55 protein-coding genes and 3 tRNA genes are annotated in these 54,352 nt (G+C 67.1%); 27 read left to right on the forward strand and 31 right to left on the reverse strand.

Annotated elements, in window-relative coordinates:
- From ACT17R_RS08415 to ACT17R_RS08450, 8 genes are all read right to left on the reverse strand, one after another.
- On the reverse strand, positions 1-510 hold a 510-nt coding region (locus tag ACT17R_RS08415), incomplete at its 3' end, for a tRNA ligase subunit PheS family protein (RefSeq protein ID WP_444809257.1).
- Between the two features lie 159 nt (positions 511-669).
- On the reverse strand, positions 670-1,572 hold the full coding sequence (locus ACT17R_RS08420; protein ID WP_444809258.1) for a helix-turn-helix domain-containing protein: 903 nt from the start codon (positions 1,570-1,572) through the stop codon (positions 670-672).
- Positions 1,573-1,898: 326 nt separating this feature from the next.
- Positions 1,899-2,264, reverse strand: a complete 366-nt coding sequence (gene rplT / locus ACT17R_RS08425) for a 50S ribosomal protein L20 (RefSeq protein WP_062901371.1) — start codon at positions 2,262-2,264, stop codon at positions 1,899-1,901.
- Positions 2,265-2,278: 14 nt separating this feature from the next.
- Complete coding sequence (rpmI, locus tag ACT17R_RS08430) at positions 2,279-2,482, reverse strand: 50S ribosomal protein L35 (RefSeq protein ID WP_003042306.1); 204 nt, start codon at positions 2,480-2,482, stop codon at positions 2,279-2,281.
- A gap of 146 nt (positions 2,483-2,628) precedes the next feature.
- Complete coding sequence (locus ACT17R_RS08435) at positions 2,629-2,979, reverse strand: GFA family protein (protein ID WP_186401450.1); 351 nt, start codon at positions 2,977-2,979, stop codon at positions 2,629-2,631.
- A gap of 25 nt (positions 2,980-3,004) precedes the next feature.
- Positions 3,005-3,787, reverse strand: a complete 783-nt coding sequence (gene hisN, locus ACT17R_RS08440) for a histidinol-phosphatase (RefSeq protein WP_444809259.1) — start codon at positions 3,785-3,787, stop codon at positions 3,005-3,007.
- A gap of 4 nt (positions 3,788-3,791) precedes the next feature.
- Positions 3,792-4,727, reverse strand: coding sequence for a ribose-phosphate pyrophosphokinase (locus ACT17R_RS08445; protein ID WP_003042312.1), 936 nt, complete (start codon positions 4,725-4,727; stop codon positions 3,792-3,794).
- 82 nt (positions 4,728-4,809) lie between these two features.
- Positions 4,810-5,601, reverse strand: a complete 792-nt coding sequence (locus ACT17R_RS08450) for a LytTR family DNA-binding domain-containing protein (RefSeq protein ID WP_186401448.1) — start codon at positions 5,599-5,601, stop codon at positions 4,810-4,812.
- Between the two features lie 176 nt (positions 5,602-5,777).
- On the opposite strand from ACT17R_RS08450, the gene ACT17R_RS08455 reads away from it, so the two are divergent.
- The 5 genes from ACT17R_RS08455 to rpmG all read left to right on the forward strand — a co-directional run bounded on the left by ACT17R_RS08455 (position 5,778) and on the right by rpmG (position 10,595).
- The gene (locus ACT17R_RS08455; RefSeq protein ID WP_444809260.1) at positions 5,778-6,290 is read left to right on the forward strand and encodes a DUF2306 domain-containing protein; all 513 of its coding nucleotides are present in this window, start codon (positions 5,778-5,780) and stop codon (positions 6,288-6,290) included.
- A gap of 31 nt (positions 6,291-6,321) precedes the next feature.
- Positions 6,322-7,995 carry an NAD+ synthase gene (locus ACT17R_RS08460; RefSeq protein ID WP_062901366.1) on the forward strand — a complete coding sequence of 558 codons (1,674 nt, stop codon included), beginning with the start codon at positions 6,322-6,324 and terminating at the stop codon, positions 7,993-7,995.
- 35 nt (positions 7,996-8,030) lie between these two features.
- The gene (gene gltX, locus ACT17R_RS08465) at positions 8,031-9,341 is read left to right on the forward strand and encodes a glutamate--tRNA ligase (RefSeq protein WP_444809261.1); all 1,311 of its coding nucleotides are present in this window, start codon (positions 8,031-8,033) and stop codon (positions 9,339-9,341) included.
- Between the two features lie 128 nt (positions 9,342-9,469).
- Positions 9,470-10,198: a TonB family protein gene (locus ACT17R_RS08470; protein WP_444809262.1), complete on the forward strand. Its 729-nt coding sequence runs from the start codon at positions 9,470-9,472 to the stop codon at positions 10,196-10,198.
- Positions 10,199-10,427: 229 nt separating this feature from the next.
- Entirely contained in the window at positions 10,428-10,595 is a 168-nt protein-coding gene (gene rpmG / locus ACT17R_RS08475) for a 50S ribosomal protein L33 (RefSeq protein WP_003042331.1), read from the forward strand.
- A gap of 150 nt (positions 10,596-10,745) precedes the next feature.
- On the opposite strand, the gene ACT17R_RS08480 is transcribed toward rpmG, so the two are convergent.
- The 8 genes from ACT17R_RS08480 to ectA form a co-directional block, all read right to left on the reverse strand.
- Complete coding sequence (locus tag ACT17R_RS08480; RefSeq protein ID WP_263587973.1) at positions 10,746-11,786, reverse strand: rod shape-determining protein; 1,041 nt, start codon at positions 11,784-11,786, stop codon at positions 10,746-10,748.
- 181 nt (positions 11,787-11,967) lie between these two features.
- Positions 11,968-13,299: an MFS transporter gene (locus ACT17R_RS08485; RefSeq protein ID WP_062901362.1), complete on the reverse strand. Its 1,332-nt coding sequence runs from the start codon at positions 13,297-13,299 to the stop codon at positions 11,968-11,970.
- A 7-nt stretch (positions 13,300-13,306) separates the two neighbouring features.
- Positions 13,307-14,545 carry an MFS transporter gene (locus ACT17R_RS08490; RefSeq protein WP_186401443.1) on the reverse strand — a complete coding sequence of 413 codons (1,239 nt, stop codon included), beginning with the start codon at positions 14,543-14,545 and terminating at the stop codon, positions 13,307-13,309.
- A 23-nt stretch (positions 14,546-14,568) separates the two neighbouring features.
- The gene (locus tag ACT17R_RS08495) at positions 14,569-16,029 is read right to left on the reverse strand and encodes an aspartate kinase (protein WP_062901360.1); all 1,461 of its coding nucleotides are present in this window, start codon (positions 16,027-16,029) and stop codon (positions 14,569-14,571) included.
- Complete coding sequence (gene thpD / locus ACT17R_RS08500) at positions 16,026-16,946, reverse strand: ectoine hydroxylase (protein WP_062901359.1); 921 nt, start codon at positions 16,944-16,946, stop codon at positions 16,026-16,028. The genes ACT17R_RS08495 and thpD overlap by 4 nt, the downstream gene beginning before the upstream one ends.
- Positions 16,947-16,971: 25 nt before the next feature.
- Complete coding sequence (locus tag ACT17R_RS08505) at positions 16,972-17,397, reverse strand: ectoine synthase (RefSeq protein WP_003042348.1); 426 nt, start codon at positions 17,395-17,397, stop codon at positions 16,972-16,974.
- Positions 17,398-17,413: 16 nt separating this feature from the next.
- Positions 17,414-18,718 (reverse strand): diaminobutyrate--2-oxoglutarate transaminase, encoded by a 1,305-nt coding sequence (ectB, locus tag ACT17R_RS08510; RefSeq protein WP_062901358.1) that lies wholly within the window; start codon positions 18,716-18,718, stop codon positions 17,414-17,416.
- Positions 18,719-18,756: 38 nt separating this feature from the next.
- Positions 18,757-19,344, reverse strand: coding sequence for a diaminobutyrate acetyltransferase (gene ectA / locus ACT17R_RS08515; protein WP_318153212.1), 588 nt, complete (start codon positions 19,342-19,344; stop codon positions 18,757-18,759).
- Positions 19,345-19,537: 193 nt separating this feature from the next.
- On the opposite strand from ectA, the gene ACT17R_RS08520 reads away from it, so the two are divergent.
- Positions 19,538-20,017, forward strand: a complete 480-nt coding sequence (locus ACT17R_RS08520) for a MarR family winged helix-turn-helix transcriptional regulator (RefSeq protein ID WP_444809263.1) — start codon at positions 19,538-19,540, stop codon at positions 20,015-20,017.
- A gap of 28 nt (positions 20,018-20,045) precedes the next feature.
- On the opposite strand, the gene ACT17R_RS08525 is transcribed toward ACT17R_RS08520, so the two are convergent.
- Both ACT17R_RS08525 and ACT17R_RS08530 read right to left on the reverse strand, forming a co-directional pair.
- Positions 20,046-20,426, reverse strand: coding sequence for a hypothetical protein (locus tag ACT17R_RS08525; RefSeq protein WP_444809264.1), 381 nt, complete (start codon positions 20,424-20,426; stop codon positions 20,046-20,048).
- 12 nt (positions 20,427-20,438) lie between these two features.
- Positions 20,439-21,116, reverse strand: coding sequence for an EI24 domain-containing protein (locus tag ACT17R_RS08530; protein ID WP_444809265.1), 678 nt, complete (start codon positions 21,114-21,116; stop codon positions 20,439-20,441).
- A gap of 109 nt (positions 21,117-21,225) precedes the next feature.
- Between ACT17R_RS08530 and ACT17R_RS08535 the strand changes: the two genes are divergently transcribed.
- Entirely contained in the window at positions 21,226-22,224 is a 999-nt protein-coding gene (locus tag ACT17R_RS08535; RefSeq protein WP_186401440.1) for an adenosine kinase, read from the forward strand.
- A gap of 8 nt (positions 22,225-22,232) precedes the next feature.
- On the opposite strand, the gene ACT17R_RS08540 is transcribed toward ACT17R_RS08535, so the two are convergent.
- The 3 genes from ACT17R_RS08540 to tsaD form a co-directional block, all read right to left on the reverse strand.
- Positions 22,233-23,771 carry a lipopolysaccharide biosynthesis protein gene (locus ACT17R_RS08540; protein WP_062901353.1) on the reverse strand — a complete coding sequence of 513 codons (1,539 nt, stop codon included), beginning with the start codon at positions 23,769-23,771 and terminating at the stop codon, positions 22,233-22,235.
- A 94-nt stretch (positions 23,772-23,865) separates the two neighbouring features.
- Entirely contained in the window at positions 23,866-24,873 is a 1,008-nt protein-coding gene (locus ACT17R_RS08545) for an NAD(P)H-dependent glycerol-3-phosphate dehydrogenase (RefSeq protein WP_444809266.1), read from the reverse strand.
- On the reverse strand, positions 24,870-25,904 hold the full coding sequence (gene tsaD / locus ACT17R_RS08550; RefSeq protein ID WP_263587981.1) for a tRNA (adenosine(37)-N6)-threonylcarbamoyltransferase complex transferase subunit TsaD: 1,035 nt from the start codon (positions 25,902-25,904) through the stop codon (positions 24,870-24,872). Before tsaD ends, ACT17R_RS08545 begins: the two co-directional genes overlap by 4 nt.
- A 126-nt stretch (positions 25,905-26,030) precedes the next feature.
- On the opposite strand from tsaD, the gene hemC reads away from it, so the two are divergent.
- From hemC to ACT17R_RS08575, 5 genes are read left to right on the forward strand one after another with little or no spacing between them, the layout of a single operon-like run.
- Positions 26,031-26,984 carry a hydroxymethylbilane synthase gene (gene hemC / locus ACT17R_RS08555; protein WP_062901351.1) on the forward strand — a complete coding sequence of 318 codons (954 nt, stop codon included), beginning with the start codon at positions 26,031-26,033 and terminating at the stop codon, positions 26,982-26,984.
- Positions 26,981-27,688, forward strand: coding sequence for a uroporphyrinogen-III synthase (locus ACT17R_RS08560; protein ID WP_217372913.1), 708 nt, complete (start codon positions 26,981-26,983; stop codon positions 27,686-27,688). Before hemC ends, ACT17R_RS08560 begins: the two co-directional genes overlap by 4 nt.
- A gap of 1 nt (position 27,689) precedes the next feature.
- Entirely contained in the window at positions 27,690-28,601 is a 912-nt protein-coding gene (locus tag ACT17R_RS08565; protein WP_062901349.1) for a mitofilin family membrane protein, read from the forward strand.
- 45 nt (positions 28,602-28,646) lie between these two features.
- On the forward strand, positions 28,647-29,849 hold the full coding sequence (locus ACT17R_RS08570; protein ID WP_444809267.1) for an acyl-CoA dehydrogenase: 1,203 nt from the start codon (positions 28,647-28,649) through the stop codon (positions 29,847-29,849).
- 19 nt (positions 29,850-29,868) lie between these two features.
- Complete coding sequence (locus ACT17R_RS08575) at positions 29,869-30,987, forward strand: CaiB/BaiF CoA transferase family protein (protein WP_444809268.1); 1,119 nt, start codon at positions 29,869-29,871, stop codon at positions 30,985-30,987.
- An 87-nt stretch (positions 30,988-31,074) separates the two neighbouring features.
- Here ACT17R_RS08575 and ACT17R_RS08580 read toward each other — a convergent pair whose 3' ends face one another.
- A complete protein-coding gene (locus ACT17R_RS08580) occupies positions 31,075-33,417 on the reverse strand; it encodes a TonB-dependent receptor (protein ID WP_217372915.1) in 2,343 nt (780 codons plus the stop codon).
- A gap of 206 nt (positions 33,418-33,623) precedes the next feature.
- Here ACT17R_RS08580 and ACT17R_RS08585 point away from each other — a divergent pair, with 206 nt between their 5' ends.
- A complete protein-coding gene (locus tag ACT17R_RS08585) occupies positions 33,624-34,289 on the forward strand; it encodes a TetR/AcrR family transcriptional regulator (RefSeq protein ID WP_062901345.1) in 666 nt (221 codons plus the stop codon).
- Positions 34,290-34,399: 110 nt separating this feature from the next.
- A complete protein-coding gene (locus tag ACT17R_RS08590; RefSeq protein ID WP_186401433.1) occupies positions 34,400-34,912 on the forward strand; it encodes a DUF1993 family protein in 513 nt (170 codons plus the stop codon).
- A 39-nt stretch (positions 34,913-34,951) separates the two neighbouring features.
- Here the strand turns inward: ACT17R_RS08590 and metW are convergent, their stop codons facing one another.
- Both metW and metX read right to left on the reverse strand, forming a co-directional pair.
- Complete coding sequence (gene metW, locus ACT17R_RS08595; RefSeq protein ID WP_186401432.1) at positions 34,952-35,539, reverse strand: methionine biosynthesis protein MetW; 588 nt, start codon at positions 35,537-35,539, stop codon at positions 34,952-34,954.
- A 2-nt stretch (positions 35,540-35,541) separates the two neighbouring features.
- Positions 35,542-36,663 carry a homoserine O-acetyltransferase MetX gene (gene metX, locus ACT17R_RS08600; RefSeq protein WP_062901342.1) on the reverse strand — a complete coding sequence of 374 codons (1,122 nt, stop codon included), beginning with the start codon at positions 36,661-36,663 and terminating at the stop codon, positions 35,542-35,544.
- Between the two features lie 79 nt (positions 36,664-36,742).
- Here metX and hisC point away from each other — a divergent pair, with 79 nt between their 5' ends.
- Together hisC and ACT17R_RS08610 are read left to right on the forward strand one after the other, a co-directional pair.
- Entirely contained in the window at positions 36,743-37,861 is a 1,119-nt protein-coding gene (gene hisC / locus ACT17R_RS08605) for a histidinol-phosphate transaminase (RefSeq protein WP_217372916.1), read from the forward strand.
- 5 nt (positions 37,862-37,866) lie between these two features.
- Complete coding sequence (locus ACT17R_RS08610) at positions 37,867-38,775, forward strand: prephenate/arogenate dehydrogenase family protein (protein ID WP_062901340.1); 909 nt, start codon at positions 37,867-37,869, stop codon at positions 38,773-38,775.
- A 40-nt stretch (positions 38,776-38,815) separates the two neighbouring features.
- Here ACT17R_RS08610 and ACT17R_RS08615 read toward each other — a convergent pair whose 3' ends face one another.
- The 4 genes from ACT17R_RS08615 to ftsE are packed head-to-tail and all read right to left on the reverse strand — an operon-like array spanning position 38,816 to position 41,717.
- The gene (locus ACT17R_RS08615; protein WP_217372917.1) at positions 38,816-39,547 is read right to left on the reverse strand and encodes a lysophospholipid acyltransferase family protein; all 732 of its coding nucleotides are present in this window, start codon (positions 39,545-39,547) and stop codon (positions 38,816-38,818) included.
- Positions 39,544-40,074 (reverse strand): YdcF family protein, encoded by a 531-nt coding sequence (locus ACT17R_RS08620; protein WP_003042416.1) that lies wholly within the window; start codon positions 40,072-40,074, stop codon positions 39,544-39,546. The genes ACT17R_RS08615 and ACT17R_RS08620 overlap by 4 nt, the downstream gene beginning before the upstream one ends.
- Positions 40,071-40,976, reverse strand: coding sequence for a cell division protein FtsX (locus ACT17R_RS08625; RefSeq protein WP_217372918.1), 906 nt, complete (start codon positions 40,974-40,976; stop codon positions 40,071-40,073). Before ACT17R_RS08625 ends, ACT17R_RS08620 begins: the two co-directional genes overlap by 4 nt.
- A 12-nt stretch (positions 40,977-40,988) precedes the next feature.
- Positions 40,989-41,717, reverse strand: coding sequence for a cell division ATP-binding protein FtsE (gene ftsE, locus ACT17R_RS08630; protein ID WP_058810882.1), 729 nt, complete (start codon positions 41,715-41,717; stop codon positions 40,989-40,991).
- Between the two features lie 205 nt (positions 41,718-41,922).
- On the opposite strand from ftsE, the gene ACT17R_RS08635 reads away from it, so the two are divergent.
- Positions 41,923-42,723, forward strand: coding sequence for a zinc-ribbon domain-containing protein (locus ACT17R_RS08635; RefSeq protein WP_444809269.1), 801 nt, complete (start codon positions 41,923-41,925; stop codon positions 42,721-42,723).
- A 31-nt stretch (positions 42,724-42,754) separates the two neighbouring features.
- Here the strand turns inward: ACT17R_RS08635 and ACT17R_RS08640 are convergent, their stop codons facing one another.
- Positions 42,755-43,819 carry a YeiH family protein gene (locus ACT17R_RS08640; RefSeq protein WP_186401427.1) on the reverse strand — a complete coding sequence of 355 codons (1,065 nt, stop codon included), beginning with the start codon at positions 43,817-43,819 and terminating at the stop codon, positions 42,755-42,757.
- A gap of 118 nt (positions 43,820-43,937) precedes the next feature.
- On the opposite strand from ACT17R_RS08640, the gene ACT17R_RS08645 reads away from it, so the two are divergent.
- The 4 genes from ACT17R_RS08645 to ACT17R_RS08660 all read left to right on the forward strand — a co-directional run bounded on the left by ACT17R_RS08645 (position 43,938) and on the right by ACT17R_RS08660 (position 46,206).
- Positions 43,938-44,014: transfer RNA gene (locus ACT17R_RS08645), tRNA-Arg, on the forward strand.
- A gap of 102 nt (positions 44,015-44,116) precedes the next feature.
- Positions 44,117-44,680 (forward strand): peroxiredoxin, encoded by a 564-nt coding sequence (locus ACT17R_RS08650; protein WP_217372920.1) that lies wholly within the window; start codon positions 44,117-44,119, stop codon positions 44,678-44,680.
- 141 nt (positions 44,681-44,821) lie between these two features.
- Positions 44,822-44,895 (forward strand) — tRNA-Gly (locus ACT17R_RS08655).
- Between the two features lie 57 nt (positions 44,896-44,952).
- The gene (locus tag ACT17R_RS08660; RefSeq protein WP_254535742.1) at positions 44,953-46,206 is read left to right on the forward strand and encodes an MFS transporter; all 1,254 of its coding nucleotides are present in this window, start codon (positions 44,953-44,955) and stop codon (positions 46,204-46,206) included.
- Here ACT17R_RS08660 and ACT17R_RS08665 read toward each other — a convergent pair.
- A complete protein-coding gene (locus ACT17R_RS08665) occupies positions 46,179-46,940 on the reverse strand; it encodes a competence/damage-inducible protein A (RefSeq protein WP_186401418.1) in 762 nt (253 codons plus the stop codon). The genes ACT17R_RS08660 and ACT17R_RS08665 overlap by 28 nt on opposite strands.
- A 99-nt stretch (positions 46,941-47,039) precedes the next feature.
- On the opposite strand from ACT17R_RS08665, the gene ACT17R_RS08670 reads away from it, so the two are divergent.
- The gene (locus ACT17R_RS08670; RefSeq protein WP_444809270.1) at positions 47,040-47,675 is read left to right on the forward strand and encodes a glutathione S-transferase family protein; all 636 of its coding nucleotides are present in this window, start codon (positions 47,040-47,042) and stop codon (positions 47,673-47,675) included.
- Between the two features lie 26 nt (positions 47,676-47,701).
- Here ACT17R_RS08670 and ACT17R_RS08675 read toward each other — a convergent pair whose 3' ends face one another.
- Positions 47,702-48,184: a flavodoxin family protein gene (locus ACT17R_RS08675; RefSeq protein WP_186401416.1), complete on the reverse strand. Its 483-nt coding sequence runs from the start codon at positions 48,182-48,184 to the stop codon at positions 47,702-47,704.
- A 101-nt stretch (positions 48,185-48,285) separates the two neighbouring features.
- Between ACT17R_RS08675 and ACT17R_RS08680 the strand changes: the two genes are divergently transcribed.
- From ACT17R_RS08680 to ACT17R_RS08700, 5 genes are all read left to right on the forward strand, one after another.
- The gene (locus ACT17R_RS08680; RefSeq protein ID WP_186401415.1) at positions 48,286-50,247 is read left to right on the forward strand and encodes an alkyl/aryl-sulfatase; all 1,962 of its coding nucleotides are present in this window, start codon (positions 48,286-48,288) and stop codon (positions 50,245-50,247) included.
- Between the two features lie 25 nt (positions 50,248-50,272).
- The gene (locus ACT17R_RS08685) at positions 50,273-50,803 is read left to right on the forward strand and encodes a PH domain-containing protein (RefSeq protein WP_062901330.1); all 531 of its coding nucleotides are present in this window, start codon (positions 50,273-50,275) and stop codon (positions 50,801-50,803) included.
- Complete coding sequence (locus ACT17R_RS08690) at positions 50,800-52,341, forward strand: PH domain-containing protein (protein WP_444809271.1); 1,542 nt, start codon at positions 50,800-50,802, stop codon at positions 52,339-52,341. The genes ACT17R_RS08685 and ACT17R_RS08690 overlap by 4 nt, the downstream gene beginning before the upstream one ends.
- A complete protein-coding gene (gene recJ / locus ACT17R_RS08695) occupies positions 52,338-54,107 on the forward strand; it encodes a single-stranded-DNA-specific exonuclease RecJ (RefSeq protein WP_444809272.1) in 1,770 nt (589 codons plus the stop codon). The genes ACT17R_RS08690 and recJ overlap by 4 nt, the downstream gene beginning before the upstream one ends.
- A gap of 91 nt (positions 54,108-54,198) precedes the next feature.
- Positions 54,199-54,274 (forward strand) — tRNA-Glu (locus tag ACT17R_RS08700).
- Positions 54,275-54,352: the final 78 nt, after the last annotated feature.

Consider the following 54,352-nt stretch of genomic DNA (forward strand, 5'->3'; position numbering starts at 1 on the left):
CATCGCGCGGCCTTCGGCATCCTTGTCGGGGAAATAGAAGGTGTCATGCATCGCGCGCGCGGGGTGCGTTTCGGGGATGTTGAGTGCGGTGAAATTGCGCCAGTCGTCCTCGATCTCGGGCCCCGTCGCGACCGCAAAGCCCATGTCGGCGAATATTTCGGCGATTTCGTCCATGACCTGGCTAACCGGATGGACGCTGCCTTTGGGGGCGGCGTCGGCAGGCAGCGTCATGTCGAGACGCTCGGCGGCGAGCTTCGCCTCGAGCGCCGCGCCTTCGAGCGCGACCTTGCGCGCGGCGAGCGCGTTGGTGACGGCTTCGCGCAGCGCGTGGATCTGCGGCCCCTGCGTCTGGCGTTCGTCGGGGGTCATGCCGCCCAGCGTCTTGAGCAGGGCCGACACGCTGCCCGCCTTGCCAAGCGCCGCGACGCGCAGCGCCTCAACCGCGTCAAGGTCGGCGGCGGCGTCGATCTCGGCCACCAGCTTGGCCTGCATGGCCTGATAATCGCTCATCGTCTTTTTCGTCCTGCGGCGGCCGCGCACCGGTTCGCGCGCGACCGTCTTTAGCCTGTTTCTGTCCGGCCTGCGGCGGCGCAAAGCCTGCCATTGCCCCGTCGCCGCTTGCACCGAAGGACGCGCGCGGGTCAACCCCGAAGCGCGGGGGCAGGCGGTTCAGCCTCCGGGCTTGTGCAGTCCCTGAACCGCCGCACCTGCGGCGGCGGCGCGCGCCATCGCGGCGGCGCCGAGGATGGGTTTGGGCCGCGCCGCATAGTCGCGCGGGCCGATGCCCATGAAAGCCTTGAAGTCGCGGGTGAACTGCGCCTGATCGTAATAGTGATAATCGAGCGTATCGATCCACGCCATCGAGGGGTCGAGCATGAAGCGGGCAAGGCTGCGCAGGAAGCGCTGGCGGCGCAGCAGCAGCTTCGGCGAAAAGCCGAAGGCGCGCTGGCTGAGCCGCTCGACCGAGCGTTCGGACATTCCCAGCTTGTTCGCCAGATCGGCCACACTGCCAAGATCGTCATCCATAAGCGCGGCATAGGCGGCGGCGATCGCGGGATCGTCGCGCGGCGCGCTCGCAAGCATGGCGGCAAAGCGCCCGTCGATCAGCGCCGCGCCAACTTCAAGATCCTCAATAGCGGCAAGTTCGTCGAGCAGGGGGGCGAGCGCCGCGAAGGCGGGGTGCGCCGCGCCGTCGCAAAAGCGATCGGCCATCGAATCGGCCGGAATGTCGAAGAATTTCGCCCAACCTGTAGGCAAAATGCCAATCCCCCAGGCCCGCATCGCGCCGCACGAAAAGAAGGTCGCGCGGCTTGTCGGACCTGTCGCTATGAAGGGCGCGGTGGCGCTCGGCGCATCGCTGCCGACCGACGCGAGCAGTACACTTCCGGCGATAAAACGCAGATTGGCCCATTCGGGGTGCAGATAATCGTCGATGCGTACGCTCGCCGGGGCTTCGACCTCGATGTGGTAGATGATGCTGCAATAGGGGCGCAGGGCCTCTGACACGGGAAAAAAGCGCGTGGCGACGCGCACATCTTGCGGCAGCTTCTGGTTCGCCCTGGTCCCCGGCATGGCGCCACCCTGCAAAGCGAGGCGAAAAAAAACAACAGGCTAGGCGGTCCGCCTGTCGGATTTTTACAATTTTTCCCGGTGATGCGGCGCCATATCTCGCTGCACAGGGATACTTCCACCGGCCGTCAGCTTATCTGCGACCCACGGCTATTCGGTACGGAGGGAGGGGGGCGATGCATCCATTCGGGTCATCGTCGAGACGGCGCGGAGCTTGCGGGCTCCGCGCCGTCTCTCTTTGGAAATCCTGTTCACCCCGCCGTTAGCCGCGCACGAAAAAGGGCGGCCCCTTGCGGGACCGCCCCTTTGTCTCGTCAGTGCCGGCGGCCTCAGGCGGCCTTGGGCAGCGCCGCCTTCGCCTGCGCGATGATGGCGGTGAAGACACCGCCTTCGTTCATCGCGAGATCGGCCATGACCTTGCGGTCGAGTTCGATACCGGCAAGCTTAACGCCGTGCATGAACTGCGAATAGGTCAGGCCTTCGGCGCGAACCGCAGCGTTGATGCGCTGGATCCACAGGGCGCGGAAGTTCCGCTTCTTCACCTTGCGGTCGCGATAGGCGTACTGGCCGGCCTTCTCGACCGCCTGCTTGGCGACGCGGATGGTGTTCTTGCGACGGCCGTAATAGCCCTTCGCCTGCGCCAGAATGCGGTTGTGCTTGGCGCGCGTGGTGGTGCCGCGTTTGATACGGGACATGGTTCAGGCGCTCCTTACTTCAGGCCGTAGGGCGCCCAGAGGCGCACATGGCCCGCATCGGCATCGCTGAGCACGCTGGTGCCGCGATTGGTGCGGATATATTTGCTATTGTGCGAAATCAGGCGGTGGCGCTTGCCGGCAACGCCGTGCTTCACCTTGCCCGAGGCGGTGAATTTGAAGCGCTTCTTCACACCGCTCTTGGTCTTCAGCTTGGGCATTTTCGTCTCCTTGGTTAGCGACGATATCGACCGGCCCTGGCAGCCCTTTCAGCCAGGCAGGTCAGCTCACTATCGTGCGAAGGCGCGCGCCTAGACGGATTCGCGCGGAAATGCAAGCGCGGCACGCAAAACCGTCATTGCGAGCGCTAGAAGCTCGCGCCGTCGACTTTCTGGATTGTCAGCGAATCGAGATCGGCATCCGGAACGCAGCGCAGGTTGACCGCTGCCATCTTCGACCCGTCCGGGCCCGTTCCGACCGAAAACCCTTGGCAGCCGCATGACACGCAGAATTGATGATCGATATTGTGCTTGTTGAATTTATAGGACGTCAGCCTGTCTCCGCCGCTCGTCAGGCGGAACTGGTCTATCGGCACGAAAGCGAGCAGAAAGCCCTTGCGGCGGCAGTGCGAACAGTTGCAGCTCATCGCCGTGGTGGGAATGTCGCCATCAATCGTGTAGGTCACCGCGCCGCAATGGCAGCTTCCATCGAATGCCATGTCGCTCTCCTTCGCAAGCCCGGCTCTAATGGTGGCAGGCCAGTCCCTCGATAACATCTTCGAGCCGCGCGGGATCCCCCAAGGCAATCACATGCCCGCTGCTGTCGGCGTGGAGCGGGTCACCGTTCCAGTCGCACATCGTCCCGCCGGCGCCTTCGACGATGGGAACGAGCGCTGCATAATCGTGAAGTTTCAGCCCCGCCTCGACCACCAGATCGATATGCCCGCTGGCGAGAAGGCCGTAATTGTAGCAGTCGCCGCCGAACACCATCCGCTTGTGCGCGGTCTGCGCCGCGAGCGCCATGAAATGTTCGCCGTCATGGTCGCTGAAATATTGCGGCCCCGTCGTTGCGAGCACCGCCTCTGCAAGGTTGCGGCAGGTTCGCGTCGTGGCCGGGCGGCCGTTGAACAGCGAAGGCTCGCCCATCGCGCCGGTCCAGCGTTCGCCCGCAATCGGCTGGTCGATGATACCGAGTACAGGCCAGCCGTCCTGCAACAGGGCAATCAGCGTGCCGAAGATCGGCCGGCCGGCCATGAAGCTGACCGTCCCGTCGATCGGGTCGAGCACCCACTGGCGCGCGGCGCCCGCCCGTTCGGCGCCATATTCCTCGCCGATGATCCCGTCGCGCGGAGCTTCGGCGTCCAGCAGTTTGCGCATTGCAGCTTCGGCGGCGCGATCGGCCTCGGTAACGGGCGACGCGTCAGCCTTGGCTTCGTGCGACCAGTCCGAACGGAAAAGCGGACGAATCGCGGCGCCCGCCGCATCGGCGAGGCGATGAGCAAGGGCAATGTCGGTTTCGAGCGACACGCGATCAGTCGAAGAGGCTGCTGACCGAGCTTTCGTCGGCGATGCGTTTGATCGCTTCGCCGAGCAGCGGCGCGACGGTCAGCGCGCGCACCTTGCTGCTGTCATTCACGGCGTCGGTCGGCTGGATCGAATCGGTGATGACGAGTTCAGTCAGCTCGCTCGCATCGACGCGCGCGACCGCCCCGCCAGACAGCACCCCATGGGTGCAATAAGCGACGACGCCTTCTGCCCCTGCGGCCTTCAGCGCGGCGGCGGCGTTGCACAGCGTGCCCGCCGAATCGACGATATCGTCGATCAGGACGCAGAAGCGCCCTTCGACGTCGCCGATGATGTTCATCACTTCGGATTCGCCGGCGCGTTCGCGGCGCTTGTCGACGATCGCCAGCGGCGCGTTGTCGAGCCGCTTTGCCAGCGCGCGGGCGCGCACGACGCCGCCGACGTCGGGCGACACGACCATAAGATTCTTGTCGCCGAAGCGCGCCTGGATGTCGGCGCTCATCACCGGCGCGGCGTAGAGATTGTCGGTCGGGATGTCGAAGAAGCCCTGGATCTGTCCGGCGTGCAGGTCGATTGCCAACACGCGGTCGGCCCCTGCCGTGGTGACGAGATTGGCGACCAGCTTGGCCGAAATCGGCGTGCGCGGGCCGGGTTTGCGGTCTTGGCGGGCATAACCGAAATAGGGGATCACCGCGGTGATGCGTTTCGCCGAGGCGCGGCGTAGCGCGTCGGTGATGATCAGCAATTCCATCAGATTGTCGTTCGCCGGGAAGTTGGTCGGCTGAACCACGAAAACGTCCTGACCGCGGACATTTTCGTGGATCTCGACGAAAACCTCCTCGTCGGCGAAGCGGCGCACGCTGGTATCGGTCAGCGGCAGTTCCAGATAGTCCGCGATGGCGCGGGCGAGGGGAAGATTGCTGTTGCCGGAAATCAGTTTCATGCGCGGGGCCCCTTGTCGCCGATTGGGGATGGATGCGCGCCCCTTAGCCAGCGGGCGCGCGAAGGGAAAGGGGCAATCCCGTCTAAATCCACCCCGCGGCGCGCAGCTCGGGCATCATGTCGCGCGCAACGGGCGCTTCATGGCCGCTTGTCAGCGTGACCATCGCGGTGCGACCATCGCGGCGGACGGCGGCGACGGCGGCGCGTGCGACCCACCAGCTGCGATGGATGCGCAGACCGTCGGCATCGTCCAGCCGCGCGATCGCATCGCGCATCCGCATGAGGATAAGTTCTTCCGATCGCGTACCGATTACCCGGACATAATGATCCTCGCCCTTCAGCGCGAGTATGGCGCCGAAACCGGGCGGCAGCGGTAGCGCTGCATCGGGCTGCGGTGCGACGGGGGTCGGCGGTGGCGCTGCGGGCGGCGCTGCGGCCGGGGCTGTGATCGGCGTTTCGGGAGCGGGCGGCGGGTCATCGTCGGCGCGCGGACGGAAGCTCAGCCCCATTACGCCCACGACCACCGCCGAGACGATGCTGATATAGAGATACATCGTCCAGAAGCCGGGCCAGCGCAGCGCCTCGCCGAAGCTCATCTGCATCGCCATCATCGTGACGACGAGCGTCACCGGAACGCTGGCGACGATCAGCGCGATCAGCCGCCCGCCAAGCGGTGGAAGACCGGTCGCGTCGCACAGCCAGCCCGCAACAACCCCGGTTGGACGATAGAAGACGTAGCCCGCGAGCAGCCACATCACCCAGTTGAGCATCCGGATGGCTGGCGGATTGTTGAAGGTGCCGAACGGCCCGAGTAGCCCGATCAACAGGCCGAGCGCGATCATCGCCAGCAGTTCGATCGTCAGCCGTTTCGCCATAGGGCCCTGCTTGTGCGTGCCATTTCACGAAGCGTCAACGGGCAAAGGGGCGCATTTGCGAACTATTCCGCCGCCTTGGCGAAGGCGCGCTTGTCCGTGAACGGCGCGGGGCCAGGAAGAGGGCAACCGCCGGCGAGAGCGCCGGAACAGATCGGTCTTCGAAAGGAAAAGCCGCCATGACCAGCATCGCCGTCCCCGCCGCCACGGCGCGTCGTCCCGTCAAATTGTCGCACCGCATCGGGCTGACCGCGCTCCTCGTTCTCGGCGGCATCGCTGCGGCGCTGCTGGCGCGCTCGTTCATGGGGCCGTCGACCTATCGTACGCCGATGTGGGCGATCTGGCTCCATCTTGCGACTGTCGTCCCCGCGGTGCCGCTTGGCGCCTGGCTGCTCTGGCGCCGCCGCAAGGGCGATCTGGCGCACAAGATCGGCGGGCGCGCCTGGGCAGCGATGATGGTCGTGACGGCGATCGACAGTTTCTGGATCCGGACCGTTACCGGGACGATCAGTCCTATCCACATCTTTTCGCTGATCGTGCTCGTCCAGCTGCCGCGGGCGATCCGGTTCGCCCAGATCGGCGACATCGAGCGTCACCTCAAGCTGATGCGGGGCATCTATATCGGTCTGATCGCGGCGGGCTTCTTTGCGATGGCGCCGGGCCGGACGCTGTGGACGCTGGCTTTCGGTTGAATTTGGAGCGCGGTGGCCTATTGGCGGGAGCATGACCGATGCCCCCGCCGCCACGCTGTCCATCGTCCTGTCGCAGATGACGCAGAGCGTCGGCGACCTTGCTGCCAATGTCGCTGCGATGCGCGCCGTCCGCGCTCGGCACAGCGGCGCCGACCTGATCCTCTATCCCGAACTGCAACTGATCGGTTATCCGCCCGAGGATCTGGTGCTCAAGCCCGCGCTCGCCGATCGCGCCGCGCGCCTGCTGACCGAGCTGGCGGCGGACACTGCCGATGGCGGTCCGGCGATGCTGGTGGGTTCGGTCGAGCGCGACGGCGACGGCCGCCTCTACAATATCGTCGCGCTGCTCGACGGCGGCCGGATCGTCGCGACGCGGCGCAAGCACGAATTGCCCAATTATGGCACCTTCGATGAAAAGCGCGTCTTCGCACCCGGCCCGCTGCCCGATGTCGTCGAATGGCGCGGGGTTCGGCTGGGACTGCCGATCTGCGAGGACGGCTGGTTTCCCACGGTCTGCGCGCATCTGGCAGCACAGGGCGCGGATCTGCTGATCTCGGTCAACGGCAGCCCTTATGAAATCGACAAGGACGACCGCCGGCTGACACAAGTGTTCGCAGCGCGTGTCGCCGAAACGAAACTGCCGCTCATTTTCCTCAATCGCATCGGAGGACAGGACGAGCTGGTGTTCGACGGCTGCTCCTTCGTGCTGAACGGCGACGGGCGCGCGGCGCATCGCCTCACCGACTGGGAAGCCGAAGAGCGCGTGACCCGTTGGACGAAAGAAGCTGATGGTTGGATCTGCGGGCCCGGCGCGATCGCCGAATGGGACGCGCATCCAGCCGACATATATGATGCGATGGTGCTGTCGCTGCGCGACTATGTCGAGCGTAATCGCTTTCCCGGCGTCGTGCTGGGCCTGTCTGGTGGCATAGATTCGGCGATCTGCGCCGCGATCGCCGCCGACGCGCTCGGCCCCGACAAGGTGTGGTGCGTGATGCTGCCGAGCCGCTTTACCAGCCAGGACAGCCTCGACGATGCGGCGGGCTGCGCTGGCATGATCGGGTGCCGGCTCGACACGATCTCGATCGTCCCGGCGGTCGAGGCCTTCGATACGATGCTGTCGGACAGCTTTGCCGACGCGGCGGTCGATACGACCGAGGAGAATGTCCAGTCGCGCATCCGCGGCGTCACGCTGATGGCGCTCAGCAACAAGTTTGGCCCGATGCTGATGACGACGGGGAACAAGAGCGAGATGAGCGTCGGCTATGCGACCATCTATGGCGACATGGCGGGCGGCTATAATCCGCTGAAGGATGCCTACAAGACCACGGTGTTCGCGGTGTCGCGCTGGCGCAACGCGAATGTCCCGCGCCTTTCGCGCAATCCGGTGACGCCAGTGATGCCCGACCGCATCATCACCAAGCCGCCCAGCGCCGAGCTCCGCCCCGACCAGAAGGACGAGGACAGCCTGCCGCCCTATGAGGATCTCGATCGCATGCTCCACATGCTGGTCGAAGAGGAAGCGAGCGTCGACGATGTGGTCGCGCGCTACGGCTTCGACCGCGACGTGGTGGCGCGCATCGAACGGCTGCTGGCGATCGCCGAATATAAGCGGCGCCAGGCGCCGCCGGGGGTCAAGCTGTCGACGCGCAACTTTGGCCGCGACCGCCGCTATCCGATCACGCACGGCTTTCGCACCGCCTGACTCGCATCGCGCGCGAAACCGGTTATAGGCGCGCCATGACCGTCATCACCCGCTTCGCTCCCTCGCCGACCGGCAGCCTGCACGTCGGCAATGTCCGCACCGCGCTCCACAACTGGATGTGGGCGCGCAAGCATGGCGGGCGCTTCCTGCTCCGCATCGACGATACCGATCTCGAACGCTCGAAGGAGGAATATGTCGAGGGCATCCGCGCCGATCTCGCATGGCTGGGTCTCGATATCGACGGCGAGGAGCGCCAGTCGGCGCGCTTCGCGCTCTATGAGGCCGAGTTTGAAAAGCTGAAGGCGGCGGGCCGCGTCTATGCCTGTTACGAGACGCCCGAGGAGCTGGAAATCCGGCGCAAGATTTTGCTCTCGCGCGGGCTGCCGCCGGTCTATGAGCGTAAGCCCGCCGACGCGCCGGTGCCCGAAGGCGTGGCGCCGCACTGGCGCTTCCGCCTCGACGAGGGCGCGCCGATCGAATGGACCGACCTCATTCGCGGACCGCAGCATTTCGACCCCAGGACCATGTCCGACCCGGTCGTGCGCCGCGCCGACGGCAGCTGGCTCTATCTCTTGCCGAGCGTGATCGACGATGTTGCCATGGGTATCACGCATGTCGTGCGCGGCGAGGATCATGTGTCGAACACCGCGGCGCAGATCCAGATGTTTCAGGCGCTCGGCGCGACGCCGCCCGCATTCGCGCACGAGGCGCTGCTCGTCGGCACCGAAGGCAAGTTGTCGAAGCGCCTCGGCTCGCTCGGCATGACAGCGCTGCGCGAGAATGGTATCGAACCGATCGCGCTCGTCGCGCTGCTGGCGCGCCTCGGGACGAGCGACCCGGTCGAGCCGGTGACGAGCGCGGCACCGCTGATCGAAGCGATCGACTTCGCGCGCTTCGGCCGCGCGCCGGCGCGCTTCGACGAGGCCGAGCTGGCGCTGCTCAACCAGAAGATTCTGCACCACACTGATTATCATGCGGTTGCGCCGCGCCTGCCGCTCGCGATCGACGCCGCGCGCTGGAACGCGATTCGTCCCAATCTGATGACCGTGGCCGAGGCTGCGGAATGGGCTCCGGTGTTCGACGGGCCGTTCGCGCCGCCCGTCCCCGACGCCGCCGATCGCCCGGTACTTGCCGCCGCTGCGGCCGCGGCGGCAGCGCTCGATTGGGATGCCGACCCCTGGCACGCGCTCACTGCCGCAGTGAAGGCTGCGACCGGGGCGAAGGGGCGGGCGCTCTTTCTGCCTCTGCGCCGCGCGCTGACGGGCCGCGACCATGGGCCCGACATGGCCGAACTGCTGCCGCTGATCGCCAAGGATCAGGCAGTGGCGCGCCTCTCCATTTCTTGAACGCGACGCCGGCGCATTCCTATCTGGCCGCTTGACAATTGCCGTAACGTTATATTATCACATAAACTGATCCGGCAGACAGCTCGGGCAGAAACGGGCGGCACCGGTCACAGGCAAGGAGAGAGGCCATGACCCTGATTCCCCTGATCTCGGCGATCGTATCGGCGCCCGAGGCGACCACCGCAGTTGCCGGCGCCGCGCCGCCGCGCCGCAATAGCTACGATCCCGGCGCGGGCCATCGGCCCGTGGCGTTCGCCTGCGCGGTCGGCCTGCCGGTGGCGCTCGTCGTTGCGGTCGCATTGTCGCCGATCATCATCGAAAAGGCGCCTGTGCTCGCGCCGCTGACCGGCACGCTGATCGAAATCGAAAAGCCCAAACCGCCCGAGGCGAAGCCCGAGGCCAAGCCCAGCCCCAGAAGCAACGCGCCGACCGAGGCGGTGCGACCGCTGGTCGATACATTTCCCCCGGCCGACCGAGGGGTCGAGGTGAAGCCGGTGATACCCGACCCGCTTCCTTATGATCCCGGCCCGACGACGGTCCCGCCAGCCGATCCGCCCAAGCCGCCGCCGCTCGTCCTGGCCGAACTCGACCAGCGTTTTGCCGGCAGCTTTCAGCCCGATTATCCCGCAAGCGAGCAGCGGCGCGAGATCGAAGGCAGCGCGAAGGTGCGCGTGCTGATCGGTACCGACGGCCGGGTCAAGGCGGTCGAACTGATCAGTAGCGACAGCCCGGGCTTTTTCACCGAAACGAAACGCCGCGCGCTCGCCAAATGGCGCTTCAAGCCGGCGACCCGCGGCGGGGTGGCTGAGGAAAGCTGGAAGGTGATGGTCGTGCATTTCCAGATCCGCAACGGCTGACCCCCATCGCGAGACCCCTCCCGGGGGCGGGCGCACCCCATCGACCCGCCCCTTTTTGACCACAGATTGCTTGACATTGACCGCGAATCCGGCCAATGGCGCCCGGATAAATGAGGGCGGCGCCCGCGCGCGGCCCTCTTTGTTTTTCATAGCAACCGTCGGGGCCCCCAGTCCCGCCACATGTGCCGGACGATCCGGCGGATGTGCCAATAGTTCGAGGATCAGGGCCATGGCCAAGCCGACGACCGTCAAGATCAAGCTGGTGAGCACCGCCGACACGGGCTTTTTCTATGTCACCAAGAAGAACCCGCGCACGATGACCGAGAAGATGTCGGTGCGCAAATATGACCCGCGTGCGCGCAAGCACGTCGAGTTCAAGGAAGCCAAGATCAAGTAAGCGCGCTACCCGCGTCCCGATGACGCGGGTCCGCAAAGACTTGTCCCGGCATCGTCGGGATTGCGAAGGGCGGCGCTGAGCCGCCCTTTTTGCGTGCGCGAGCAGCGCGCCGTAAAGCGCCCGCACCGCAGGACGGCGCGGCCAGGGAAATCAGGCGGCCATCAATATGCCGCTGTAGGACCGGTCGTCGAACGTCAGTCCGGCGCCCATGGCAACGCAGATCAGCGCATCTTCGGCGACCAGCACCGGCAGGCCGGTCGCCGCCGAGATCGCCTGATCCATCCGGCGCAACAGCGCGCCGCCGCCAGTCAGCATGATCCCCGCATCGATGATATCGGCCGACAATTCGGGCGGGGTCCGTTCCAGCGCCGCCTTTACCGCGCTGACGATCTGGCCCACCGGTTCGGCCAGTGCTTCGGCGATTTCGGCTTCGGAGACGCTGATTTCGGACGGGCGGCCGCTGACGAGATCGCGCCCTTTGACGGCCATGACGACGCCTTCGCCCTGCGGCGGCACGGCGGAGCCGATCGCGAGCTTGATGCGCTCGGCCGTCATCTCGCCAATCATCATATTATGCTTGCGGCGGATATACGACGCGATCATGTCGTCCATCTTGTCGCCGCCGACGCGCACCGAACTGCTGTGCGCGACACCGCCGAGCGACAGCACGGCCACTTCGGTGGTGCCGCCGCCGATATCGACAACCATTGTTCCCTGCGGTTCGGTGACGGGCAAGCCGGCGCCGATCGCCGCGGCGAGCGGTTCCTCGATCAACTGAACGCTGCTCGCGCCGGCGTTGGAGGCCGCGTCGCGGATCGCGCGCCGCTCGACATGCGTCGATCCCGACGGCACGCACACCACGACATGGCCGCGTCGCCGCAAGCGACTTGTGCCGTTGAGGGCCTTGTCGATGAAATGCTTGATCATCTGTTCGGCCAGATCGATGTCGGCGATCACGCCGTCGCGCAGCGGTCGCAGCGCATCGAGATTGGCGGGCGTCTTGCCCATCATCAGCTTGGCATCGGCGCCGACCGCCTTGACGCGGCGCACGCCGTCGCGCGTTTCGATCGCTATCACCGATGGTTCGTTGAGCACGATACCGCGGCCGCGGACATAGATGACGGTGTTGACCGTGCCGAGATCGATCGCGACATCTTGTGCGTGCGATGCGAAGCGTTGGAAAATCTTCATAAGCGGGGCGAAACCTCGATCCTTCCAGAATCCGATACAAGCGCCCCGCCCCCCGGCCTTCGCTCGCTCAATCCATAGTTCGCCGCTTGGAAAACTGTGCCCGCCAGGTCAATGCCCGTGCGAGCCAAAGCGTGGGTTTCGCACGCCTGATCGATAAGCTGGGCCGGAACTGTGCCGGTTTCTAGCGCCGGAACGGGTCGTCGCGCAGCGAACGGCCCGCGGTTTCGGGCATGTAATGAAGCGCGACGAGTCCGACGAGACACGCCGCCATCATGTAATAGGCAGGCATCAGCGGGTCGCCGGTCGCGGAGATCAGCGCGCTGCCGACCATCGGTGCGGTGCCGCCGAAGATCGACGTCGAGATATTATAGGCGATCGCAAAGCCGGCAAAACGCACCGCGGTGGGAAAGAGCGCGGGAAAGGTTGCCGAGATTGTCGCGAGCTGCGGCACATAGAGCAGGCCGAGCAGCAGGAAGCCGGCGACCGCCCCCGCGAAGCCCGTGCCGATCAGCATATAGAGCGGGATGACCGCGACGAGCAACGCGAGGAGTGAAAAGCGCCACATCGGCCGCCGTCCGACCCGGTCCGACAGCGCGCCCGCAAAGGGCAGAAAGACCATCATGAACAGCATCCCGATGATCGGAACGAGCAGCGCCTGATCGGGCGCCAAGCCGATCCGCCGCTCGAGATAGGTCGGCATATAGCTGAGCAGTGTATAATTGACGACGTTCAGCGCGACGACGAGCCCGCCGACGACGAGCAGCGGCCGCCAGTGATCCCTGCCCAGCGCGGCGAGTCCGGGCGAGGGCCGGTCTTCGGCCGACTGCTGCGCCTCCAGAAAGATGGGCGTATCCTCCATCTTCGAGCGGACATACATGCCGATCAACCCGATCGGACCGGCGACAAGGAAGGGGATGCGCCACCCCCATTCGTGCATCGCCGCATCGCCAAGGTGCAGTGAATAGCCGAGCATCAGCGCGGCGCCGAAAGAAAAGCCCGCGAGTGTTCCGAATTCGAGGAAGCTGCCATAGAAGCCGCGCCGGGCGTCGGGGGCATATTCGGCCATGAAAGTCGCCGCGCCGCCATATTCGCCGCCGGTCGAAAAACCTTGGATCATCCGCAGCAGGACGAGGATCGCGGGCGCCCAGAAGCCGATACTGTCATAGGATGGGATCAGGCCGACGGCGAAGGTCGCGCCCGCCATCATAAGGATCGTCATCGCGAGCACGGACTTGCGGCCGATGCGGTCGCCGAGCGGCCCCCAGAACAGTCCGCCGAGGGGGCGGACAAGGAAGGAAATGGCGAAGGTCGCGAGCGCGAAGAGCACCGCCTCGCTCGCCTCGCCGGGGAAAAGCGCGGCCGAGATGTAGGTGACGCCATAGGCGTAAATGCCATAGTCGAACCATTCGACCGCATTGCCGAGCGCCGACGCCCCGATCGCGCGACGCAGCGTCGATTGGGTGGGGAGCGGCGCGGGCTGTCCGGCGGCGGGGAGCGGGGACGAACGGTCCATGGGTCAGTTAATCCTTTGCGGTGGCGGCTTCGGGGCCGGAGGGGTCGAGCAGCGCCGCGACCGGGGTCGTGCGGGGCAGCATCTGGAAATCCTGCTGCGCCGGACCGGGCACCGGCGCGGTGGCGGCGAGCCGCCACAGGCTGAAACCCAGCATCGCCGCGGCGCAGGCCGCGATGAACAGGAACAGGCCGCCCGGTCCCACCCAGTTCATCGCTGCGGCAGCGCCAAGCGGGCCCAGCGCGGCTCCGGCCGAATAGAGAAGCACAAGCTGGCCGCTGGCGCTAACCCGCTCGGCGGGGAGCAGGCGATCGTTGGCGTGCGCGACGCACAGCGGGTAGAGCGCGAAGCTGAGCCCGCCGAAGGCCGCGCCGAACAGCAGCAGCAGCCCCCCACCGGGCGCGGCGGCGAGCGCCACGCTCACCGCCAGTGCAAGCGCGAAGCAGGTAATGATGACGCGGCGGCGATCATAACGGTCGGAGAGGCGTCCCAGCGGCCATTGCAGCGCCACGCCGCCGAGAATCACCGTCATCATGAAGGTGGCGATCGCGCCGAGACCCAGGCCGATCCCGCGCGCATAGATCGCAGCCATGCCGTAGAAGGCGCCAAGGATCAGCCCGGTGATCGCCGCGCCCGCCAGCCCCAGCGGCGAGGCGGCAAACAGCCGCGCCAGGGGAAGATTGTCGGCTTCTCCCAAGGTCGGTGCGGTGCTGCGCGTGAGGCAAACCGGCAGGATGGCGAGCGAAATGAGGATTGAGGCAATCTGGAAGGGCACGGCCGGCGTTGCCGCGCCGGTGCTCAGGAAGAGCTGTCCGAGGGCCTGTCCCGAATAGAGGGCGACCATATAGGCGGCGAGGATGCCGCCGCGCGTCTCGGGTTCGGCGCGGTCGTTGAGCCAGCTTTCGACGCAGATGAACATGCCTGCGACGCACACGCCGTCGACCAGCCGCAGCAAGGCCCACAGCAGCGGGTGCTGGACCAGCGCATAAGTCAGCGTGCTCGCCGAGAGCAGCGCGACGAAGGCGGCAAAGGCGCGGATATGTCCGACGCGGCGGACGATCGCGCCAGCGCGCAAGGCGCCGAGCGTCAATCCGCCGAAATAGGCGGTCGCGACCAGCCCGATCAGGATCGTGTCGCTGCCCGCCCGCTCGAGCCGCAGGCCGATCAGCGTCGACAGGAAGCCGCTGCCCGCCATCATCACAAAGATGGCGAGCAGCAGGCTGCGAACGGGAGCGAGGGACGCGAGCATCGGGAGGGTGCGGGTGCCGCGCGTCAGGCGGCGCGGCGCCCTTCTGCCCCGCCGGCATCTTCTTCGACCAGCGTGCGGTGCAGCGCGCGGACTGCGGCATCGAAATCGCGGCTTTCGACGATGAACTGGACATCGACGTTACGGATCTGATGCTGCATCGCGATCATTGCGACGCCGGCGTCATCGAGCGCGCGCAGCGCATCGGGCACCAGCCCCGGCCGCGCGATGTCGCTGCCGATCACCGACACCATTGCAACCGGATGCGCCGAGATCGCGGCGTCGGGATATTGTTTTTGCAGATCGGCGATCACCTTTTTCACCGCGCCTGCGCTGGCCGACAGATAGTGGGTGATGGTGTTGGCATTCGACGCCTTGCTGACGATCCACAGGCCGTGACGCGTCAGCACGTCGAGGATTGCGGAATCATAACCCTTCACCCCGACCATATCCTGTTCGAAGAATTGCAGCGCCTGCATCTGGCGGATGCCGGTGACGATCTCGACCCGCGGCACGTCGGAGACATAGGTACCGGTGACGAGCGTGCCGCCATCTTCACGGTCGAAGGTGTTGCGCACGCGCAGCGGAATGTCGGTCTGCCTGAGGCCGCGTCCGGCGCCCGGATGGATCGCCTCCATGCCCAGATTGGCAAGCTGATCGGCGACATCATAATTGGTGCGACCGATCTTGCGCGCTTTATCCTCGCCGACCAGCTTGGGGTCGGCGCTCGAAAGGTGGAATTCCTTGTGGATGATCGCCTCGCGCGCGCCGGTCAGCACCGCGATGCGCGAGAAGGTCATTTCGGTATAGCCGCGCGCAAAACGTTTCACCATGCCGCCTTGGCAGCCGGCATAGCCGGTGACGATCGGCAGCGTCGTCGCCAGATCGATGTCGGCAAAGGCCTCCGCGACCCGCTCGTCGAGCGTGCGCAGATCCTCCTGATCCCAGGCGGTCAGATCGATGAAGCGCGCGTTGACGTCGCGATCACGCAGGAGCAGCGCGGTGCTGTGGGCGCTATGCGCTTCGCCCAGCCCGGCGAGCAATTCGCGGGCGGTGACGAGCTGTTCCTTGACGCAGAAGCGGCCGTGGCTGCGCAGCCGTGCCAGATCATCGAGGCAGGCGGCGACTGCGTCGAGCCGCATGTCGACGAAGGCATCGGCCTCGTCACGGCTCTCGCGGCGTGCGAACATCGCTTCGTTGCGCGCGCGCATCGCACCGCGCACCGCCTCCATCGCGCGGCGCCAGCCATCGCTGTCCTCGTCGTCGGCGACGAAGCGGCCGAACACGCCGGGTTCGCCGGTCTTCTTGTCTTCGAGCAGCAGATTGGTGATCCCGGCATAGGCCGACACCACGAAAATGCGATTGTAGAGATCAGCGCCCGAGCGGCCGGCGATCAGCACATTGTCGAACAATGTCGCGGTCGCGGCCATCGACGTGCCGCCGATCTTTTCGACGCTGTGTCCACCCTTTTTGACGTCCTGTGTCATGCCGCAATCCTTTCGGTCAGCGGGCCTGCCTCGATGGCGAGCGGTTCGGGCGCGCCGCGATGCGCGAGGAACCAGGGGCGCGGCTTGTCGACCCCGAACGGCTTTTCGAGCCGATTGCTCACCGCATTATAGACGAGAAAGGCATTCGCGCGCGGGAAGGGGGTGATGTTGCCGTTCGACCCATGCATCAGATTGCAGTCGAACAGGATCACGGTTCCCGGCGCGCCCGTCGGCGCAACGATACCGTGATCATGCGCCAGTTCGGCGAGGCTGTCCTCGTCGGGAACGCCATATTCCTGGCGCTTCAGCGATTGGCGATAATGGTCGTCGGGGGTTTCGCCGACGCACGTCAGATAAGTGCGATGCGACCCCGGAATGACCATCAGCGGGCCATTGTGCGGCGTGTTCTCGGCGAGCAGAACTGACATCGAGAGCGCGCGCATCCGCGGCATGCCGTCCTCGACATGCCAGGTTTCGAAATCGCTGTGCCAGTAGAATTCCTTGCCCTTGAAGCCGGGTTTGTAATTGAGGCGCGACTGGTGGATATAAACCTCGTCGCCAAGCAGGAAGCGCGCGACCCCCGCCAGCCGCTCGTCGGCAGCAAGCCGCGCCATGATCGCGCTCTGGTTGTGAATGTCGAAGATCGACCGGATTTCGCGGCTCTGCGGCTCGGTGACGATCGTTTCCTCGTCGAGTGCGTCGGGATCGGCGAGCAGCTTGCCTGCGGCGCGCTGCAAATAGGTCACTTCTTCTTCGTCGAAAAGATTCTCAAGCAGCAGATAGCCGTCGCGATCGAAGGCCTCCGCCTGCTCGCGGCTGATCGGTGCGTCGGGTGTCCACGCGCTGCGGACGACCGGGTCGAGCCGCGGCCGCATTTCTGGCGCGGCCGCGTGACGCGATGGGTAGATGTCGGTCATGGGACTTCCCCCTGTTGCTATGGGTTTACTCTGCGGGCGCGGCCTCGCGCGCCGGTTCGCTCGCCATGTCGGCCTCGGCCGGATAGGCACCGCTCGCGTCATGCACTTCCTTGCCCGTGACAGGCGGATTGAAGGCGCAGGCGGTCAGTATGTCGGTTTCGGGACGCACGATGTGGCGGTCGTGCTTGTCGAGCGCATACATCACGCCGGGTTCGAGCCGATGGATTTCGCCGCTGTCCAGGTCCTCGATCGTCCCCGTGCCCTTGAGCACGAACACCGCCTCGAGGTGGTTCTGATAATGCATTTTAAGCTCGCTGCCCGCGAACATGGTGGTGACGTGGAAGGAAAAGCCCATCCCGTCATCCTTGAGCAGCATGCGCGCACTGGCCCAGCCGTTCGAGCGGACGTTGCGGTCGGATTTGCGGATCTGGTCGAGATTGCGGATGATCATGGTCGGTCTCCTGTCTTCATTCGGCGGCGACGGCGTAATCGTCGGCCATCGCTTCGCGGATCTTGGTTTCGAGAATGTCGAGCCCTGCCGAGAGCAGGGCGTCATCGATGACGAGCGGCGCGAGCACCTTGACGATTTCGTCGTGCGCGCCGCTGGTCTCGATGATGAGGCCGGCGTCGAAGCAGGCGGCGGTGATCGCCCCGGCGCGTTCTCCCGACCCGACGTTTATGCCGCGCATCATCCCGCGGCCGCGCGTTTCGAAGCCATGTTCGGCGGCGATGCGCGCAAGCCGCTCTTCGAGCAGCGCCCCGCGGCGGCGCACATCGTCGGCGAAAGCGTCGCTGCTCCAGAAATGGCCGAGCGCGGCGGTCGCAGTGACGAAAGCGTGGTTGTTGCCGCGGAACGTCCCATTATGTTCGCCGGGCGACCATTGGTCGAGCTCGGGGCGGAAAAGGGTCAGCGCGAAGGGCAGGCCCATGCCCGACAGCGATTTGGCAAGCGTGACGATGTCGGGGGTGAAGCCCATTTCCTCGAAGCTGAAGAAACTTCCCGTGCGGCCACAGCCTGCCTGAATATCGTCGACGATCAGCAGCGCGCCGTGGCGCTTCGCGATCTCGGCGATCTTGCGCAGCCATTCGGGCGAAGCAGCGTTGAGGCCACCTTCGCCCTGCACCGTTTCGACCAGGATCGCGGCGGGCGCGTCGAGGCCGCTCGACGGATCGGCCAGCCGCTGGTCGAGCAGTTCGGCGGTGTCCACCTCGGGGCCGAAATAGCCGTCATAAGGTTCGTGCGCGACATGGGCGAGCGGGACGCCCGCGCCGCCGCGCTTGGCCGCATTGCCCGTGCAGGCAAGCGCGCCGAGCGTCATGCCGTGAAAGCCGTTGGTGAAGGCGATAACCAGTTCGCGCCCCGTCACCTTGCGGGCGAGCTTGATCGCTGCCTCGACCGCGTTGGTGCCGGTCGGGCCCGTGAACATGACGCGATAGTCGAGTGCGCGCGGCTTCAGGATCACATCCTCGAACGTGTCAAGAAAGGCGGCCTTGGCATCGGTGTGCAGGTCGAGCCCGTGGGCGATGCCGTCGGCGGCGATATAATCGAGCAGCGCCTGCTTCAAAATCGGATGGTTGTGACCATAGTTGAGCGTCGAACAGCCCGACAGGAAGTCGAGATAGCGACCGCCCTGATCGTCGTGCATCCATACGCCTTCGGCCTTGCCGAATTGGCGCGGCATCGCGCGGGCGTAGCTGCGGACCACCGATTCGCGGCGTTCGTAAATGCTCCGGTCGGGAATGGACCCGGACGGTTTGGGTGCGATAATCATGTGAATACCCCTATTCTGCCTGTGTCATTGTGCCTGAGTCATTCAGGCGATGTCGTATCGGTTGGTGTCGTATCGATGGCGAAGGGCCCGATGCGGGCTTGAAACTCGCTGGGATGGACGCCCGCAAAATGGGCGTCGCGTTCGAAGACGATGCTGCGGTCGAGCGTCGTGTCGTGGCGCCGGGCAAGGCCGTGGAACAGCGCCCACGACGCCGCATTGTCGGCGGTGATCGTCGCCAGAACATGTGTCACGCCCGCCTGAGCCGGCCGCATGAGCAGTTCGTCGAGCATCCGGCTGGCGAGCCCCTGGCCCCGTCCTTCGGGCGCGACCGCGACCTGCCAGACGAAGAAGGCGCTCGGTTCGGCGGGCGGGCGATGCCCCGAAATCCAGCCGAGAATGCGGCCGCCGCGTTCGGCGATGATGCAATTGTCGGCGAAATGCGTGCACTGGATCAGATTGAAGTAGCGCGAATTGCGGTCGAGCGGCGGGCAGGCCGCGATCAGCGCGGTGATCGCCGGCCCGTCGGTAGCAACGGGCTTGCGAAATTGCAGCGACGCGGCGGGTCGGCCGGACGGCGATTCCTTTGTGGATGGTGCCGTGTCCCGTTCCTGTGGCCGGTCAAATATCTTTCATCTCCTGAAATAATGCCAAGCGCATATTCGGACCATCCGGCCCGGTATGCCGCGAAATATAGGGTGCTCATCGCCTCGTTCAACCCCGCGGCGACCGTAATGTTTCATGATCTGAAATAAAATTCCGCAACAGAGCGAGGTCGACTTTGCAATTGGCGCCCACTGCGGGCGCGGCTAACAAGGCGGAATGGAGTCCGAAATTGCCAACGCCACCCTGCGCGCGCTGCGGCGCATCCTGCGTGCGACCGAGGCGGGCAGTCGCAAGCTGGGCGCGGCGACCGGCCTGACGCCGTCGCAGCTGCTCGTGCTGCGCGATGTGGCGGGCGCGCAGGGCGCCACGCCGGGGCAGGTCGCACAGCGCCTGCAATTCAGCCACGCGACGATCACCGCCATCGTCGACCGGCTGGTTGCAATGGAGCTGGTGACGCGAACGCGAAGCGAGCGCGACAAGCGGCAGATGCTGCTGACCGCTACCGACGCGGGTCAGCGCCGCGTCGCCGAGGCGCCCGATATGCTGCAACAGATATTCGCCGACCGCTTCGCCGCGCTGCCGGCATGGGAACAAGGGATGATCCTTGCCGCGGCCGAGCGGCTGGCGATCGTGCTCGGCGCTGCCGACATCGACGCCGCGCCCTTACTCGATACCGGCGCGATCGACCGCGCCTAGCGCGCCAATTTCCGGATCAATCTTTGTCCTACCGCCGCAGCGCGGCGATGCAGCTGTCGACATTCGCGTCGCGCCCGTCGGGGGTGCGCGCGTCGACATGGGTGGCGAGCGCCTCGGCGCCTGAGCGCTGGGCGTAATAGTAAACATCCAATATGCATGCCGAACCGGCGAATTGCAGCTTGCGACCCGCGCCCTCGCTGACGTCGAGCCGCGGCTTGCCGAACAGACGCAATGCGCTGTTGGCATCGCGCCCGACGAGCGCATTATTCTGGGTGACCCGCGGCGGGTTGAGCGGCGCCGGGGCGCGGCTTGTCGGTGGCGGCGCCACGCGCGGCACGGCGGTGGCGGCGCAGCCGCCGAGCATCAGCGAAAGGCCCGCGAGTGCGGCCATGTTGGTGGTGCGGGTCAAGCCGGTCCCCCTTTATCTGTCTGCCCGGCGCAGATGGAGCATGTGGACGGCCATAGCCGCGCTCGCGATGGGCGCCAACAGATTGGCGACGGGAACCAGAAAGCTTGCGGCGGACAGCAGGCCGAGCGACCAGCGCGCGCTCCGCTCAAGCCGTGGCCGGCCGGGATGGCGCGCGAGGACCATCGCCTCGAGATCGCGGCCGAGCAGCATCGCGTTGACGAAAAGGGCGAGGATCGGCGTGCCGATTCCCGTCACCAGGAGGAGGACATAAAAGGGCAGCGCGGCAAGATTGCCAAGGAACAGGCGCGCGAGCGATGCGAGCGCGAGGGCGACCGACTGCCGCCAGCCGACATCGACCGCGCCTGCCGCGGCGGCGGGATAGTGGCGCCCCTCGACATCGGCGACGATGGCGTCGGCGAACAGCCCGACGATGACAATCGCGACGGCGCGAAACAGGAGCCAGCTCCCCGCGATCAGCAGCAGCAGGATCAGCACGCTCGCCATGTCGATCCCCGCCGCGCCCAGCCACTGCCAATGCGTGAGCGCCCAGCGCGCGCCAGCCAGAAGCGCCGCACCCGCCCCAACGAACAGCAGCAGGGTGAGGGCAAGGCTGATCGCCAGGATGCGCAGCACCCGCGGGCTCGACAGGTCGCCGATGGCGAGGAACAGGGCTTGGACGGCGCGGGCCATGCCCCCGAATGGCGCGGCGGGCGCTGCGCCGTCAAGCGTCGCGCTTGCCTTGGCGCCCGCGGCCCCCTAAGGCGCGCGGCATATTTTCCCACGCATCACAGGATTTTTCATGGCCTCCACCGCCCGTTTCGAAGTCGTTGCGATCGGCAATGCGATCGTCGATGTCATTGCCCGCGCCGACGACGCACTGATCGAGGCCGAGGGCCTGACCAAAGGGTCGATGCGACTCATCGATGCCGAAGAGGCTGGGCGGCTGTATGCGGCGATGGGTCCGGCGATCGAAATGTCGGGCGGATCGGCAGCGAACACGCTTGCCGGCATGGCGGCGCTCGGCCGCCGCTGCGCCTTCATCGGCCAGGTTGCCGACGACCAGCTCGGCAGCGTTTTCACGCATGACCTGCGCGCGCTCGGCGTTGCCTATGAAACCCCGGCGCTCAAGGAAGGCGCGCCGACCGCGCGCTGCCTGATCCTCGTCACGCCCGACGGCCAGCGGACGATGAACACCTTCCTCGGAGCGAGCCATCTGCTCGAACAGGCGATGATCGCCGAAGACTGGATCGCCGACGCCGACATCCTCTATCTCGAGGGCTATCTGTGGGATCCGCCGCTGTCGCGCGCCGCGATGCGCCGCGCGATCGACGTCGCACGCGGCGCCGGACGCAAGGTTGCCTTCACCCTGTCCGACGCCTTCATCATCGACCGCCACGGCGATGATTTCCGCGCGCTGATCGGCGAGGGACTGTTCGACATATTGTTCGCCAACGAGGTCGAGATCTGCGCGCTCGCCGGTACGCAGGACTTCGAAGCCGCCGTCGCGGCGATCGCGCCGCGCGTGCCGCTGCTCGTCGTGACGCGCAGCGAAAAGGGCGCGATCGCGGTCGCGAACGGTGAGCGCGTTGCGGTCGGCGCCGAGCCGATCGAGACGGTCGTCGACACCACGGGCGCCGGCGACCTGTTCGCCGCCGGGTTCCTTGCGGGCCAGGCCGAGGGCCGCTCGCTCGCCGATTGCCTGACGATGGGTGCGGTGTGTGCGCGCGAAATCATCGCGCAGGTCGGCCCGCGCGCGCAGACCGATCTCAAAGCCGAAGTCGCCGCGCGGCTCGGCTGACGCGCGGATCAGCTTGCCGGAGCGGCCGTTTCAGGCTGCTTGCGGAACAGCGCGCGGTCGGCCGGGCCGAAGCCGCGCGTCCAGATCAGCCACGCATAGATGCCGAGGATGAAGGGGACCCCGATCAGCAGCTCGGCCCATTCGGGCATCTGTGTCGCGCCCCAGCCGAGAACCGTGGCCCCAGCGGTTGCCCAGACGAGCGCCCAGCGCAGGCTGTTGACCGGTGCGCCGAGGATACGCGCAAGCAGCCGCGCCTTCACCACCGAAGCAAAGCCGAGCGCGAGCATCAGCGCGAGCGCGACCGCTCCGGCATAGGCGATCGGCGGCAATCCCATCGACTTGGCGGTGAGGATCAGCGCGACGCTGAGCACCGCCTGCAGCGCAAGCGTCGCGATGCTGATCAGCAGATTGCGGTGGCGGGCGACATAGACGAGCGCGGCTTCGCTCACCACCGCCGTCGCCGCCACGACCTCCGCTGCGAGCAGGAAGGCGAGCGCCACATTGCCCTCGACGAATTGCGGGCCGACGAGGCCCATCACCGCCTCGCCCGGAATGCCGAGCGCGAGCGCGATTCCTGCTTGCGCCGCGATGATCCAGAAACCGACCTGACTGACCTGCGCGGCGACGGCGGCAAGGCGGTTCTCGGCCAGATTGCGGGTGATGACGGGGCCGAGGATCGGCTCGAAGCTGGTCTTGAGCTTCTGCGGCAGCGAGGCAACCTGCTGCGCCATGTAATAGATGCCGTAGATCGCTGGCGAGGTGAACTGGCCGAGGATGAACAGGTCGAGCCGGCGCGTCCCCCATTCGATCGCATCGGCGGCGGCGAGCGGCGCGTTGCGGCGCGCGAGAGAGATGAGCTGCGCGGGATGCGGGCGCCAGACACCGGGGCCGCCATAGTGGCGAATCATCGGAATGAGCGCGGTGAAGAAGGTCGCGATCATCGCGGCGGCGTAGGAAAGGATCAACCCGTCGCGCAGCGAATAGAAGGCGAAGCCGAAGGCGGCGGCGCTGATCGCCCAAGGTTCGACGATCGAACGCGCGCGCACCGTGGCGCCGATGTCGTAGCGATAGGCGCAGGCGGCGAGTGCGATGTCGGCACCGGCGATCGCGAAGACGGTGATCGCCACCCAGCGATCCCAGCCGTCGATATCGCCCGAGGGGAACATGAGCTGCGGAAAGGCGAAGAGAATCGCCGAGCCGAACGCCGAGGCGAGGAAGGCGACGAACATGCCGTCCCACACGATATGGCGATGATCGGCGCCCGGCTTGCTGAGCTGTTCGGCGAGGCCCCGCTTGAGCCCGAGCGTCGCAAGCTGCGCGATCAACTCGATGACGAGCACGGCAAAGGCGAAGCGGCCGACCGCTTCGGGGCCATACCAGCGGCCGGCGAAATAGAGAAAGGGCAGGCGCGCGACGAGGCGCAGGATAAAGCCGAAGAAATTGGTGCGGCCGCCCCTCGCGAGCGCGGCGGTGTCGGCATCCTGCCCCGCCGGGTCGGCGGCCGGGGATGCGGAAGGGGGCGCGGCTGCGCTGTCCGTCTGGCTCAAGCCTGGCGCCCCTTCTGCTGCTCCCCTGTGCGCTGTTTAGCGCGCGGAAAAGGGCGAGGCAATCCGGGCAATCCAGACAATCGGCAGCGGTGCATCATCGGCCCTCGGGTCGCAGCGGGCGGCTGAGCAGGGCCTGAATGGCGTCGGCAACGCGCGTTTCGCCCGCGACGAGCCGCGCCACCGCGTCGGTGATCGGCATGTCGATCGCATCGGCGCGCGCAGCGGCGGCGATCACCGGGGCGCTGAACGCGCCTTCGGCGACCGTGCGGCGGTCGGCCATCAGGGCCGCTGCGCTCTCGCCGCGCCCCAGCCCCTGGCCGAGCGCGAAATTGCGCGAATTGGACGAGGTGCAGGTGAGGACGAGATCCCCGAGCCCGGCAAGTCCGGCGAGCGTTTCGGCCTGCGCGCCGCGCGCGAGTCCGAAGCGCGTCATCTCCGCAAAGCCGCGGCTGATCAGCGCGGCGCGCGCGTTGAGGCCCAGCCCGGCGCCGTCGACGATGCCGCAGGCGATGGCGAGGACATTCTTGATCGCGCCGCCGATTTCGGCGCCGATCATGTCAGTCGACACATAAGGACGAAAATGCGGGCGGGCGAGCGCGCGGGCGAGCGCCTCGGCGAGCGCGGGGTTTTCGGCAGCGAGCGTGATCGCGGTCGGCAGCCCCGCTGCGACCTCGTGCGCGAAGGTTGGCCCCGACAGCACGGCGAAGCCGCGGCCGGGAAAGATTTCGCGCGCGATGTCGATCGGAAAGTCAAAGCTGCCCGCCTCCATCCCCTTGCTGCAGAAGATCAGCGGCGCATCGCCTGCGGGCAGCGCCGCGAGCACGGCGCGCAGATAGGGCACCGGCACGACGACGAGCAGCGCGTCCAGCCCCGACAGCGCGCCAAGGTCGCTCGTTGCCGTGAGCGAAGGCGACAGCGCCGCACCGGGCAGGAACAGCGGGTTGCGATGTTCGGCGTTGATCGCCGCCACGACGTCTTCCTCGCGGGCCCACAGGCGCACCGGTGCCCCCTCGGCGGCGAGAAGCTGGGCGAGTGCCGTGCCCCAGGCGCCGCCGCCGACGACGCCGAACTTTTCAAATGACGTCATGCTGTCGCGCGTCATGCCTTTACTCCGGCGCCGCGAACCGCTTCGGCTGCGGGATCGAGCGGCCAGCGCGGCCGCGCCGCAGTGTCGAGCGGATCGCTGAGCCCCGCGGCGAAGCGCTCGGCGCCCGCCCAGGCGATCATCGCGCCATTGTCGGTGCAGAGCCACAGCGGCGGCGCGACGAAGGACTTGTCGAACGCGGCGGCAAGGCCGGTGAGCGCGGCGCGGATCGCACCATTGGCAGCGACGCCGCCAGCGACGACGAAGGCGGTGGCTTCGGGGCAGGCGGCGAGTGCGATGCGGCTGCGATCGATCAGGCAGTCGACGACCGCCTGCTGGAACGACGCGGCCACGTCTGCGGGTCGGTGCGCGCCCGATGCAACCGCGCGCGCCACCGCGCTCTTGAGACCGGCGAAGGAGAAATGCGGTTCGGCGCTACCGACCAGAGGGCGGGGGAGCGGCACCGCATGCGGATCGCCGTCCGCCGCAAGCCGTTCGACCGCCGGACCGCCCGGATAGCCGAGCCCGAGCAGCTTTGCGGTCTTGTCGAAGGCCTCGCCCGCGGCGTCGTCGATCGTGGTGGCAAGCCGCCGATAATCGTCGACACCGCGCACGAGCAGAAGCTGGCAGTGCCCGCCGGAGACAAGCAGCAGCAGATAGGGAAAGCGAAGGTCGGGGTCGGCGAGCCGCGGGCTGAGCGCATGGCCTTCGAGATGGTTGACCGCGATCAGCGGCTTGCCCGCTGCATGGGCGAGCGCCTTGCCGGTGACCAGCCCGACCATGACGCCGCCGATCAGCCCGGGGCCGGCAGTCGCGGCGATGGCATCGACATCGGCGAGTGTCACCCCGGCATCGGCGAGCACGCCTTCGACGATCGGGGCAAGGCGGTCGACATGCGCGCGCGCCGCGATTTCGGGAACGACGCCGCCATAGGGCCGGTGCTCGGCCTCCTGTCCCGCCACCCGATGCGCGAGGATGCGCCGGTCGTCGGTGACGAGCGCTGCCGCGGTTTCGTCGCAGCTCGATTCGAGGCCAAGGATGAGAGACATAATGTTGCGCCCCCTTACCCGTGCCAGGGGGGCGGGGGCAAGCGGCGGACAATCGAGTCCCTGCCGAGTCCCTGCGAGACCGTTCGCCACCTTTTCTTTCGCGCGCCGAAGCCCTAGCAGGCGCGCATGGCTTCGATTCCGCTTCCCACGCCCGACCGCCCGCTCCGCCTCGGCACGCGAGCCTCGCCGTTGGCGATGGCGCAGGCCAATATGGCCGCCGCGGCGCTGATCGCCGCCTATGGCATCGCGCCCGAGGCGATCGAGATCGTGCCGATGACCGCTACCGGCGACAAGATCCAGGACCGCGCGCTCGCCGAGGTAGGCGGCAAGGCGCTGTGGACGCGCGAGCTCGACGCGGCGCTCGACGGCGGGCGGATCGACATCGCCGTGCACAGTCTGAAGGATGTCGAGACGCTGCGCGATCCGCGCTTCGCGCTCGGCGCCATGCTCGAGCGCGCCGATCCGCGCGACCGGCTGGTGGTTCGCGACGGGATCGCGGCGGCAGCGATCGCCGACCTGCCGCACGGCGCGCGGCTCGGTACGAGCAGCCCGCGCCGCGCCGCGCAGGTCCGCCGCCTGCGTCCTGACCTCCAAACGACGCTGCTACGCGGCAATGTCGCGACGCGGCTTGGCAAGCTGGCGGCGGGGGAGGTCGATGCGACCCTGCTCGCCGCGGCGGGACTCGAACGCCTTGGCATGCATGCGGTCGGAACGGTGCAGCCGGCGGAGATACTCCTGCCCGCCGCGTCGCAGGGCGCGATCGGTATCGAATGCCGCGCCGACGATGCGGCCACGCGGGCGCTGCTGCGCGCGGCCGATCACGAACCCACCCACCGCGCGGTTGCGGCCGAACGGGCGTTTCTGGCGGCGCTCGGCGGCGATTGTCGGTCGCCGGTCGCGGCCTATGCGCGCTGGCTGGCCGACGGGACGCTGCGCCTCGACGCCGAAATCTATTCCGAAGATGGCGCGGACCATGCGATCGGCGAGACGCTGGTGCCCGATCCGGCCGCGGCCGAAGCGCTAGCGCGGCGTCTGCTGGTCGAGGCGCCCGAATCGGTGCGGCGCCTGTTCGCGGCATGACCGAATCGCTGCCGCTGCTCGTGACGCGCGCCGACCCCGGCGGCGCGGCGACGGTGGCGCGGGCGCGGGCGCTGGGGCTCGATGTGCGCAGCATGCCGCTGTTCGCCGCGCGCGCGATCGACTGGACCCTGCCCGATCCCGCGGGTTTCGACGCATTGCTTGTCACGAGCGCGCAGACGGTGCGGCTGGCCGGACCCGGTTTGCAGGCGCTTGCCGCACTCCCCGTTCATGCCGTGGGCGGCGCGAGCGCTGCAGCCGCGGAAGCGGCGGGCCTGCGCGTCGTGGAGGTCGGTACGCGCGACGGCCAACAGCTTCTTGATGGCATGACGTCCAGAAATTATCGCCATATCCTGTGGCTTTGCGGCCGCGATCATAGCGCGCTGGCGGCGCGCGATGCCGCGTTGACCCCGCTGCCCTGCTATGCGGTCGATCCCGTCGAGCCGCCCGCCGACTGGGCGGCGCTGATCGCTGCGCCGGCGGTGCTGCTCGCCCATTCGGGGCGCGGTGCGGACCGGATCGCAGCGCTGACCGAGGGCCAGCGCGGGCATTTGACGCTTGTCGCGATAAGCCCCGCTGTGGCAGCAAGGGCCGGGGGGGATTGGAAGGCGATCGCGCTTGCCGACCGGCCCGACGATGCGGCGATGGTGGCACAGGCCCGCGCTTTGTGCCACAAGAGCCCCAGACAGGGTCGTGCGAAAGAATAATATGGCAATCGAAAACGACAAACCCGTGCGTATGGACGATGGCGTCCGCAGCAGGGGGCTATCGTTCCGGACGTTGATAGTTGCGGCGCTCGCGCTGCTCGTGGTCGGGATCGTCGGCGGCGGCTGGGCGATGAGCCGACTACTGACCGGCAAGGATGTGCCGCCGGTAGCCAAGGTCGCCGATGTCCCCGCGACCGGCACCGCGCCGGGTGCGGCGTCCGCTGGAGCGGCACCCGATGCGGGGCAGAGCGGGCAGCCAGCGCTGGTCGTCGCGCCTGTCGATGGCGCGAACGCGCTGTCGGCGCGCGTGGCCGAGCTGGAACAGCGGCTGTCGCGCCTCAATCTCGAAGCAGCGTCGGCGTCGGGCAATGCCTCACGCGCCGAAGGGCTGCTGGTCGCCTTCGCGGTGCGCCGCGCGCTCGATCGCGGGCTGCCGCTCGGCTATCTCGAGGCGCAGCTGCGCCTGCGCTTCGGCGACGACCAGCCCAATGCGGTCAAGACGATCATCGACACGTCGCGCGATCCGGTGACGCTGGAGCAGTTGCGCGCCGAACTCGACGCGCTGGCGCCCGAACTCGTCGGCCGCAGCGACGGCGGCGGCAGCTTCTGGACCGGCCTGCGCCGCGAGGTCAGCGAAATGTTCGTCGTCCGTCCGGCGGGCACCCAGTCGCCGCGTGCATCCGAACGGCTCGACCGCGCGCGCCGCTATCTGGCGGGCGGGCAGGTCGACAAGGCGATCGAGGAGGTGCAGGCGATGCCCGGCGCCGCCGAAGCGAAGGACTGGTTGATCGCGGCGCGGCGCTATCATGAGGCGCGGCGCGCGCTTGACCTGATCGAGACCGCGGCGATATTGGAGCCGCGCGACGGACCGACCGCCGCGATGGCCCGCAAGCCGGGCGATCCGACCTCCTGAGCGGGCCTGTATCGACGGGTCCGCGCTTTTGAAGAAAGCTGACCCATGGCCCTCGCCGATCCGCAGCGCATCGAAGCGCTCGACCCGTTCGATCCTCTCGCGCTCGACGCGCAGCTTTCGGAAGAGGAGCGGATGGTCCGCGATGCGGCGCGCGCCTATGCGACCGGCGAGCTGTTGCCCCGCGTCACTTCGGCCTTTCTCGACGAGCGCTTCGACCGCGAGATCATGTCGGAAATGGGTGCGCTCGGCCTGCTCGGCGCGACGATCGACCCCAAATATGGCGGCGCGGGGCTCAATTATGTGAGCTACGGCCTGATTGCGCGCGAAGTCGAGCGCGTCGATTCGGGCTATCGTTCGGCCTGTTCGGTGCAAAGCTCGCTCGTGATGCACCCGATCAATGCCTATGGCAGCGAAGGGCAGAAGATGCGCTTCCTGCCCGGCCTCGCCTCGGGCGAGCTTGTCGGTTGCTTCGGCCTGACTGAACCCGACGCAGGCAGCGACCCCGCCGGGATGCGCACGCGCGCCGAAAAGATCGCAGGCGGATACCGGATCAAGGGCGCGAAGATGTGGATCACCAATTCGCCGATCGCCGACGTCTTCGTCGTCTGGGCGAAGTCCGACGCGCACGACGGCGCGATCCGCGGCTTCATCCTCGAAAAGGGCATGAAGGGCCTCTCGGCACCGAAGATCGAGGGCAAGGTCAGCTTGCGCGCGTCGATCACCGGCGAGATCGTGATGGATGGGGTCGAAGTCGGCGAAGACGCGCTGCTGCCGCATGTCTCGGGGCTGAAGGGGCCGTTCGGCTGCCTCAACCGCGCGCGGTACGGCATCGGCTGGGGCGCGATGGGCGCGGCCGAATTCTGCTATGAGGCGGCGCGCAATTATACGCTCGAGCGCAAGCAGTTTGGGCGCCCGCTGGCGGCGAACCAGATCGTCCAGCTCAAGCTTGCCAATATGCTCACCGAAATCGCGCTCGGCACCCAGGCGGCGCTGCGCGTCGGACGGCTGATCGACGAAGGGCATCTCGCGCCCGACATGATCAGCTTCCTCAAGCGCAACAATTGCGGCAAGGCGCTCGATATCGCACGGGTGGCGCGCGACATGCACGGCGGCAACGGCATCTCGGCCGACTATCATGTGATCCGCCACGCGGTGAATCTGGAAACCGTCAACACCTATGAAGGCACGCATGACGTCCATGCGCTGATCCTCGGCCGCGCGATCACCGGCATCAGCGCCTTTGCCTGAGGCATCGTCGCCAGCGCCGGTGGCTAAGCCCCTCGCGGGACTGCGCGTCGTCGAAGTGGCGCGCGTCCTCGCGGGGCCGTGGAGCGGGCAGCTGCTCGCTGACCTTGGCGCCGAGGTGGTGAAGGTCGAGCGCCCCGGCGCTGGCGACGATACGCGCCAATGGGGGCCGCCCTTCGTCACCGGCGCGGCGGACGAAAATCTGGGCGCCGCTTATTATCACAGCTGCAATCGCGGCAAGCGCAGCGTCGCTGTCGACATCGCGACCGCCGAGGGGCAGGCGGCGGTGCGCGCACTGATCGCCGAAGCCGATGTCGTCATCGAAAATTACAAGGTTGGCGGACTCGTCAAATATGGGCTCGACCCTGCGACGCTGCGCGCCGATTTCCCGCGTCTGATCGTCTGTTCGATCACCGGCTTCGGCCAGACAGGCCCTTATGCGCACCGCGCCGGTTATGATTTCATCGTCCAGGCGATGAGCGGCTTCATGTCGCTGACCGGTGAACCCGACGGGCCGCCGCAAAAGGCGGGGATCGCCTATGCCGACATCTTCACCGGCATGTATGCGACCGTCGGCATATTGGCGGCGCTGCGGCGTCGTGACGCCACCGGGGCTGGCGCGCATGTCGATATGGCGCTGCTCGACAGCCAGGTCGCGGTGCTCGCCAATCAGGCCGCCAATTATCTGGCGAGCGGCGTCGCGCCCAAGCGGATGGGCAATGCGCATGTCAATGTCGTGCCCTATCAGCTGTTTGCGACCGCTGACGGCCAGCTCGTCATCGCGGTGGGCAATGACAGCCAGTATCGCAAGCTGTGCGCGATTTTGGGCGCGCCCGAATGGGCAGAAGATCCCCGCTTCGTGACCAATGCGGCGCGGCTCGCCAATCGCGCCGCGCTCATTCCGCTGCTCGCCGCAAGGATCGCGACCTGGGACGCGCAGCCGCTGTCGCTCGCGCTCGAAGCCGAGGGCGTTCCGGCGGGGCCGATCAACGATCTGGCGGCGGTGTTCGCCGATCCGCAGGTCATTGCGCGCGGCATGCGCATCCGGCCCGACGGCGCCGTTATCGACGGCGTGGCGAGTCCGATCGTGATCGATGGCGAACGCATGGTTGCCGCCACCGGCGCGCCGCCGCTGCCCTGATCCGCCGAGCCGCGACGCAGCGACCCAAAAAAAAGGGGCGCCGCAGCGGGCGCCCCTTTCCGTTTTTTTTGGCTGTTCGTCGGCAGGTCAGAATTTGACCGTGCCGGTGACGAAGACCTGACGCGGGTTGCCGTAGAAGGCGGTCAAAATGCCTTCGAGGCCGAGCGTCGAGGCGCCCGCCGCATTCTGATAATTGTAGCCCGACGTGATATAGCGCTTGTCGGCCAGATTTTTGCCGTGGAGGCCGATCGAATAATTGCCGCTGTCGGCGGTCCAGACGAGGCTGGCATCCCACAGCGTGTAGCCCGGCTGGTCGAGCGCGGGGATCGGCACTTCGAACTGGTGCGTCAGGCTGCGATAGGACAGCGTCGTCGATGCGTCGATATTGCCGCCCATCGCCGGAATGCCCGCGGCGAGCGTGCCCGACACCGTCCATTTCGGCGTGTTCTGGAAGGTCCGGATATTCGAGACATCGGTGCCGGTGGGGCCGATGAAGCGCTTGTACTTGGCGTCGATATAGCCGAGCGATCCGTTGAAGCGGATGGCCGAACCGGCGCCGGCAAAATCGCGCGCGAGCACTGCATTGGTTTCGGCCTCGACCCCCTGGAGGCGCGCCTTGGCGGCGTTGGTGGTGATGCCGCAGAAGCTCTGCACCCCGCCGACGAGGCAGCCGACCGACCCCGGAATCTGCACATCCTTATAGTCCATGTAGAAACCGGCGAGGCTCAGCGTCAGGCGGCGATCGAGCAGCGATCCCTTGTAGCCGATTTCATAGCTGTCGACCTTTTCGGGGTCGAAGGCGAGGAAGTTGTAGATATCGTCATAGGTGCGGCCCGCCGACGGATTGCTGATCGGTGCCGAGGTGCCCGAACCGCGCGGATCGAAACCACCGCCCTTGAAGCCCTTCGAATAGGAGGCATAGATCATATTGTCCGCATTGGGCTTGAAGCTCAGTGAGGCGCGCGGGGTGAATTCCTTGAAGGTGCGCTCGCCGCGGAAATTGGTCGCCACCGCGATGGCGATCGGGGTCAGCGTGCCGCCGAACTCCGGCGACAGGCCGGTGATGCGGTTCGCCTTGTAGACAAAGGCGTTGCGATTGTCGCTCGTGTAGCGACCGCCGACCGACAGGCTGAGCTGATCGGTGAAGTCATAGGTGAAATCGCCGAACACCGACCAGGTCTTGGTCCGCACGTCGCCCGCCGTATAGCCGTTGAGGCCGGGCAGCGGCCCGCCGAACGCTGGCGGCAGCGCGGCGCCCGTCAGGCCGAGCAACACGTCGAACGACGTCGCGGCCTGCGCATCGAGGTAATAGAAGCCCAGGAGACCTTTCAGCTTGTCGCCTTCATAGAGCAGCTGGAATTCCTGGCTGATTTGCTCGTTGCGGTAGACCGCAGGCACGTCGACGTCGACCGACGGCAGCGAGTCGAAGTCGATCGGGGTGAAGCTGCGGTCCTTGCGCCACGCACTGATCGAACGCAGCGTCAGCGTGTCGGTGAGATTTGCCGTGACATTCATCGCCAGGCCATAGGCCCGGACGTCCTGCTTCGGATCGTTGAGCCCGGCGCGGGTGTCGTAGACATTGTCGAGCACCGGCGCGCCTGAGAAGAGGCCCGGGATCAGGCGATGGCCGTTGCGCGGCGATGATTTGTCGTGGGTATAGTCGCCCGAGATGCGGATAAGCACCGGCGCGCCATTGCCGCCGAATTCCAGCGTGCCGCGGCCGGCCCACACATCCTTGTTGTAGTTTTCGAGGCCGGGAATGTTGAGATTGTCGCCGAAACCGCCGCGCGACAGGCGCGCAACCGAACCGCCGACGCGCAGCATGTCGTTGATCGGCACGCTGGCGGTGACGACCAGATCGGCCTGATTATAGCTGCCATAGGTGCCGCGGATGCGCAGCTCGGGCGAATCGGGGTTGAGCGCGCGCGTCACATATTTGACCGCGCCGCCGATGGTGTTGCGACCGTAGAGCGTGCCCTGCGGGCCGCGCAGCACCTCGATCCGCTCGACGTCGTAGATGTCGAGCACCGCCGCCTGCGGGCGGTTGAGATAGACGTCGTCAAGGTAGATGCCGATACCCGCTTCGAAGCCGGGGACCGGATCCTGCTGACCGACGCCGCGGATGAAGGCGGTGAGCGTCGAATTGGTCCCACGCGAATTCTCGAGCGTGGTGTTCGGCGTCATGTTCGCGACATCGGTGATGTCGATCGCGCCGCGGGTTTCAAGCGCTTCGCCCGAAATGGCGGTGACCGCGACGGGAACGTCGATCAGCCGTTCGTCGCGCCGGCGGGCGGTGACGATGATCTCGGCGCTGTCGTCGGCGGAGCTGGCGCCTTCGTCCTGAGCGAAGGCAGCAGGGGTGAAAGCGATCATCGAGAGCGCGGTCGAGGCTAGAACGGCACGACGCAGCGGGCGAGCGAAGGAACGCATGATGTGTCTCCCATGTGACGGGTGACCCCTCGTCACCCTTTGCGTTTTTTTGGGCCGGTCCTTGCCAAGCCGCGCCGCACCCAATAATGAAACATGAACCAAGTTTCAACTTGGAAGTTGTGAAGGCTATATTTTGCCCTCCGGTGATGCAAAAAGGCCACGCAAGGGGGCCGCCGGACATTCGGGGCGGAGAGGGAAGGCACAAGATGGATCAGCCGCGATCATCGGCACCGCCGGGCGAAGGGGGCGCAGGCCCCGTCGATGCGGCGGCGCCGGGCAATCCCGACAAGGCGCCGCGCACCGAACGCGGGCGGCGCACGCTGCGCAAGCTGCTCGACGCCGCGGCGATCGAATTCGGCGAGCGCGGGTTTCACGACGCGTCGATCAGCGGCATCACGCGCCGTGCCGGAACCGCGCTGGGCAGTTTCTACACCTATTTCGATTCGAAGGAGGAAATCTTCCAGGCGCTCGTCCGCTATATGAGCGAGCAACTCCGCGATCATGTCACCCCGCTGGTGCAGGCGGCGCCCGACGAAATCGCCGCCGAACGCGTCGGCCTTGAATCCTTCCTGCGCTTCGTGCGCGAGCATAAGGAAATCTATCGCATCATCGACGAGGCCGAATTCGTCGATTATGCCAGCTATCGCCGCCACTATGAAACAACGGTCGAACGCATGCGCCAGCGCCTGGAAAATGGCGCAGCGCGCGGCGAAATCCGCGCCGATGCGGGCGAGGTCCATGCCTGGGCCATCGCCGGCATGAACGTCTTTCTGGGCATGCGCTACGGTCTGTGGGACGAAAGCGCCGACATCGCCGACGTCGCCCGAATCGCCAACGACATGCTGGCGAACGGGCTCAGGAACAAGGATTGATGCGGACGGCGACGGCGATTTTCGCAGAAAACGTTATATTTCATAGCGTTGTGATTGACGGCTCGCGCCGATGTTCTACCGTCTGGCACAGTTCGCCATAAAGGATCGTCATGACTTACGCGCAATCCGCCCGGATGACCTTCGGCAATATGCTGGGCACGCTCGATCACCTCGTCAGCAAAGCCATCGATGCCGGAATGACGGATGAGGTGCTCGCGGACAAATTGACTGATGACATGTTTCCGCTCGAACTGCAGTTCCGCGTTGCGCTCAATCAGGTGGTGTTGGCGCTCAATCAAGTCGGCGGACAGGCGCTACCGCTCGAAGAGGTGGCCTACAAGTCGCTCGCCGAGGTGCGCCAGCGAATTTCTACGATTCGCTCGCTGGTCGAACAAACCGGCCCCGCCGAATGGGCTGACGCCGGTGCCCTCGTCGATCTGACCTTGCCCAATGGCGTTCGTTTCCTGATGTCGGCGGAGGAAGACATCCGCGACTGGATCCTGCCGAACTTCTACTTTCATGTCACGATGGCCTATGCCTTGCTGCGCAATGCGGGTTTGCTCATCGGAAAGATGGATTTCATACCCCATATGGCGCGCCACAAGGCATCGACTGCGGAATAGAGCAAATGTTCCGGACTTCTTGACGCCGCGCCTTGCGACTCAGCCGCGCGAAATCAGGAAGATCGCATGTTCAGCGCGCCAGGTTGCGGCAGCGGCGCTGGTCGGCTTGTCGCCCGATAGATACCAGGCCGCCTCGACGCCGATCCCACGCGCGCGCACCAAGTCGCGAAAATCGGCGACGGTGACATGGTGGATGTTCGGCGTTTCATACCATGCGACGGGCAGCAGGCGCGTCACCGGCATCCGCCCGTTCCACAAGAGCGCGAGCCGCACGCGCCAATGCGCGAAATTGGGAAAGCTGACGAAGGCGCGCGGGGCGATGCGCAGCAGCTCGGCAATGACGCGGTCGGGGCGCTCGGTCGTCTGCAGTGTCTGCGACAGGATCGCATAGTCGAACGCATCGTCGGGATAGTCGGCAAGGTCGTGGTTTGCGTCGCCCTGGACCACCGATTGGCCGCGCGCGATCGCCGCGGTGACATTGGCGGCATCGATTTCGAGTCCGCGGGCATCGACGCCCTTGTCGCGGAGCGCCGCGATCAGCTCGCCGTCGCCGCAGCCGACGTCGAGGACGCGGGTGGCCGCGGGGACCGCGCCGGCGATGATCGCAAGGTCGGGACGCAGCGCCATGCTCAGCCGCCGTTCCGCAACGCACCGGCGACGAGGCGGTCGAGCGCCGGGACGTCGAGCAGGAAGCTGTCGTGGCCGAACGGTGCCGACAGTTCGACGAAGCTTGCCGCCGCGCCGACGCTTTGCAGCGCCTGGACGACGCGGCGCGATTCGCTGGTCGGATAGAGCCAGTCGGTATCGAAGCTGACGAGCGTGAAGCGCACGTCGCGCGCCTTGGCAAATGCGCCTGCGAGGCGCCCGTCATGCGGTTCGGCAAGGTCGAAATAGTCCATCGCGCGCGTGATGTAGAGATAGGCATTGGCATCGAAGCGGTCGGTAAAGGCCAGCCCCTGATGGCGCAGATAGGATTCGACCTGGAAATCGGCGTCGAAGCCGAAGCTCTTGGCATCGCGTGCCTGCAGCCGGCGGCCGAATTTTTCGGTCAGCCCGGCTTCGGACAAATAGGTGATGTGCGCCGCCATGCGCGCGACCGACAGCCCTTTGGTCGGGGCGCGGTCGCTGCCGTAATATTGGCCGTCCTGCCAGTCGGGATCGGCCATGATCGCCTGCCGCCCCACCTCGTGAAAGGCGATATTCTGCGCCGAATGGCGCGCGGCGCTTGCGATAACGACCGCCGACGCCAGCCGTTCGGGATAGGCCGCAGCCCAGCCGAGCGTCTGCATTCCGCCCATCGATCCGCCGATGACGGCATGCAGCCGCGCAATCCCTAGATGGTCGAGCAGCATAGCCTGCGCGCGCACCATGTCGGCGATAGTGATGACAGGAAAAGCCATGCCGAGTGGTGCGCCGGTGGCCGCATCGGGCGTCGCCGGACCGCTCGTCCCCATGCAGCTGCCGAGGACGTTGGCGCAGAGGACGAAATAGCGGTCGGTATCGACGGGCTTGCCGGGACCGACCATGCGCGCCCACCAGCCCGGCTTGCCCGTCGCCGGGTGGTCACTCGCGACATATTGGTCGCCGGTCAGTGCGTGGCAGACGAGCACCGCGTTCGACCGGTCAGCATCGAGCGTGCCATAGCTTTGATAGGCGATCGTCACCGACGGCAACGCCTGACCGCTGTCGAGCGGCAGGGGCCGGTCGATCGTCACGCTCTGGTGCCGGATCTGATGGAGGAGGCTCGCCATGCTTTCCGGGGCGCTAGGCCGGTGCGCCAAGGCTGTCAACGTACTGGACTCGGCGCGCACAGCCGCTAAACGGCGCCGCATGACCGGTGACAGCAAAACCCTCGCCCCCAAGCCGTGGATCAGCGGCATCGCTCCCTATGTGCCCGGCAAGTCGGCGGGCGCCGACGGCCGGCCGCTGATCAAGCTTTCGGCGAACGAAAATCCGCTCGGCACCGGCGACAAGGCGCGCGAAGCCTTCCGGGCGTCGCAGGCGGCCGCCGACGCGCTCTCGCGCTATCCCGATCCGGGCGCCGACGTGCTGCGCGCGGCAATCGCGGCGAAGTTCGGGCTCGATCCGGCGCGCGTTATCTGCGGCAACGGGTCGGACGAACTGCTTCACCTCGCGGCGGGCGTCTACGCCGGCGAAGGCGACGAAATCCTGTATGTCCGTTATGGCTTTGCAGTCTATGAAATCGCGGCCCGGCGGGTCGGCGCGGTGCCGGTGGAAGCCGAGGACCGCGACTATGCGACCGATGTCGATGCGCTGCTCGCCGCGGTGACCGACAAGACCCGCGTCGTCTATCTCGCCAATCCGAACAATCCGACCGGAACGCTCGCAACGAAGGAAGAGGTTGCGCGCATCCACGCCGGCCTGCCCGGCGACGTGCTGTTCGTGATCGACCAGGCCTATGCCGAATATCTGGATGCCGATCAGGATGATGGCGGCCTCGAACTGGCGAAAAGCGCGCCCAATGTGTTCGTCACGCGTACCTTTTCGAAGATCCACGGACTGGCGGCCGAGCGGATCGGCTGGGGCTATGCGAGCGCCGAAGTGATCTCGGCGCTGCACCGTATCCGCCTGCCCTTCAATGTCACGCGCGCCGGACAGGCGGCAGCGGTCGCGGCGCTGGCCGATGATGATTTCGTCGCGCGCAGCCGCGTGCATAATGCGAAATGGCGTGCCTGGCTGGCGGGCGAGATCGAAAGCCTGGGTAACCACGGGCTGCGTATCATCCCGTCGGCGACCAATTTCCTGCTCGTGCTGTTCGAAGGCGCGATCAGTGCCGAGACGGTCTACAACCGGCTGATGGAGGCGGGCTATATCGTCCGCTGGCTGCCCGGACAGGGCATCCCGCAGGCGCTGCGCATGACGATCGGCACCGAAGACGAGACGCGCGGGCTCGCGGCGGCGATCCGCGCCGCGATCGCCGCAGGCTGACTGGCATGGCGCACGCGATCGGGCGGGTGGCGATCGTTGGGCTGGGCCTGATCGGCTCGTCGGTGGCGCGCGCGATCAAGGCGAAGCTTCCCGATGTGGCGGTGACCGGCCATGATGCCGATCCCGATGTCCGCGCCGAGGCGCGCGCACTCGGCTTCTGCGACGCGGTGAGCGACGATGCGGCGGTGGCGGTAGAGGGCGCCGATCTGGTGATTCTGGCGGTACCCGTCGGGCGCATGGCCGCCGCTGCCGCGGCGATCGCGCCGGGCCTGTCTGCGCATGCGATCATTTCGGACGTCGGGTCGTCGAAGGCGGGGGTCGGCGCCGCGCTGCGCGCCGCTCTGCCCGATCATGTCGTGGTGCCCGCCCACCCGGTCGCGGGGACCGAGAACAGCGGCCCGGCCGCGGGCTTTGCGACGCTGTTCGACCGACGCTGGTGCATCGTCACCCCGGCGCCGGACGCGCCCGCCGATGCGGTCGCCGCGGTGACGGGGCTGTGGCAGGCGCTCGGCGCGAAGGTCGAGACGATGGACGCGGCGCATCACGACATGGTGCTGGCGGTGACAAGCCATCTGCCGCACCTGATCGCTTATACGATCGTCGGCACCGCCAGCGAGCTCGAGGAAGTGACCGAGAGCGAGGTCATCAAATATTCGGCGGGCGGTTTTCGCGATTTCACGCGCATCGCGGCGAGCGACCCGGTGATGTGGCGCGACGTGTTCCTTGCTAACCGCGATGCAGTGCTCGCGACGCTGCAGCGCTTCAACGAGGATCTGACGGCGCTCCAGCAGGCGATCCGCCGCGGCGACGGCGACCGGCTCGAAGACTGGTTCACGCGGACGCGGGCGATCCGCCGTTCGATCATCGAGCAGGGTCAGGATGATGCGGCCCCCGATTTCGGGCGCAAACACTGACCGTTGCCCCCTGTGAGGGCGGGGACGACGACCGTTATTGCTATTGCTCGGCCGGCTTTTCCAGCAGTGCTTCGGGCGGGTTGAGCGCGTTGATCGCGCGCCAGACGCGTTCTTCGGCTTCCTCGCGCGGAAGGCCGGCGGGGATGGTGTCGCCGATGCGATAGGTGATGGTTCCCGGCCATTTTACCCAGCGGTGCGGCGGATAGGCGATGCCGCTGTTGACGGCGACCGGGATCACGGGGACGCCCAGCATGCGATAGACGCCCGCAAAGCCCGACCGCAGCGGGGGCGCCTTGCCGTGCGGCACGCGCGTGCCTTCGGCGAACAGCACCAGCGGGCGACCGATCGCCAGCGCCGCCTTGGCCGCGTTCAGCATCGCGCGCATCGCCTTGCTGCCGCCGTCGCGGTCGACCGGGATCAGCCCATAAAAGCGCGCCGCCTGTCCCCAGACGGGAATCGAGAATAATTCCTCCTTGGCGAAGACCGCGGGCCATTTGAACAGCATCGGCTGTTCGATCGTCTCGAACGCGCCCTCATGCTTGAAGACATAGAGGACGGGGATGTCGGGCATCTCGCCCTCAACGATCACGCGGTGCCCCAGGATGAAGCGGCAGATCAGCCGGTGGAACTTCGCCCAAGCGCGCACGAACCCGCGCGTCGCATGGTGCGAGATCGGCAGCGTGACGATCGCGCCGATCGAGCAGATGCTGCTCATCAGGACGAAGGCGATCCAAAACAGGATCGAACGCACGAGGGCGATCGGATAGCTCACAGCCCGAGTAGGCCGCCCGCCAGACCGGCCAGATATTTGTGATATTCGCGAAACAGCGTCGAAAAGCTCGGCTGGCTGCGCACCGCATCGGGAAGGATCGTCACCTTCTTGTCCATCGCGCGGCCGAGTTCATATTCGGCGCGGCGCATGTGCCAGTCGGTGGTGACGAGCCGAATGCTCTTGTAGTTGCGCCGCGCAACCCAGCTTGCGACCTCGGTCGCGTTCGAGCGTGTATCCTCGGCCTCAAAACCCAGCGCGACACAGCAATCGAACAGCTTTTGCGGCCGTTTATATTCGGCGGCGAGTTCCTTCGGCTTCACTTCGCGCGCGACGCCGCTGATCAGGAGCCGCTTGGCGCGTCCCGCCTCGAGCAGTTCCAGCCCGCGGTCGATCCGGCCGGGGCCGCCGGTCAGCACGACGATCGCGTCGGTCGTCTGGTCGCCCGCGGGCAGCGGCAAGAGCAGCGCGAACCACGCGAAGCCCAGCACCCAGGCCAGGAACAGGAGAGAGATCAGCCGTTTGATCATAATATCTTCTTGAGCGCGGCGAGCAGGGTCTGCCGCGCCGTCAGTGCCGCGAGCGCGATAGCCAATAGCGGCAGCGCCAGCAAGAGCGCCCAGCCGATCGGGCCAAGCGACGCGGTCGCGGCAAGTCCCGATGTCACGCGCGACCATTGCCAGCCGATCAGCAGCAGGATGGCGGCGGCCACCGCGGTACCGAGCGCGACACCATGAGCCGTATCGATTGTGATGCGGCGCTGAAACAGGCGGGCGATCTGCTGGTCGGTGGCGCCGATCAGGTGCAGCATCTCGATCGTCGCATAATGGGTGCCCAGCGCGGCACGTGCCGTCATGATGACCACCGCGGCGCTGGCGAGCGTCATCAGGATAACGAGACCGCCCGCGATCCAGGCGAGTGAGCGGATCAGCCGCGCGACGGGGCCGAGCCAATCCGCATGCGGGATGACGCGCGCGCCGGGGGCCTCGCGGGCGACGAGCGCGCGCAGCTGACCCATATGACCCGACCGATCCTCGCCGACGAAATCGACATCGACGAGCGCCGGCATCGGCAGCGAGCGCAGCACCGGATCGTCGCCGTCGGCGGTGCCGAACCATTGGCCGAGCGTCGCCTGCAGCTCGGCCGGATCGACCGCGCGCGCCGATCGCACGAAGGGTTGTGCAGCAGCCGCGCGGCGCAGTGCCGCCGCCTGCTCTGCGCGCAGCACGGGATTGGCGGTAATGATCTGCACCGTGACGCGCCCCGCAATTGCCTCGCCGATCGCATCCGCCGATCGCGCAAGGCCGACGCCGCCCGCGGCGGCCAGCAGGGTGAGCATCATCAGGATCGCGATGACCCACGGTGTCGGGCCCGACAGGCGGCGATCGGGAAGCAGGCGGCGATGCTGGACGGGAACGCGCGCGAAGATCATCGGCCTTCCATCCTAGGCGCGGTTCGGCGGATAGCGCAGCGCGCCAGTGGGATCGGACAGCCGCCCCTTTTCGAGCCGCATCATCTGGGCATTGTCGATGCGGCTGATCAGATGGATGTCGTGGGTCGCGACGACGACCGTGGTGCCGAGGCGGTTGAGCGCCTCGAACAAGCCCAGCAGGCGCATCGCCATCTCGGGATCGACGTTACCCGTCGGTTCGTCGGCGACGAGCAGTTGCGGGCGGGCGATCACCGCGCGCGCGATCGCCACCCGCTGTTGCTCGCCGCCCGACAGCGTCGGTGGAAAGGCGTGCGCGCGTTCGCTCAGCCCGATCCAGCTCAGCATCTCGCCCACCGGGCCCGACAGATCCTCCTCGCTGACCCCGGCGATGCGCAGCGGCAGCGCGATATTGTCGCGCGCGCTCAAATGCGGGATTAGCCGGAAGTCCTGGAAGACGACGCCGATGCGACGGCGAAAGCCGGGCAGGCGCTGGCGCGGCATCGTCCCCAGATCCTCACCGAACAGGCGCACGATGCCGCGGCTCGGCCGCTGCGCGAGGTAAAGCATCTTGAGCAGCGAGGTCTTGCCCGCGCCCGACGCGCCGGTCAGGAAATAGAAGCTGCCGGGCTGAAGGTTGAAACTGATGTCGGACAATGTCTCGGCATCGGGCCCGTAGCGCAGGCCGACGCCGTCGAATTCGACCATTGCGCCGCCGGGCCGGCCGGGGGCGGTTGCCGTCATGACGCCACCATCGCGCGCCGCGACGCGCCTTGGTGCCGGTCGAAAAGGGGAGCCCCGCCGCTCATGTCGCTGCCTGTCGCACGGCTGTTTCGCGAGGACAAGCGCCAAGCGTCGGCTTTTCGACCGGCGCCCGCCATGCCCTGCCGGCACGTCCGGCGCACGCGGCGCTTGCAACACCGCGAATCAGCGTGTTTAGAGAGACGCCATGATCCTGTCCTGCCCGTCCTGCCATACGCGCTATGTCGTCCCCGACACAGCGATCGGACCCAATGGCCGAACGGTGCGCTGTGCCAGTTGCCGCCATAGCTGGTTCCAGGAACCCGCTGCAGCGGCCGCGGCGGCGCCCGTGCCCGCTGCGCCGCCCGCCCCGGAGCCGGTTTCGGCGCCCGAGGCCGCGCCTTCCGCTCCCTCGTCTGTATCCGCACCGTCCGCAGTCGATCGCGAACCGGCCGCGCCGCCCGTGGTCGAGGAGTCCGCGCCGCCGCCGCCGCCGCAGGCCTTTGCGGTGCCCGAGGCCGAGCCGCGCGTCATTCCGGCCAGCGAGGCCGAGCCGCCGCTGCCCTTCCGCCGCGCCCGGCGCAATCCCGCCAAGCGCTGGACGATGATCGCCGCTGCCGCCGCGCTGCTGATGATCGGCGCGACCGGGGCGCTCTACTGGTTCGGCCTGCCGGGCTGGGCGCAGGGTCTGGGTATTCCGGGGATGACCGACGAGCCCGATCTGGTGATCGAGCTTCCGCCCAATCAGGATCACCGCGAACTTCCCGACGGCACCATCTATTTCGCGGCGAGCGGGGTCATCATCAACCCGACCGATCGCGAACAGCGCGTGCCGCCGATCCTCGCCGAACTACGCGATGCGCAGGGGACGATCGTCTATAGCTGGACGATCAAGCCGCCGGTGCGGATGCTGCCGCCCAACGAAAAGGTCAATTTCAGCGAAGCGAAGCTCGATATTCCGCGCCGCGCCACGCAATTGACCGTCAGCTGGGCACTCCCGAAAGGCTGAACCTCAGCTGCGCCGGCGTGACGTCACGGCGTCACAGGCTGACGGCGGCGGCAAGCGACAGCAGAAAGCTGGTCAGTGTCGCGACGATGATCGGCGCGAAGCTGCGCCACCCCTGATCGAGCAGCAGCGCGAGCCGCGCCTTCATCGCCGTCGCGACGATTGCGAGCAATAGCAGCGCCTGCGCCGCGGTCGCCGCCGCGCCCTGCACCGGCTTCGGAATTGCAACGATCGAATTGATCGCGGCGATCAGCAGAAAGCCGGTGATGAACCACGGCAGGCGCAGCGGGATCTTGCGCTTTCCGGCGGGCGCGTCGCCGGCGCGGCCGAGCCACATGGCGACGAGCATCAGCATCGGGGCGAGCAGTGCGACACGCGTCAGCTTGACGATCGTCGCGACCTCGCCCGCCTGCGGCGAGAAGGAAAAGCCGCCGCCGATCGCCTGCGCGACGTCGTGGATCGACGCGCCGATCAGAAAGCCGGCCTGCGTGTCGGTCAGGCCGATTTCGGCGGCGAGAATGGGGTAGAGCGACATGGCCAGCGCGCTCGCGACCGTGATGCCGACCAGCGTCAGCGTGAAGCGCGCCTGGTCGACGCGCTTGTCGCCGATCAGCGAATAGAGCGCGAGCGCCGCCGACGCGCCGCAGATTGCGGTCGCGCCGCCCGCGAGCAGCGCGGCGTGGCTGTCCTGCCGGAACAGCCGCGCGCTCGCGACGGTGATCAGGATGACCGCGAGCATGATGACGACGAGCAGCGCAAAGGGCAGCGGCCCCAGTTCGACGAGCTGTTCGGCGGTAATCCGGGCGCCGACGAGGACGATGCCGATCCGCAGCGCGGTCTGCGACATCAGGTCGAGCCCGGCGTGGGTGCGCTTGTCCTGCGACAGAAAACTCATCGCGAGGCCGATGAGCAGCCCCATCAGAACAAGCGGGGCGCCATAATGATCGGCGAGCCACGCAGCGGCGAGCGCCGCGATCGCGGTCGCAAAGGCGCCGGGGAAATAATCGTGCCAGCGCCGCGCGGCCGCCGGCGTCGTTTCAAGCTGCAGCTCGCCATAAAGATCGGCGGCCATCGGCCAGCCCTGGTTCGTATCCGCCATCACCGTCCCCGCACCGGCCGCCGCATCGCGGCCCCGACGCCGCTTCGCATATCCGCGCCGCGCGGTCGATAGACCATTGCTGGCAGGCGAAGCTCTTGCTAGAGGCCGCGCTCTACCGGCACCCGTAGCTCAGCTGGATAGAGCGCTGCCCTCCGAAGGCAGAGGTCACAGGTTCGAATCCTGTCGGGTGCGCCAGTTTTCTCCAAGACCATGACCTCGACGGGCGTCCGCGTCGGCGCGCTGGACGCCGGCGCATTTTTTGGTCATGCTTGGCGACATCGGCCAAATGGGAGAGCGATGATGAATTTCCGGGGCAGGACGGCAATCGCGCTGGGTGTCGGGCTGCTGTTGGCCGCCGCGCCGCTGCAGGGCTTCGCGGCGCTCAAGCCCGGGGTGAAGGCGCCCGATTTCACGCTGGATGCGGCACAGGGCGGGAAGCCTTTCAGCCTGTCGCTGAAACAGGCGTTGAAGCAGGGTCCGGTCGTCCTCTATTTCTTTCCCGCGGCTTTCACGCCCGGCTGCACGATCGAGGCGCATCTTTTTGCCGAATCGACCAACGATTTTAAAAAGTTGGGCGCACGCGTCATCGGCGTCACCGCCGGCAATATCGACCGCGTCGCCGAATTTTCGCGGTCGGAATGCCGCGACAAATTTGCCGTGGCGGCCGATCCGGGCGCGAAGGTCGCCGCCAAATATGACACGACGATGCGCACGGCGGACAACCGGCTTCTCTCCGAACGCACATCCTATGTGATCGCGCCGAACGGGACGATCCTGCTCAGCTACACCGACAGCAAGCCGCAGGCGCATATCGAGAAGACGATGGCGGCGGTGCGGGCATGGAAGGCGCGGAAGCGCTGATCGCCGCCGCGTGCCCGCGCGATCCGCAAGAGATATGTTGACGACAGCGCGGTCATCGTGGCACTCGGACGCCGCATCGCGAGGGCAACTGCAAAACGCGCTTTAAAACAGCGCGGCAGGCAGGGGCCAAGTCGTTGAAATGCGGGTGTAGCTCAATGGTAGAGCAGAAGCTTCCCAAGCTTACGACGAGGGTTCGATTCCCTTCACCCGCTCCAGCCCTGCCGTAAGAGGCCCGGCGCAGACCTCCCGCTTCCGACATTCAGGATTTTCTTGTGACGGCAAAGCGCACCATTCCGTTCATCGTGGCGACCATCTTCATCGATGCGATCGGGTTCGGCATCATCATGCCGGTGCTGCCGCAACTCGTGATGGAGGTGGGGCGCATCGACCTGCCGCATGCGATCGAGGTGGGGGCGTTGATCGGGCTCGTCATGGCGGTGGCGACCTTCCTCGCTTCGCCGGTGCTCGGCAATCTGTCGGACCGGTTCGGACGGCGGCGCGTGCTGCTGCTGTCGCTTGCCGGACTCGCCGCCGACTATGCACTGCTGACGATCGTCGACACGCTGCCCTGGCTGTTCGTCGCGCGGGCGCTGTCGGGGATTTTCGGGGGTAGCTATGCCGCCGCGATGGCGGCGATCGCCGATGTCACGCGGCCGCAGGAGCGCGCGCGCAATTTCGGTTTCGTCGGCGCCGCCTTCGGTGTCGGCTTCGTCGTCGGCCCCGCGATCGGCGGCTTTCTGGGCGAGTTGTCGCCGCGCGCGCCCTTTGTGGCGGCGGCGCTGCTCGCGGCGGCGAACATGATCTACGGCGCTTTCATCTTTCCGGAAACGCTGGCCCCCGACAAGCGGCGCGGCTTCGACTGGCGCCGCGCCAATCCGCTTGGCGCCTTTCGCGCGATGCGCGCGCTTCCGGGCATGAGCGGCGCGGCGGCGGTGCTGCTGCTGTGGCAGATCGCCAGCCTCGTCTATCCGATGACGTGGAGCTTTTACTGCATCGCGCAGCTCGGCTGGACGCCGGGGATGATCGGCGCGAGCCTTGCCGCGGTCGGCGTCGCCATCGCGCTCGGGCAAAGCTTCGTCGTCGGGCCGATGGTCGCGCGTTTCGGCGAACGCGATGCGGCGACGATCGGAATCGCCGTCGCGGTCGCGGTGTTCGTCGGCTATGCGTTCGTCACAACGACCTGGGGCGCCTTCCTGTTGATCGTGCCGATCATGTTCCAGGCGCCGGTGCAGCCATCGCTGAGCGCGATCTTGTCGCGCCGCGCCGATGCCGGCGCACAGGGCGAGGTGCAGGGAATATCGGCGATGGCGCTGGGGCTGGGACAGATCGTCGCGCCCCTGCTGCTCACTGGCACCATGGCCTGGTTCACGGGCGCGAACGCGCCGGTGCATTTCCCCGGCGCCGCCTTTCTGGTGGCGGCGCTGTTCGGACTGTTCGCGATCGCGATGCTGCGCCGCCTGCCGCGCGCGACGCGGACGAGCGACGCCGACGCGGCCGATCAGATGCCGCCGTCGGTCACCGCATAGCCCGCCGCCTCGAGCGCTGTGCGCACGGCGGCAACGCAGGCGGCGACCCGCTCCGCGTCGGTCGAGCGAAAGACGAAATTGGCGCCGACGCGGCCGTCGCGAAAGAAGGGATAGCTGCCGATTGCGACGCCGGGGTAATCCTTTTCGCCCGCGCGAAGCAGGTCGGCGACCTCGCTTTCGGGCGCCCATGCGCCGATCGTGTGCGCGACGAGCGGCGCCCCGCCTTCCAGCGCGCCGGTCAGCGCATCGAGCATGCCCGCGGTGATGTGCGGCACGCCCGCCATCACGAACAGATTGCCGATGCGGATGCCGGGCGCGCCCGACATGCGGTTGGGGATCAGCTCGGCGCCCTCCGGGGTGCGCGCCATGCGCAGCCGCGCTTCGCTCAGTTCGCCGCCGCGCGCCGTGTAATAGCGTTCGAGAATCGCGCGCGCATCGGGGTGGACGATGACCCCGACGCCGAGCGCTCTCGCCACCGCATCGACGGTGATGTCGTCGTGGGTCGGGCCGATGCCGCCGGTGGTGAAGACATAGTCGTAACGCGCGCGCAGCGCGTTCAGCGCCGCGACGATCTCGTCCTCGACGTCGGGAACGATGCGCACTTCGCGCAGGCGAATCCCCTGCACGTCGAGCCAGGTCGCGATTTGCGCGACATTCTTGTCCTGCGTGCGGCCCGAGAGAATCTCGTCGCCGATCACCAGCACGGCGGCGGTCCAGATGCGTTCGTCGCTCATCCTCTTGCCTTACCGCGCCCGCATGACAAAACAAGGCTTCTGGATCGCAGACGATGTTCCTGATATGTTCTTTGCGACTCGCAGCAAGGGAGAGCAACCATGGCCGACGATCTGATTTTCTATACCAACCCCATGTCGCGCGGACAGATCGTCCGCTGGATGCTCGAAGAGGTGGGCGCGCCCTATCACACGCAAATCCTGGGCTATGACGACAGCATGAAGGGCGCCGACTATCTGGCGATTAACCCGATGGGCAAGGTGCCCGCGATCGTCCACCGGGGCAAGGTCGTCACCGAATGCGCCGCGATCTGCGCCTATCTCGCCGATGCTTTTCCCGATGCGGGGCTCGCGCCGCCGCTGGAGGCGCGCGCCGACTACTACCGCTGGCTGTTCTTTGCCGCCGGGCCGCTCGAAACCGCGGTGACCAACACCCACGCGGGCTGGGTGCCGAGCGCCGAGCAGCAGCGAATGGTAGGATATGGCTCGTTCGAAAAGGCGCTCGACGCGCTCGAAACGGCGGTGGCGGGCAAGGCCTTCGTTGCGGAGGGGCGCTTCAGCGCCGCCGACGTCTATGTCGGCAGCCAGCTCGACTGGGGTCTGCAATTCGGGACGATCCCGACGCGCCCCGCCTTCGAAGCCTATGTCGCGCCGCTGCGCGAGCGCGCGGGATACCGGCGGGCCAAGGACATCGACAACGGGCTGATCGCCGAGATGCAGGCGGCGAGCCCGGCCTGACGGCATCCGGCCTCAGGGTTGTGGGCCTAGAAAATTCCTGCCGTCAGCCCTTCCGCCAGCGCCGCGCCCAGATCGCGCGCTTCGGCGAGGCGGTCCGCCGCAATCGTCTTGGGGGCGAGGATCGCCTCGGGCGTCTGGGCATCGGTGTTGACGATGACCGGGTCGGCGACACGCCGCAGGCGCCAGCCGGTCGCGATGCGATCGAGCTGGCGCTGGGCATTCTCGCCGTCGGAGCCGGCGCAGATGATCGTCGCATAGGGGCGCCCTTCGATCCGGCCGAGACAGGGATAATAGCAGCGGTCGAACATCTCCTTCATCGCGCCCGACAGCGCCGCGAGATTTTCGGGGCCGACGAACAGATAGCCCGCCGCCGCTCTAATCATCTCTGGCGTCACATCGTCCGCCGCGACGCGGCGCGCTGCGTCGCCGGCACCTGCCGCCGCCGCCTCGGCGATCGCGGCGCTGCCGCCGGTGCGGCTGTGCCAAATGATAAGCAATTTGCATTTCATCGCCGCAAGATCCTCTAGCATCGCGCGAAGCCCGCACCGCCGGGCCGCCGCTTGCCAAGCCATGCCACAAGGCGCAAGCAGGACCAAAAGGGGAGGATGCGATGAAGCGTGCGATCTGTCTGATTCCGATCATGCTGTGGGCGAGCGGCGCGGCCGCGCAGGATGCGGCCAGCGAGGCGACCCGCGCCGCGCAGGCCGAACTCGCGCAGCGCCTGCCGCTCGACGACCCGCGCGACGAGGCGAATGTGCTGCGCGGCAAGATCGCCGAGATTCCCGACGGCGTCATCAAGGGCAAGGATGGCCGGATCGTCTGGGATCGCCGCCCCTATGACTTTCTGAACAGGGCCAAGGCCCCCGACACGGTCAACCCGTCGCTGTGGCGGCAGGCGCGGCTCAATGCGGTGCACGGGCTGTTCGAGGTTGTGCCGGACAAGATCTGGCAATTGCGCGGCTATGACCTGTCGGTAATGACGATCATTCGTGGCAAGACCGGGTGGATCGTGGTCGATCCCCTGCTGTCCGAGGAAACCGCTGCGGCGGGGTGGAAGCTGTTCGCCGACACGGTCGAGGCAAAGACGGGCGTGCTGCCGATCCGCGCCGTCATCTTCAGCCACAGCCACAGCGACCATTTCGGCGGCGTCCGCGGCATCGTGACCCCCGAACAGGTGAAGAAGGACAAGATCCGCATCATCGCACCGCACGGCTTTTCCGAAGAGGCGACGTCGGAAAATGTCCTTGCCGGCCCGGCAATGGGGCGCCGCGCGCTCTATATGTTCGGGGCGATCCTCGCGCCCGGGCCGACGGGACAGGTCGATACCGGGCTCGGCCCCAAGCTTTCGTCTGGGACGATCGGCTATATGGAGCCGACCGAAACCGTGCCCGCGCGCGGCGCGACGCTGACCATCGACGGCCTGGCCTTCGACTTCATGGACGCCGGCGGCACCGAGGCGCCGGCCGAGTTCGTCTTTTACATCCCCGCCTACAAGGCGCTCCACACGACCGAGGTGGTGACCCACAATCTGCACAATGTGCTGACGCTGCGCGGCGCGCAGGTCCGCGACGCGCTGCGCTGGTCGAAGGTGATCGACGCAATGCTGCTCAAATGGGGCGGCAGCGCCGAGGTTGCGATGGGATCGCACCATTGGCCGACATGGGGCGCGGGCGAGGTCCGCACGCTGCTCACGAACCAGCGCGACGCCTATCGCTACGTCCACGATCGTACCTTGTTTCTCGCCAACCGGGGCGCGACGCTGCATGAGCTTGCCGACCAGACCCCCGAAGCGGCGGTGCAGGGAAGCGATTTTTCGACGCGCGGCTATTATGGCACCCTCAATCACGACATGAAGGCGACCTATCAGCGCTATTTCGGCTGGTGGGACGGCAATCCGGCCAATTTCAACCCGCTGCCGCCCGAAGAGAGCGCGCCCAAATATGTCGCGCTTGCGGGCGGCCCCGACAAGCTGCTCGCAGCGGGCAAGGACGCCATCGCCAAGGGTGATTATCGCTGGGCGGCCGAAATGCTGAACAAGCTCGTCTTCGCGGCGCCCGACAATCAGGCGGCGCGCGCGGCGCTCGCCTCGGCCTATGACCAGCTCGGTTATCAGGCCGAATCGGGGGCGTGGCGCAACTATTATCTCGCCGCCGCCGCAACGCTGCGCGGCAATGCGGTCGCTGGCGGCACCAGCAACGGCCAGAGCCGGTCGTTCATCAGCGCGATCCCGACCGCGGTCTTCTTCGATTCGCTTGCTACCCGCTTCGACGCGGTGAAGGGCGCGGCGCAGAAGGGCGTGTTCCAGTTCGTGATGCCCGACAGCAAGGAAAGCGTCGCGGTCGTCGTCGAGGGCGGGGTCGAATTCCCGCGCTATGGCGTCACCGACGCCGCGCCGACCGCGACGATCACGCTCGATCGCAGCACGCTCGACGATGTGATGCTCGGCCAGGCGCAGTTTCCGGCGCTCATGCAATCGGGCGCGATCCGCATCGAGGGCGACCGCATGGCCTTTCTGTCGTGGTTCGCGATGCACCCGCCCGCCGACCCGCGCTTCAATATTGTTGTGCCATAGGGGGCGCTGCGCTTAACGAAGGGCAATGACCGATACCGACGCCGCGCCGCCCATCGACCCTTTCGCACCCGATGCGCTCAACGCGGTGGAGGGGCTCGACCCGGTCGATCCCGCCTATCGCCACGTTCTGCGTATCGCCGCGGCGCTCAACGCCGTCCCGCTGGCGATCGGCGCGAGCGTCGCCGACGCGCTGCTGATCCGCAGCATTGGCGGCCCGTTCGGCCTGCTCACCGCGCTGGCCTGGCTGGTCGCGCTCCTCGTCATCGTCATGCTGCCGTCGCGCCGGATGCAGCGGTGGGGCTATCACATCGGCACGGGGCAATTGCGCGTCGCGCGCGGCTGGATGTTCCGCACCGACACCATCGTCCCCTTCGTGCGCGTCCAGCACATCGACGTCGGGCAGGGGCCGATCGAGCGATGGTTCGGCCTGTCGCACCTTGTCGTCCATACCTCGGGGACGCACAACAGCACGGTGACGCTGCCTGGCCTGCGGTCCGATCTCGCCGCCGCGATGCGCGAGACGATCCGCCACCACATCCAGACCGACTTCGCATGAGCGAGGGCGAACCTGCCGCGGCGCCCGCGCGGGCGGCCGATGTCGAACCCGACTGGCAGCGCCTGCACCCGGCGACGCTGGCGCTGGCGATCGTCAAGCTCGGCCCGCGTTCGCTCAATTTTCTGCCCGCGCTGGCGGCGATCGGCTTTGCGGGCAAATGGGCCTATGTCGTTCCCGCGCTGCTCGCCTTTCTGCTGTTGTCGCTGCTCGTCGCGATCGCTGCCTGGCTGCGCTTCCGCTATGCCGTGACCGATGATGCGGTGGTGATCGAAAGCGGAGTGTTCGCGCGCCAGCACCGCACCATCCCCTTCGACCGCATCCAGGACGTCAGTATCGAACAGGGGCTGATCGCGCGCGCGCTGGGCATCGCCAAGGTCGATTTCGAAACCGGCGCGGGCGGCGGCAAGGAAGGCGACGGCGATCTCGATGCCATCGGGTTCGACGAAGCGCAGGCGCTGCGCGGCGCGATCCGCGCCTGGCGCAGCGATGCCGCCGACACGCAGGTTGCCGATCCCTCGGGCGTCGCAATCGAAGGCGGCGGCGATGCCGCGGAGGACCGGCTGCTCTTCGCAATGGATCCGCGCCGGCTGCTCGTCGCGGGCCTGTTCAACTTCTCGCTCGCCGCGCTCGCGGTTGTCGGCGCGTCGATGCAGCTGTTTGACAATCTGCTGCCGTTCGATTTCAACGTCTTCAACCCCGTCGACTGGGTCGATCTGGCCGAAGGCTATGGCCTCGACAATTGGGTGCTCGCGCATCGCTGGGTCGCCGGTATCGGCGCGCTCCTGTCGCTGCTCGTCATCGGCTTTGCGAGCGGGATCGCGATGATGGTCTTCGCCAACTGGGGCTTTCGTCTCGTGCGCGAACCGCGTGCGCTGCGCCGCACGCGTGGGCTGACGACGCGCACCGACGTGGCGATGCCGGTCAAGCGCGTGCAGGCGGCGATCCTTGTCACCGGCTGGCTGCGACAGCGCTTCGGCTGGCACGAACTGCGCCTGCAAAGCCTGGCGAGCGACGGTGCGAAGGAACCCGACCATCAGGTCGTCCCCTTCGGCCGACTCGCCGAAATCGACCGGGTGCTCGCCGAGGTTGCGATGCCGCGCCCCGGCCCCGGCGAGACGTGGCAACACAGCCACCGCATCATCGCCATCGGTCCGGTGATCGGCGCGGTCGCGGCGGCGACCGGCGGAACCATCGCGCTGATTCTGGGCAATGCGGTCGGCTGGCTCGGCCTGATCGCTGCTCCCCTGCTCGCGGCCGGGGCGCTGTTCGCGACGCGCTTTCATCTGTGGACCGACCTTGGCGAGATGGTGGTGATTCGCCGCGGCTGGTGGAAGCCGAAGACGACGCTGCTGCCGCACGCGTCGGTGCAGAGCGTCGATATCAAGACCGATTTCCTCCTCCGCCCGCTCGGCCTTGCAACCCTCGTTTTCGGCGTGCCCGGCGGCAGCGCGCTCGGCGCGCATGAAATCCCCGCCATCCCGCTCGCCGCCGCGCGGGATTTACGCGCACGCATCCTCCAGGCAGGAACGGCGGCATGACTACGGTCGCCCTCGGTATCACTCGCTCGATCCTCGGCCAGCCGTGGCATTGGCGCCGCACCAGCGCCGAAATGGGCGGCGAAAGCCTTGCACCCGACGATCTCGTCACCCAATTGCTGCTCGCGCGCGGCGTCGCGCGCGACGACCTCGACCGCCAGCGCGTTCCGACCCTGCGCGGTTTCATGCCCGACCCCTCGCTGTTCCGCGACATGGATGCCGCCGCGGCGCGGCTCGCCGATGCGGTCGAGGCGCGCGAGGGGGTAACCATCTTCGGCGATTATGACGTCGATGGCGCGACATCGGCGGCGCTGCTCGTCCGCCTGCTTCGCGCGCTCGATGTGCCGGTGGGCGCTTATATCCCCGACCGGCTGATGGAAGGCTATGGCCCCTCGGGTGCCGCGCTGGTGCGCATCGGCGCGGCGGGGTCGCGGCTCGTCGTCACCGTCGATTGCGGTGCGCAGGCGTTCGACGCGATCGCCGAGGCGAAGGCCGCGGGGGTCGAGGTGATCGTCGTCGACCATCACCAATGCGCGACCACGCTGCCGCAGGCTTTTGCCGTGGTGAATCCCAACCGCCTCGACGAAGCGCCCGATGCGGCCGCGCACGGCAATCTTGCCGCGGTCGGCGTCGCCTTCCTGCTCGGCGCGGCGCTGCTCCGTACGCTGCGCGCGCGCGGTTTCTTCGGCAGCCGCCCCGAACCGCAGCTGATCGAGTTGCTCGACCTCGTCGCGCTCGGCACCGTCGCTGATGTCGCGCGGCTCACCGGTTTCAACCGTGCGCTCGTCACGCAGGGGCTGAAGGTGATGGCGCGGCGCGGCAATATCGGCATGGCGGCGCTGATGGACGCGGCGCGGCTGACCAAGCCCCCGACGGCGAGCGACATGGGCTTTGCGTTGGGGCCGCGCATCAACGCCGGCGGGCGCGTCGGCAAATCCGACCTCGGCGTCCGGCTGCTGACCACCGGCGACCCGCAGGAAGCCGCGGACATCGCGCAGGAGCTGTGCCGGCTCAACGAGGAGCGCCGCGCGATCGAGGCGGCGGTGCTCGACGCCGCGATCGAGGCGAGCGGCGCGACCGCCAACGCGCCGGTGGCGATCGTCGCGGGCGACGGCTGGCATCCCGGCGTCATCGGTATCGTCGCGGGGCGGCTCAAGGAGAAGCTGCACCGCCCGGCGATCGTCATCGCGTTCGACGAGGATGGCGTCGGCAAGGGATCGGGGCGCTCGATCTCGGGCGTCGATCTGGGCGCCGCTATTCTGGCCGCCAAGGAGACGGGGCTGCTCGTCGCGGGCGGCGGACATGCGATGGCCGCGGGGCTGACGGTCGAGCGCGCGCGGGTCGATGCGCTCGGCGCCTTTCTGAACGAGCGGCTGGCCGCCGATGTCGAGCGGGCGAGCGGCGACAGGTCGCTGCTGATTGACGCGGTGCTCGCGCCGCGCGGGATCAATCCCTTGTGGTGCGAAGCGATCGAGAGCGCCGGTCCCTACGGCGCCGGCTGGCCCGCGCCGCGCGTTGCCACGGGGCCGGTGCGAATCGTCGAATCGGGGGTAGTCGGCACTGACCATCTGCGGCTGATCGTCGCCGGCGACGATGGTGCGCGGTTCAAGGCGATCGCTTTTCGCAGCGCCGAAACCGAACTGGGCCAAACGCTGCTCCATGCGCGCGGTGCGCGCAAGCTGTGGCTGGCGGGGCGCGCAAAGCGCGACGATTGGGGCAGCCGCCCCGCCGCTGAACTCCATCTCGAGGACGCCGCCTGGGCAGAATGAAACCGCGCGGCGCAATATTTTTGCGCACGCGCCGCCACCACGGCTTGACCGCACCGACGGGCCCGTCTAAGGCGCCGCTTCACCGAACGACGGCCCCTTCGTCTAGCGGTCTAGGACGTCGCCCTTTCACGGCGAAAACACGGGTTCGAGTCCCGTAGGGGTCACCATCGGCGGAAAGGCGCGTCCGGTGCTCAGCTTCGCCGTCGCGAAGATAAATCACGAGCTTGAACTGCCCGGCGATGCGG

Source organism: Sphingopyxis sp. Q841, assembly GCF_052384365.1.
Lineage (GTDB): Bacteria > Pseudomonadota > Alphaproteobacteria > Sphingomonadales > Sphingomonadaceae > Sphingopyxis > Sphingopyxis terrae_A.

Excerpts from the sequence above, each read along its gene's own strand:
- ACT17R_RS08640 (WP_186401427.1), bottom strand. The coding sequence starts at position 43,819 with ATGGCGGATACGAACCAGGGCTGGCCGATGGCCGCCGATCTTTATGGC.
- rpmG (WP_003042331.1), top strand. The coding sequence starts at position 10,428 with ATGGCCAAGCCGACGACCGTCAAGATCAAGCTGGTGAGCACCGCCGAC.
- ACT17R_RS08470 (WP_444809262.1), top strand. The coding sequence starts at position 9,470 with ATGACCCTGATTCCCCTGATCTCGGCGATCGTATCGGCGCCCGAGGCG.
- ACT17R_RS08685 (WP_062901330.1), top strand. The coding sequence starts at position 50,273 with ATGACCGATACCGACGCCGCGCCGCCCATCGACCCTTTCGCACCCGAT.
- ACT17R_RS08535 (WP_186401440.1), top strand. The coding sequence starts at position 21,226 with ATGGCCTCCACCGCCCGTTTCGAAGTCGTTGCGATCGGCAATGCGATC.
- tsaD (WP_263587981.1), bottom strand. The coding sequence starts at position 25,904 with ATGTCTCTCATCCTTGGCCTCGAATCGAGCTGCGACGAAACCGCGGCA.
- thpD (WP_062901359.1), bottom strand. The coding sequence starts at position 16,946 with ATGACCGACATCTACCCATCGCGTCACGCGGCCGCGCCAGAAATGCGG.
- ACT17R_RS08520 (WP_444809263.1), top strand. The coding sequence starts at position 19,538 with ATGGAGTCCGAAATTGCCAACGCCACCCTGCGCGCGCTGCGGCGCATC.
- ACT17R_RS08565 (WP_062901349.1), top strand. The coding sequence starts at position 27,690 with ATGGCAATCGAAAACGACAAACCCGTGCGTATGGACGATGGCGTCCGC.
- ACT17R_RS08580 (WP_217372915.1), bottom strand. The coding sequence starts at position 33,417 with ATGCGTTCCTTCGCTCGCCCGCTGCGTCGTGCCGTTCTAGCCTCGACC.
- ACT17R_RS08545 (WP_444809266.1), bottom strand. The coding sequence starts at position 24,873 with ATGACGCGCGACAGCATGACGTCATTTGAAAAGTTCGGCGTCGTCGGC.
- ACT17R_RS08460 (WP_062901366.1), top strand. The coding sequence starts at position 6,322 with ATGACCGATGCCCCCGCCGCCACGCTGTCCATCGTCCTGTCGCAGATG.
- rplT (WP_062901371.1), bottom strand. The coding sequence starts at position 2,264 with ATGTCCCGTATCAAACGCGGCACCACCACGCGCGCCAAGCACAACCGC.
- ftsE (WP_058810882.1), bottom strand. The coding sequence starts at position 41,717 with ATGACGGCAACCGCCCCCGGCCGGCCCGGCGGCGCAATGGTCGAATTC.
- ACT17R_RS08625 (WP_217372918.1), bottom strand. The coding sequence starts at position 40,976 with ATGATCTTCGCGCGCGTTCCCGTCCAGCATCGCCGCCTGCTTCCCGAT.
- ACT17R_RS08495 (WP_062901360.1), bottom strand. The coding sequence starts at position 16,029 with ATGACACAGGACGTCAAAAAGGGTGGACACAGCGTCGAAAAGATCGGC.
- ACT17R_RS08560 (WP_217372913.1), top strand. The coding sequence starts at position 26,981 with ATGACCGAATCGCTGCCGCTGCTCGTGACGCGCGCCGACCCCGGCGGC.
- ACT17R_RS08665 (WP_186401418.1), bottom strand. The coding sequence starts at position 46,940 with ATGAGCGACGAACGCATCTGGACCGCCGCCGTGCTGGTGATCGGCGAC.
- hisC (WP_217372916.1), top strand. The coding sequence starts at position 36,743 with ATGACCGGTGACAGCAAAACCCTCGCCCCCAAGCCGTGGATCAGCGGC.
- ACT17R_RS08590 (WP_186401433.1), top strand. The coding sequence starts at position 34,400 with ATGACTTACGCGCAATCCGCCCGGATGACCTTCGGCAATATGCTGGGC.
- metW (WP_186401432.1), bottom strand. The coding sequence starts at position 35,539 with ATGGCGCTGCGTCCCGACCTTGCGATCATCGCCGGCGCGGTCCCCGCG.
- ACT17R_RS08635 (WP_444809269.1), top strand. The coding sequence starts at position 41,923 with ATGATCCTGTCCTGCCCGTCCTGCCATACGCGCTATGTCGTCCCCGAC.
- ACT17R_RS08585 (WP_062901345.1), top strand. The coding sequence starts at position 33,624 with ATGGATCAGCCGCGATCATCGGCACCGCCGGGCGAAGGGGGCGCAGGC.
- ACT17R_RS08505 (WP_003042348.1), bottom strand. The coding sequence starts at position 17,397 with ATGATCATCCGCAATCTCGACCAGATCCGCAAATCCGACCGCAACGTC.
- ACT17R_RS08650 (WP_217372920.1), top strand. The coding sequence starts at position 44,117 with ATGATGAATTTCCGGGGCAGGACGGCAATCGCGCTGGGTGTCGGGCTG.
- ACT17R_RS08680 (WP_186401415.1), top strand. The coding sequence starts at position 48,286 with ATGAAGCGTGCGATCTGTCTGATTCCGATCATGCTGTGGGCGAGCGGC.
- hemC (WP_062901351.1), top strand. The coding sequence starts at position 26,031 with ATGGCTTCGATTCCGCTTCCCACGCCCGACCGCCCGCTCCGCCTCGGC.
- ACT17R_RS08670 (WP_444809270.1), top strand. The coding sequence starts at position 47,040 with ATGGCCGACGATCTGATTTTCTATACCAACCCCATGTCGCGCGGACAG.
- ACT17R_RS08530 (WP_444809265.1), bottom strand. The coding sequence starts at position 21,116 with ATGGCCCGCGCCGTCCAAGCCCTGTTCCTCGCCATCGGCGACCTGTCG.
- ACT17R_RS08675 (WP_186401416.1), bottom strand. The coding sequence starts at position 48,184 with ATGAAATGCAAATTGCTTATCATTTGGCACAGCCGCACCGGCGGCAGC.
- metX (WP_062901342.1), bottom strand. The coding sequence starts at position 36,663 with ATGGCGAGCCTCCTCCATCAGATCCGGCACCAGAGCGTGACGATCGAC.
- ACT17R_RS08570 (WP_444809267.1), top strand. The coding sequence starts at position 28,647 with ATGGCCCTCGCCGATCCGCAGCGCATCGAAGCGCTCGACCCGTTCGAT.
- ACT17R_RS08450 (WP_186401448.1), bottom strand. The coding sequence starts at position 5,601 with ATGGCGAAACGGCTGACGATCGAACTGCTGGCGATGATCGCGCTCGGC.
- rpmI (WP_003042306.1), bottom strand. The coding sequence starts at position 2,482 with ATGCCCAAGCTGAAGACCAAGAGCGGTGTGAAGAAGCGCTTCAAATTC.
- ACT17R_RS08490 (WP_186401443.1), bottom strand. The coding sequence starts at position 14,545 with ATGCTCGCGTCCCTCGCTCCCGTTCGCAGCCTGCTGCTCGCCATCTTT.
- ACT17R_RS08620 (WP_003042416.1), bottom strand. The coding sequence starts at position 40,074 with ATGATCAAACGGCTGATCTCTCTCCTGTTCCTGGCCTGGGTGCTGGGC.
- ACT17R_RS08485 (WP_062901362.1), bottom strand. The coding sequence starts at position 13,299 with ATGGACCGTTCGTCCCCGCTCCCCGCCGCCGGACAGCCCGCGCCGCTC.
- ACT17R_RS08690 (WP_444809271.1), top strand. The coding sequence starts at position 50,800 with ATGAGCGAGGGCGAACCTGCCGCGGCGCCCGCGCGGGCGGCCGATGTC.
- ACT17R_RS08455 (WP_444809260.1), top strand. The coding sequence starts at position 5,778 with ATGACCAGCATCGCCGTCCCCGCCGCCACGGCGCGTCGTCCCGTCAAA.
- ACT17R_RS08435 (WP_186401450.1), bottom strand. The coding sequence starts at position 2,979 with ATGGCATTCGATGGAAGCTGCCATTGCGGCGCGGTGACCTACACGATT.
- ACT17R_RS08610 (WP_062901340.1), top strand. The coding sequence starts at position 37,867 with ATGGCGCACGCGATCGGGCGGGTGGCGATCGTTGGGCTGGGCCTGATC.
- ACT17R_RS08480 (WP_263587973.1), bottom strand. The coding sequence starts at position 11,786 with ATGAAGATTTTCCAACGCTTCGCATCGCACGCACAAGATGTCGCGATC.
- recJ (WP_444809272.1), top strand. The coding sequence starts at position 52,338 with ATGACTACGGTCGCCCTCGGTATCACTCGCTCGATCCTCGGCCAGCCG.
- ACT17R_RS08420 (WP_444809258.1), bottom strand. The coding sequence starts at position 1,572 with ATGCCGGGGACCAGGGCGAACCAGAAGCTGCCGCAAGATGTGCGCGTC.
- ACT17R_RS08445 (WP_003042312.1), bottom strand. The coding sequence starts at position 4,727 with ATGAAACTGATTTCCGGCAACAGCAATCTTCCCCTCGCCCGCGCCATC.
- gltX (WP_444809261.1), top strand. The coding sequence starts at position 8,031 with ATGACCGTCATCACCCGCTTCGCTCCCTCGCCGACCGGCAGCCTGCAC.
- ectB (WP_062901358.1), bottom strand. The coding sequence starts at position 18,718 with ATGATTATCGCACCCAAACCGTCCGGGTCCATTCCCGACCGGAGCATT.